The organism is Pedobacter sp. AK017 (assembly GCF_014200825.1).
In the GTDB taxonomy this organism is placed as follows: domain Bacteria; phylum Bacteroidota; class Bacteroidia; order Sphingobacteriales; family Sphingobacteriaceae; genus Pedobacter; species Pedobacter heparinus.
In genome coordinates this window covers 288358-346028 of sequence record NZ_JACHCW010000002.1, presented here as the reverse complement: position 1 = coordinate 346028, position 57671 = coordinate 288358, and the positions used below count along the sequence as shown (strand labels likewise).

Below are 57671 nucleotides of genomic sequence, written 5' to 3'. Positions count from 1 at the left end.
AAACGTAAACAAGTAAAACTAAACCAACGTAATGAATAAATACTTACAGAAAAGGGAATAGCAGTGTGCCTTGGGTGACTAAAAAAACAAAGCCGAATAATGCTTCGAACACTATCCGGCAACAGTTTGAGTCAACCTGTCCCATCCTGATCTTCATCAGGAGGACAAAACAATTTTAGAGAACCGTTTTACTATCAACTCAAACCTTATCAAAGATATGAAAAATTATCCTTTGAAACCCGGTGTGCTGCGCTATTTTGGCCTGCCGCCTAAAATACTTTTAATTATGAAAATGCTCATAATTATACTCACAACCTGTTTAATGCAGGTATCTGCCGCAAGTTTTGCACAGAAACTTACCCTAAGTAAGAAAGGGGCAACGCTTGAGCAAATCTTCGCTGAAATTCGTAAACAGACGGGCTATTTTGTAGTGTATGCTGAAAACAAGGTGGATAAAAACACCAGGATGGATGTTAATTTCAATAATTCTGATTTAAAAGATGTATTAGATGTAGTTAGTAAAAGCCAGGACCTGGTTTATACATTTGATGAAAAGAATATTAGCTTAAAACCTAAAGCCCCTACCTTTCTGGAGCGCCTGGCTGAGCGCTGGGCTGCTATTGACATTACTGGTCGCGTTGTGGATGAAGATGGTAACCCGCTTGCCGGAGCGACAGTAAAGGTGAAAGATGGAAAAGGGGCTACAATGACTGATGCCCAGGGCAGGTTTTTGATAGAGAAGGTAAATGAAGGTGCTACGATTGTATTTTCTTATACCGGATATGTGAGCAAGGAAGTAACAGCCAAACAAAACATGGGTAGCATTACGCTAAAACTCTCGGATAATCCATTAGACCAGGTGCAGATTATTGCTTATGGCACAACTTCTAAAAGATTAAGTACTTCTAATGTAGCTACAGTAACTGCCAAGGAGATAGAGCAACAGCCGGTGAATAACCCGTTGCTGGCTTTGCAAGGTAGGGTGCCGGGATTATTGGTAACACAAAATACTGGGCTAGCCAACGGGGCATTTACCGTAAGGATACAGGGACAAAATAGTATTGGTTATGGAAGTGACCCTTTGATCGTTGTGGATGGTGTGCCATTGGCTTATGAGCTATTTGGGGTAGGCGGGGCAGGTGGATCAAGCTCCGCAGGTGGTCCTTTGGGTGGAGGAATTGGTCTATCTGGTAATAATCCTATAAATTTTATTAATCCGTCTGATATAGAGTCTATTGTTGTTTTGAAAGATGCTGATGCGACCTCCATCTATGGTTCACGTGCAGCCAATGGCGCCATCCTGATCACTACTAAAAAAGGGAGCCCAGGTAAAATCAAGATCAACCTGAGTGCTCGCCAGGGTTGGGGCAAGGTGGGTAAAGAGGTAGATATGTTAAATACCCGGCAATACCTTGATATGCGTTATGAGGCTATTCGGAACGATGGGCTTAGCATCAGTGATGGTCCAAATTATGACCTGCGGCTTTGGGACACCACACGATACACCAACTGGCAAAAAGAACTGATCGGCGGTACCGCCCAATATTCCAATATAAATGCTTCCATTTCAGGTGGTTCAAATGCTGTTCAATTCCTGGTGGGTGGTACATTTGACAGATCCACTACGGTGTTTCCAGGTGATTTTGCCAGTAAAACTGGCAATATTCATTTTAACATTAATACAAATTCACTCAACCAGCGATTTAAACTATCTTTAACTGGTAGTTATGCGGTTAACAGTAATGGGGTTCCTGGGCAAGACTTGACAAGATATGCACTTTTTCTTGCTCCCAATGCTCCGTCTTTGTATAATGATGATGGCTCACTAAACTGGGCCCCCAATGCGGCAGGGAGGTCAACTTTTGTGAACCCATTGGCAGGTGCAGCTTTCTCGGCTTATGAATATTTTTTGAAATCTTTAACCAGTAATGCTATCATAAGCTACTCGATCCTTCCCGGATTAGTTGTTAAAAGTAGTTTTGGTTATAATAATATCAATGGAAACCCTTTTTTTTCTATTTCTGCTAATGCTCGCCCTCCAGAAGAAAGATCTAATACTTCCCGATCTTCAGTCTTCAGTAATGTGGATTCTTTCTCCTTAATTGCTGAGCCGCAGCTGACGTTCAACAAGGTAATCGGAAATATTTCAATAGATGCAATCGTAGGTAGCACTTTTCAGAAAAATAAGGGAGAATATAATATTATTACGGCTTATGGGTTTTCCAATGATCTTCTTATCAAAAACCTGGCTTCAGCCAGTTCTATACAGGGCAGTTATGACAATACCATTTACCGCTATAATGCCCTGTTTGGTAGGATGAATGTAGTATTCGACCAGAAATTTGTATTTAATTTAACCGGCAGGCGCGATGGTAGCAGCAGATTCGGAGAAAATAATTTGTTTCATAATTTCTGGAGTTTAGGAGGTGCGTGGATCTTTAGCGAAGAGGAATCTGTTGAAAAGGCGTTGTCCTTTCTGAGTTTTGGTAAAATTAGGGGAAGTTATGGAACCACCGGAAATGATCAGATAGGTGATTACCAGTATCTTAATGCTTATTTTACACCAACTTCCAGACTCCCTTACCAAAATATCCAAGGACTAAGTACGAATGAATTGAAAAATCCTTATCTGCAATGGGAGGAAACACGAAAACTGATGGCAGGGATTGACCTGGGATTTTTTAAAGATAGATTGCTGCTTGATTTTACATACTCTAGAAACCGAAGTTCGAATCAATTGCTCTTTTATACTTTGCCGAGTATAACTGGTGTAAGCGGGCTGATCCAAAACTTTCCTGCTACGGTTCAAAATACAAGTTGGGAGTTTTCTCTGTCTACCATTCCGATTAAAATTAGACAGTTCAGTTGGAATTGTAATTTGAACCTGACCATTCCACGTAATAAAGTGATCAAATTCCCCGATATTGAAAATACGTCTTATGCCAATCCCGAAAGTGGAGTAATTGTTGGCCAGCCCCTTGGTGCATTGCCTTATTATCAATATTTGGGCATTGATCCAGCAAGGGGTAATTATCTGCTGGCCAATGAAAACCAACAGCCTGTTTTTGGTTTTGGCCCTCAAATAAGTGGACGGAATCAAATCATATCTACCCAGCCTATGTTTTATGGTGGAATCCTGAATACCCTCAGTTATAAAGGATTTTCTCTTGATTTTCTTTTTCAATTTATCCGGCAAAAAGGTTCCAAGTCCTTGTATTTTTGGAATGATTATGCACAAACGGGCGAATTTACCGGCATGTTTAGTAATCAACCTATTTCAGTCCTTAACCGTTGGCAAAAGCCAGGTGATGCTAGTCGAATTCAGAAATATACCACAGCATCTGGAGTTCCAGCAGTAAGTCAAACAAATGCTTATTTTTCCTATGATGCTTCTTTTGTGCGCTTAAAGAACCTGTCTTTATCTTGGCAGATTCCTGAAAGCTGGCTGAGGCCAGCTAGATTACAAAATGCCAGTCTTTATCTCCGTGGGCAAAATTTGGCAACTATATCCCGATACTCAGGGCTAGATCCGGAAACGCAGAGTTCAAGCGCTTTGCCACCCTTACAAATGTGGGCCATTGGCTTTACCGTTGGATTGTAACTATATACATGGACGCTAAATAAAAACAATTAATCATGAAAGCATTAAAACAAAAAATATACACCAGCATCAAGTTTCTGTTTTTCAGTATTTTGCTGCTTTGCTCATGCAAAAAATTTATAGAAGTGCCACCGCCTGTAAAAATCATTTCATCGGAAAATGTGTTCGCTAATGATCAAACTGCCATTTCAGTCCTCAACGGGCTTTATGCTGATTTGGGTCAAGGATATAATAGATCTGGTTATTTTGCAGGTAATTTCGGATTGAGTTTAGTGCTCGGGAGTGCCTCTGATGAATTAACACTGTACAATTCTCTGGCTGATTATGCTGCCTATTATACCAATACATTATCAGCTCAGGGCTTCGGTAAGGAATACTGGCCCGTGCTCTACAATTTTATATTCAGGTGCAATGCTGTCCTCGAAGGTCTGAATGATCCCTCTGCTGAAGCCCTTACGCCCTCCATTAGAGAACAGCTGCAAGGTGAAGCTAAGTTTATGCGTGCTTTTTTCTACTTCTATCTGGTAAACCTTTATGGTGATTTGCCGATTGTTTTAACTACGGATTATAAGGTAAGTACCTTGTTAAGTCAGTCTTCTCGGGAAAAAGTATATGAACAGATTATTATTGACCTTAAAGATGCTAAGGAATTGTTGGCAACGCATTATCCAGATGCAAGTTTATTAAAGTCGGGCTCCGAACGGGTAAGATTGACACAATGGGCTGCACATGCATTATTGGCCAGGGTTTATCTTTATATTGGTTATTTTATGGATGCGGAACTGGAGGCTGGCGCTATTATCGACCACACGGCTTTGTTTAACTTGCAAGCCTTAAATGCAACATTTCTTAAAAACAGTCGGGAGGCAATTTGGCAGGTTCAGCCCACCAATGCTTTCTTTAACACAGATGATGCCCGTGTCTTCGTAATACCTTCTTATGGACCAAGTTCAGATGGTAGCAATCCCGTATCCATAAGTCCACAACTACTTGGTAGCTTTGAAACAGGCGATTTGAGGAAAAAGATTGGAAATTGGATCGGAGAAGTAACCGCAGCTGGAACGACCTATTATTATCCTTATAAATATAAGGATAACTTGCTCAAATCCAATATTACAGCAGCTACTGGTACTGTTAATATGACTGAGTATCAGATGATGCTACGTCTGGGTGAACAATACCTTATCCGTGGAGAGGCACGAGCTAGACAAAGCAAAATGTCCGGAGCCATTGCTGATCTGGATAAAATTCGTGATCGAGCAGGATTACCTTTAATTGCGAATACAAATCCAGGTATATCACAAGCAGATCTTATCAAAAAGATCCTTCACGAACGGCAGGTGGAGTTATTTACAGAAATTGGACAGCGCTGGTTTGATCTCAAACGTACAGGAACTATAGATGAAGTGATGGATGTGGTTACTCCATTAAAATCCAATGGTATTGGAGAATGGCATTCTCACCAACAACTGTTCCCCTTGCCACAGGGCGATCTCAATAAAGCTCCAAACTTAAGACAAAACGCAGGGTACTAAGAAGCCTACAAAATGAAAATTTTAAAGATAAAACCATGAAACATATATTTGTTTTACTCCTGATGCTAAGCATCTGCTGTAGTTCCTGTAAGAAGGATAATTTTACCACCACACCACTGGCATCCCTGAAGATTGTCAATACAGTAACCGGAGGGACACCTGCAAAATTAAGAGGTGTATTTAGTACTACCATAAATAATAACAGTAATAGTAATTTTGGGCGGTTAACTGGCACGCAAGATTTATATGTGTATCCTGTTGCAGATTCACTTCGGCCATATTATAATAACAACCAGACTATTAGTCTTGACGCTCAAGAATCGTACACCTTGTTCCTAGGCGGGACTCCAGTTGCGGTTACATCCCTATTTGTTCACGAAAATTGGGCACAGCGAGACAATAATATCCGCATACGTTTTCTCAATTTTAGTCCGGGCAGTCTGGCTGTAAAGGTAAATCTGGCAACATCTGTAGATGTTCCAGAGTTTTCCGATGTAGCATTCGGACAACTTACCGAATTTAAGGCCTATACAAAGGCTGTTGCCAATTCTTCATACCAATTTCAGGTTAGAAATGCGACAACAAATGTACTTATTGCTTCTTTCACCATGAGCGTCGAGAATGTTGCCGCTTTTAATAACGCGACGCTTGTTTTCAGGGGAGTAATTAGCGGATCACCCGCTCCCGGAATAAGTAATGTAATACACAACTAACTTAATGCATAAACAAAGACACAATGAAACCTAATAAGAATTATTATTTAATCTTATGCTTATTGCTATTGTCAGTAAGCACTCATGCTAGTTTGCAGAAGCGCTTGCCGCATAATCAAAAGTCTGAGGTCAAAAGAGGTATCCAGTGGACCACCGGTTTAAGCTGGGAAGAAATCAAACAAAAAGCAAAGCAGGAAAAGAAATATATTTTTCTGGATGTTTATGCCACCTGGTGTGGGCCATGTAAAGAAATGGATAAATATGTTTATCCAAATGATACTGTAGGTGAATTTTTCAATGACCGATTTATCTCGGTTAAAGTGCAAACCGATCAAAATATAAATGATGAACAAGAAATCAAAAACTGGTATGCCGAAGGACAAATCATCTCAAAGACTTACCGCATCATGAGCCTACCCAGCTTTATCTTTCTGAACCCGAATGGCGAACTGGCACATAAAGCTATCGGCTTCCATGGTGTACAGAAATTTATCAGAGAGGCAGAAATCGCATTAAAGCCTGGGCAGTTGTATTATGATCCCCATGCCGAGTTCGATCGGCTGGAGAGCAACTACAAACAGGGCAAAAAGGATTACAGCAAGATTTTCTACATGATCAAATCGGCCAAAGAATTAGGTAGAGCAGAATTCGAAAAGATCTTAATAGAAGATTATTGCATATATCTGGAAAAAGCAAATCCGAAGGATTTGTATACCAAAGAAAATATGGAATTTTTAAATGAAGTTGAGCTAAAAAGTAATTCCAGACTGTTCTCTATCTTTTATCCGGATGGGAAAAGGGCGGATGAAGTTGCGGGAAAGAACGGATTTTCCGAACGTATGGTTCACCGTTTAGTGTTGCGGGAAATAGTGAATCCTTTTTTAAAATTTAACGATAATGGGGCAAAGCCAATACGCCCCGATGGTAAAGCTCTAGGACCAGTGGATGTCTCTGAAGCAGATTGGAAATTACTATACCGAAAAATTCTCGCTAAATATCCTAGGGAATATGCGGATAAGGGGGTATTGAATGCAAAGTTAATCTGGTATGAGCAGAAAGAAAATTTCCCGGCGTATTATGCAATGTATCTGCAAAAACTGGATAAATATGGTTTCGACACCATTTCAACCTCCAGCAATACTGCCTACCCATATGTAAATTTAAATTGCTGGTTTCTTTTCCTGAGGATAAGTGATAAGGTCATTTTGAAAAAGGGCGCCCATTGGATGGATAAAATCATCCAAAAATTTCCTCAGGACCCGGCATATATAGATACGTACGCAAATCTATTATACAAAGCTGGTGAAAAGGAAAAAGCAATTTCTTGGGAAGAAAAAGCTTTGGCTATAGCGATAGAAAAGAAATGGCAGAAAGATATTGATCAGTATACTGATGTTGTAAACAAAATGCGCAACGGCCAAAGTACCTGGTAATACTAAGGCATTCGGTTATAACTTTAAACAAGATGCTTAATATGAATAACAAGAACTATAATCTGATTTTTTTCTTTTGCCTGTCAATAATCTTTTTGGCAATAGATGCAGTGGCCCAGTCTCCTGAGGTTTTAAATAAATATATTTATCAGGGAACTTTGAGTAGTGGTAAACCTGCTATAAACTTCAATACATTGAATCAGAGAACCGAAGCTCTTGGTGATTTTGCTGCCATTAGTAGAGACGGACGCTTTTGTAGTTATGTAATCATTGGGTCAGTAGACTACACGATGATTCAATCGACTGGAGATACATGGAAACATAAATTGCTGGGAGTTAAGAAAGGTTTTTTTTCTGGTGATAATCGATTTTATATCTACCAGACTGGGGATAGCTTATGTTATTTGCCTTTGAAGGGCGGAATGATAAGGGTATTGAAAGACGTTGTCAATTATCAGTTACCACCTGCTGACCAAAGAAATGAATGGGTAGCTATCCAGTTGAAAGATAAAACCTTGTTGTTAGTTAACCTGCTTACGAATAAAGAGATTAGGGCTAAGAGTGTCAGTGACTATAATTTCACCTTTGGTGGTAAATGGTTTAGCTGCCAGTTGGACAATGCTGTTAAAGAATTGATTATGGTAAATATGTCTACTGGTAAAATTCATCATTTTGAAAATGTCATCTCTCACAGTTTCGATGAAAGTCAAAAGGCACTGATATTGCAGACTGAGCAAGGTGGAAGAAAAGGTTTGGAATGGGTTGATCCCCTGAATGGTAAAACGACCGAAGTATGGACTGCAACTGGAAAGGACAGAAGCAGCATTGGTGGATATATGGTTGACAAAGCTTGCAGACAGCTGGCGTTTACTGTGCAAAATGCAACATCCGTAGTTAGCCACAATTCTGTCTGGTATTATAAGAAAGGGATGGGGAAGGCCATGCAGAAAAAAATTGAAGATACAGATGGGAGGATGATGGGGATGATGTTGAGTGGCACACCGGTTTTCACTGATGATGGCCGTTATATTGTTATTTCTATGCAAAAACCTAAGGTGGTTATTCCTAAGCCAGCTAAAAATGCAATACAGTTAGATGTCTGGAATTATAGGGATACTTTTCTCATGTCTGCACAAGTTGCGGGGATCTATCCTTTAGTTCAATCCTGGTTAAGTGATAAAGTATATAAATTTTCGATGGCTGTTGAAGATACGGGACAAATGATCTATTTATCAGGAGAAAATGAGCAATTGTTTTCAACGGTTGGAGATTATGCTGTATTACAAAAGCGTATAGTAACAGACCGTTTTTGGGAGCACTACACAGAATTGGAGTTTTATGTCGTATCATTAAAAGATGGTAAAAGGAGGCCTTTAAAAAGAGGAGTTATATTGCCACAATTTTCCCCAGACCGGACATGGCTATTGTGCTATGACAGCACGAATGGAAAATATTTACGTTACGATATAGGTTCAAATCAGTACAGAGATTTGGATGGCGGAGCTAATGTATATTTTGGCGGGGAAAATGAGTTTGATGGTAATGGACGTCAGCCAAAATCTCCACGTGGGCAGGTTGGCTGGTTGACAGGAAATAGGGGCTTATTAGTATATGATCATTATGACATCTGGCAGCTAGATGTAAACGGTATAAAACCTCCCGTAAATCTTACAAATGGCCGAAAAGACAATGTTCGTTTTGAGATTACCAAGAGCGAGCAGGAAGAAGGAGGTAGCTCATTTTATAGCCCACATGCTAAGCTAGTACTCACTGCTGTGAATATGGAAAACAAGGACAATGGGTTTTATGCTTTACAGCTAGACAGCCGTTCTCTTCCTGAAAAGTTATGTATGGGGCCTTATATTGTATATTTGGGAGGATTAACCTATGGGCAAGAATACTGGGGAAGCTATTCTAAAGGCCGTAGACCGCTGAAGGCCGCGGATGCAGATGTTTGGTTGTTGGTGAGACAGTCTACCACAGAAGCACCCAATTTTTTTATAGCGCAAGGATTGAAAATATTTAACGCATTGACTAATTTACAGCCTCACAAGGATTACAACTGGCTGGGCGCGGAGCTGGTGAATTTTAAGCAGCAGGATGGCAGTAAATGCAAAGGAATACTGTATAAGCCAGAGAATTTTGATCCGACAAAAAAGTACCCAGTGCTGATACATTACTATGATCAGTTTTCTATGTGCTTAAATCAGTACCCAGTTATAGCTTATACCTCCAGTGCATTTACGAATATTCCCTGGTTTGTGAGTCGTGGCTACCTGGTGTTTTTACCTGATATTTACTTTAATAAAGAGGCACAAGGTATAGGATCTATGAATGAGCCGAAAATTCCTTATGGAGCAGCGGCTCTGAATGCAGTGGAGGGGGCTGCTAATTGGCTTTCTTCAAAATCATATGTAGACAGTGCCAAAATGGGCATTGCCGGTCATAGCATGGGCGGAGGACTTACCAGTTACATCTTAACCCACAGTAATCGATTTGCAGCAGCATTTATGGGTGCGGGCGTGAGTGATTGGATTAGCGGTGCCTTGCAATTGAATTTTAAAGATGGTATGAGTCGTCTAGGCGTTTCTTATTATAGTGGCTCCACAGGGTCTGATATCTGGATCAATAATGCCAAATACCTTGACAATCCAATACTTCATGTTGCAAAAGTAACTAGTCCTTTGTTGATGTTTCATTGCAAGGCAGATAGTGGTGTTCCGTTTGAGCAGGCAGTAGAGTTATTTGTAGCCATGCGGCGTATGAGTAAAAAAGTCTGGCTTCTGCAGTATGATCAGGGAGTTCATTCTACTCTTAATCAAAGAGATGATCGCGATCTTACCATCCGGGTTACGCAGTTTTTTGACCATTATCTGAAAGGAGCGCCCGCACCGATATGGATGACACAGGGTATTCGTGCATCCATGAAAGGAATACAGACCGGGTATGAGTGGGATACGAGTGGGAGGCAACCGTAGGAATAAATTTTTAAAAAAATCACATGAAAAAAATATTAATGATAGCCTTGGTTTTAGCTGGCTTTAGTGTAGAAGGCCAAACCAACTTTACAGGCATCTATAAGCTTAAGGAGAAAACACACGTATCAGGCCCAGAGTATAGCAATGCCTTACCTAGTCAGATGAAAATAGAACAACGTAAAGACTCGCTGCTGATAGTTAGCACTACTATTGGAGCTGATGGACAGGAGACACAAGTGAAAACCGCATTCGCAATGGATGGGAAGAAAGTGGTTACTGCTAACCCTAAAACCGGAAGGAAGTACGCAAGGAGTATGTCCTGGACTACTGATGGTAAGGTGCTGAAACTGGTGACGGTGTTTTATCTGCAAGACAATGCCAGTGAGGTAGATTTTACGAGGGAAGAAAGCTGGAGTTTGGATGCTGGATTGCTGATGGTGCAGAAAAAGTCTATCGAGAACAATAGTGAGAACTGGGAAGCTAAAGGAACTTATACAAAAGAATAACCATGATTAACGCACTCCATTTAAACAGTAGTTTTGGTTTTAGTACGGCAGCCGAGTTTTCGGCTGCCCTTGCTGATGAATTTAGCACCTGCCTGTACAGCCGGGGCCGCAACCCTACAGTTGATGCCCTGCGGGCTGAACTGGCTTTGCTGGACGGTGCCGAAGATTGCCTGTTGTTTAACAGCGGGGTATCGGCCATCAGCACTGCGGTGCTGTCGATGGTAAAATCTGGCGATCATATTATCGCTGTGCGTGGCTGTTACGTTTGGACAGAAAGGTTGTTTAACTGGCTTAGCGCTTCGTTTGGCATTGATGTGAGCTTTGTAGAGGGTAAGGATACCTGGGCTTTTGAAAAGGCCATTAGGCCAAATACCAGATTAATCTATCTGGAATCGCCTACGGGCTGGAGCTGCGAGCTGCAGGACCTGCATGAGGTAGCTTTGCTGGCCAGGGCTGCGGGCATCATCACCCTGTGTGACAACAGCTACAGCACGCCTTTGCACCAGCAGCCCATTAAACTGGGTATTGATATGGCAGTACAATCGGCCAGTAAGTACCTGGGAGGGCATAGTGATTTGATTGGGGGCGTACTTTGCGGAAGTGCTGCTATGATAAAGCAGATTTTTGAACGTGAGTTTTTGATGCTGGGCACCGGGATGATGCCTTTTGTGGCCTGGCAGCTGGGCAGGAGTTTACCTACGCTGCAAATGCGGTTGAAGCAGAGCACTGGTACGGTATTGAATGTACTGCCTTATTTGCGCAAACATCCTAAGATTGAAAAGGTATTGTACCCTTTTAACATCAACGCTAAACAATATAGTCTGGCGCTGAAGCAAATGCAGGGTGGTGGTGGCTTGCTTACTTTGGTGATGAAGCCAGGGTTTAGCCGGGAGGCGATACTTGGCTTTTGTGAAAGGCTGGAAATGTTTAGGATGGCGGTAAGCTGGGGTGGTACACATAGTTTGGTTTTTCCGAAATGTGCCGGGATTGCGGAAGATTTGTTTGATGCTGCTGTTGAGGAACATAGATATGTGCGGCTGTACTTTGGGCTGGAAGATGGGGAAGAGTTGCTGAAGGATTTGGACAGGGCATTGGAAGGAATGGAGGGATAGGGTATGTTACAAGAAAATTTGATAAAACCCCGTGGATATGATCTGTTTGACGCAGATCATATGCCATTGGACATTAGGCAGGTAATGCAGGTGCAGGAGCTGATTGCTGTTCATTTTAGGGAAGAACATTATCCTGAATTTTATGCCGCTATCATGAAAATGCCATTGCGTAGGTTAAACACGCTGTTGGGTGATTACCTGGACAAAACAGTTTTTGAATTGCTACAGGAAGCTTTGCACCGCGAGGCGGTGAAGTTGTTGTTATATACCCGGATGACGGTAAAAGAGATTACCTATGAGCTGAATATAGCAAACCCCAGCTATTTTGCCCGCAGGTTTAGGAAAGTAGAGGGCTGTAGCCCAAAAGCTTTCAGGTGTAGACGGAAGTTGAAGTTGGTAAAGGAGGCATAAGGCTTAATGTTAAGCCAATTCAAGGTGCCTGGCCTCCTGCAAATCATAAGCAGATTGTAGCCCATACCAGTACTCGGCACTGATACCTAAATATTTTTCTAGTTTTAAAGCTAGCTGTGCTGAAATATTTCTTTTACCTGCAAAGAGTTGGCTCAGGTTATTTGGAAGCATGTCCAAAGCCTTAGCTACATCTTTTTTCAATAACTCACGTTCCTCTATCTCTTCCAGCAAGTAAATGCCAGGGTGAAAAGCTTCTACAATTATTTCAGCACCTTTGTTGTTAAAGACCTGATTGTTCATATCTATAGTTCAAAACTGTTGCTTTACAGTTGTTAAGTTTTATTAGCCATAATGGTTATTAATCTCTTCGATGATAACTATTTCAAGGGTTTGTTCATCTTTACCTATTGCAAATATTAAGCGATAGGCTTTGTTTAACCTGATGGAGTACTTATCCTTGTACCTGGCCTCTTTTAATTTTTCAAAATGTAAGGATTTAATAGCCCTTAAATCCTGTGTGTTACTTGCCTGTGAAATCTGGTTGATCCGCATCTTGAATTTTATAATTACTTCTGCTGGATACTTCTGTTTTCCCGTAAGTGCTGTCTGCTCCGCGAGTATGCCTAGATACTCGTCATGAATGATAACCTTCATTAGATTGGTTTTTTGTTTGTGATTTCTTTCATATCGTTGGTACTTTTTCTATTATTTCAAGTCAAAAGTAATGATAACAATTTACATTATCAAATATTGATCATTATCTTTTTTTGATAAGTTTGTTTTCGTTTTCCCTCTTGTAAACTTATACCGTTTTTAGATTACAATGGTCAAAAATGCCGGAATAAATTTTCGCTTGTTTTATGACATAAATAAACGACAGGATTATTGTCTGTTATTAGGTTTAAAAGTGTTCGTTTTGCTATTGTAATGTGGCTGTTTTTGAAAGCTTAAGCATATATTTTTGAATTTTAATCATAAAAGGACTAACCATTATTAAACATGAAACGACTACTGCTGATTTTATCATTAGCCTTTCCTTTATTTATTAAAGCCCAGAATTATATTGTAAACCTTGCTGAAGTTAAAGCCAAAATACAACCTACGATGTGGGGCCTGTTTTTTGAGGACATTAATCGCGGTGCCGATGGCGGTATGTACGCCGAATTGGTCAAAAACCGGAGCTTTGATTTTCCTGATGCCTTTATGGGCTGGAAAACTGCGCCCTCAAGGCAAAGTTATGGCAGGAACGAGGTGTTCCAGATCATTAACAATGCTGCTGTGAACCCGAATGATCCGAAGTATTTGCAGGTTACGGTGACAAAGCCGGAGAATGTGCTGTTGCAGAATGAGGGATTTGGCGGGGTAACGGTGAAGAAGGGGCTGGCGTATCAGTTTACGTTAAGGTGCAGAGAGCAGGTTGCTGGGTTGAAGTTGAAGGTTGAAATTGTGAATAGTAAGGGGAGTGTTGTGGGGAGCACGGTTCAAGAGATCTCTCGCGATGCTCGAAATGACGGGGCATTTAAACTATTGCAAAGTACCATCACTCCTTCAGATACGACGGTTAATGGTCGCTTGGTACTTCGCTTTGAGGGTACAGGTAAACTGGATATTGACCGGATCAGTTTGATACCTACGGATACCTGGAAGGGTAAGGCCCAAAACATGCGGGCCGATCTGGTGCAGAAACTGGCAGACATTAAGCCTGGCTTTATGCGCTTTCCTGGTGGTTGTATTGTAGAGGGTGATGATCTGACAACCCGATACCAATGGAAAAAGACCATCGGGCCTTTGGAAGAAAGAAAACTGATTTCCAACCAATGGAAAGATGGTGGTGCATCGGGCAGGGCCATGCCGGATTATTTTCAGAGTTATGGCCTGGGCTTTATGGAATACTTTCAGCTTTGTGAAGATATGAAATGTGAACCTATGCCGATATTGAACTGCGGCTTGAGCTGCCAGTTTGGTGCGGGCGAGGTAGTGGCTGCTGATCAGATGGATGAATATGTGCAGGATGCACTGGACCTGATTGAGTTTGCCAATGGAGACGCGATATCTACTGTGTGGGGAAGGAAACGCGCGGAGCTGGGGCATCCAGCTCCATTCCATATGAAATTGCTGGGCATTGGTAACGAGAACTGGGGCCCGCAGTATGTGGAACGCCTGGAATTGTTTACCAAAGCGATAAAATCGCGTTATCCGGAGATACAGCTGATTACCAGCACGGGTTATACGCCAAACCCCCAGTTCAAATACATGGATTCGGTATTGCGGGCTAAGCATGTAGACATCATTGATGAGCATTATTACCAAACCCCCAACTGGTTTTTGATGAATGCCGGTAAGTACGACAATTATGACCGCAAAGGGCCAAAGATCTTTATTGGCGAGTATGCCTGTCATAGTGTGCGTATAGGGAATTCGGGCAACAAGAACACGATGTTATGTGCCCTGGCCGAGGCGGCCTGGATGACGGGTTTGGAGCGGAATGCGGATGTGGTAACCATGGCTGCTTATGCGCCGCTGTTTGCCCATGTGAAGGACTGGCAGTGGACACCGAACCTGATCTGGTTTGATAATGTGTCATCCTACGCTACACCGAGTTATTATGTGCAGCAAATGTATTCGCTGAACAAAGGGACCGATGTGGTGCCCATCACTTTGAATGGAGAGAGCATTGCCGGGCAGGACAGTGTTTGGGCCAGTGCGGTGGTAGACCGTAAGGCTGGTGTGCTGATTGTAAAACTGGTGAACCCATCTTCTGTAGCTAAGGTTAAAAGCATAGCCGGCTTAAAGGGCGGTAAGGCAAGCCTTACGGTATTGAAAGGCAGACCGGAAGAGGTGAACAGTTTGGAGATGCCGGAACTGGTAAAGCCGGTTACGGCATTGATGACAGTTAAGGGCAAGGAATTAAAGTTGGACCTGGCACCGCATTCGTTTACGGTACTGAGGTTGAATTTATAAAGACGTTAACGCACTCTGGTGGTTTTTATGAATAATAGTTTAGTTAAAAATGAGGGGAAAGGTGGTGGAGGCTCCTTTCCCTTATTATTAAAACAATGCGATTATGTTCGACATCAACGTTAGCCAAAAGCTGAGGGCTTTGCGGAAAAATCGGGGCTGGACACAGAGCGATATGGCAGCGCAGCTGGACATTTCTGTTCCGGCCTATTCGAAAATAGAATGTGCGCAAACGGAATTGACACTAGGCAGGTTAAAGCAACTGGCTGCTATACTGGGCGTAAAGGTTTGCTGGTTGCTGGACGAAGATGAAATGGTGTTGCACCAGGAGAACGAGGAGCTGAAAGAGAAATTGAGGATGACCAATATAGAAGTGATGGGCTTGCAGAAAAGATTGCTGGCTTGTTTTGAGCGGCGGTGAAATTGCGTCTCTCCTTTCATAAACGGGTGGGTTTATAATGGAACCGGGGGTGTAGGCAGCTCCCGGTTTTTTAAGGTTGAGGTTCATCAAAATATTGATAATGTAGCCAAATAATTATGATTGATAAAAATATTTTACTGGCCCGTTTCTGGGCAAACGCCAACCAGTTTACAACTGCCGACGGTATTGAGATTGACCTGCATGGTGATAATATCGTAGTGGTATCTACCACATTGAAAAATACAGCCGGAGACTTTCGCGAAATACAGATGATGGCAGAGTTTGGCCTGGATGCATTTATAGCCGAAATGGAGGTTCAGCTGCTGGATGATGTGATGGAAATTGACCTGAACATGTTGTTTGCCTGGCTGATTGGCGGCACAGCAGGATATCATGTGATGAAGGGAAACACTGAATAAATGAACATACTGCCATACATTGCTGCTTTGGAAAAGGTACTTGCAGAATTGCCGGAAAAAGGGCATTTGCTTACCCTGCGTGAATATGCCATGGACGACCGGATCTTGCTGCACAAAATGATATTCCGTTTTTTAGACTTTAGCTACGCGGAAACAGTTTTCCTGCTGAAAGGGCTGATCATTTATCAGCAGCGCTGGGGTGATTTAAATGAAATGGCAAAAGAAGGGATAAGAGAAGTAAGCACAGTGCTGATGCGACGGGCCAGGGAATACCAGCAAAGCGGAGCGCTGGTAAAGGCTATGGAACTGGCCTTTGCGATACTGGTTACCGTTGAACCGGAAAAGGATCCTGAAGACCTGGTTTACTACGCCGTAGTAATGGATGTGGTTGGCTTTATAACCGAACTGGAAAAATTATTTTAAAGGGTAGCCATTGTAAAACAGGAAGAATTTTTTTTCTGCTTTTCCATTTATCGCAAAAAAATGTTGTAGTAAGAACCAAAATAATATAAAAACGACTAATTAACTAAACCAAAAACCATAAGAAAAACTAAAAAAACCAAATATGAAATAACGCTACACTCCCCCACCCTTTAAAACCGATGGCAATTTTACGCTGCCTGTTGCTGCTTAAAAGCAGGACAAAGAACAGCCGTAATTTGAGGGCATTGCTATGCCTGATCTTTCGGTTTTTACCATTCAATAAATTGATAATCAGATGATTATTTTTTTTATAAAGTGCACTAACGCAAGCCAAAAAGCACAAAACACGCTATACCTTGGCAACATCAATTTTAACCAAATATCATTTATGAACAGACCAGATTTTAATAAATCGCATATGGGAACGTTTGCCGTAAACATGCAGGGCTATGGCATGTACGAGCGAGCAGAAATTTTTAGCGATTATATAGCACACCAGCACGAGCGTGGCCTGTGGAACTACCGCAATGTATGCATCAGCGGCTGCAGGCCCGAAGTAGAACTGGATTTGCCGGATACCTTAAGGCACATTAAGCACAAGACCTTTGTAGCCACCGTATTTAACGACTACCTGGGCTTTAGCCAGCACCCCGCCGTAAAAGCAGCCGCCATTGCTGCGATAGATCGTTACGGTGTGGGTGTTACGGCCAGCCCGGCCATTGGCGGACAGATGGATTTCCACAGGGAAATAGAACAGGCCACCGCCGCTTTTTTAGACAGGAAAGTGCCATTTTGTTTACCACGGGCTATACGGCCAACAGCGCTACCATGCGCGCACTGGTAAATACACAGGATAAGGTGATTGTAGACCGCTCGGCCCATGCCAGTATGTTTGAAGGGATACTGGAAAGGACCAGAATGGCCTACTTTGAACACAACAATATGGACAGCCTGGAGCGTAAACTGAAAGAAAGTACGGCCAAAGGTGAACATAGGGACATCATGGTAGTGATAGATGGGGTATACAGCCAGCCTGCAGACCTGGCCAAACTGGATGAGATTGTTTTTTTGTGCAAACATTATGGCGCCCGCCTGGCCATGGATGATGCGCATGGTATTGGGGTAATAGGCCAGACCGGCCGTGGGGTAATAGAGCATTTTAATGCCTGGCAGGATGTGGACATCATTACGGGCACTTTTAGCAAAACCCTGGGCCATTTGGGGGGCTATGTGGTGGCCAGCCCCGAAATGATCAGTTACCTGCAGTTCCAGGCGGGGCAGCACATCTTTTCGGTAGCGCCTACACCGGCATCGCTTTGCGTAATTAAGAGCATGGCCCTGCTGGATGAGGAGCCCTGGTGGCAGGCCAAACTTTGGGAAAACATCAGTTACCTGAAAAAGGGCCTGCATGATTTGGGCCTGGATACGGGCAACAGTGCCAGTGCCATAGTGCCGGTAATGATAGGATCGGCCCATTTAAACGCCCAGGTATGCCGCTGGCTTTTGGAAGCGGGTATTTACGCCTGCCAGATTGGTTACCCGGCAGTAAATGTGAAAGGTGCACGCATCAGGATGAGCCTGATGGCCACGCATACGGTTGAGCACCTGGACAGGATACTGAACGCCTGGGAATGGGTAAAGACGAAAATGAACATCAGGAACTTTGAATAAGATCTATGGGAAGAAAAAAGAAGACCGTAAACAGGTTAAGGGATGCGGTAGCAACCGCCAGGAATGCAAACCAGGCCTTTTGGGACAGGGTGTTTAAACTGGGTTTTAGAGGTTTGACCAATGCAGAACTGGCTGAGCTGGCCTGTGTACACCCCAGCACCATAGGCCGTGAACTGGGTGGCCTGGATGCAATTGCCACCAGAGGCATTGGCGAGCACGATTACTGGAACCCGTTTTTTAAGAAATTCAGGCTGGATGGCAAAGATAAAAAAGTGAGCAGGCAGGTTCGGGGAATGTTTATGGAAATGATGCAGGCCAACTTTGTGGCCTTTATGGAAAACGATTATATGCAGCATGCAATTTTAGCGCAGATAAGTGTGGAAAGTGAAACACTGACCAAAATTTCGGAAGCCAGGGAACGGGAAGCTGCAGAGCTGCTGAATTTAGCAGATTTGAATTTTAGCGGCAGTGGAATATGTTTTAGGGCAGTAATGGCGCTGATACTATACGGGATTTACGGTTTGGGGCTGCATGCCAGGTATAACAAGAGCACAGTTTGTGGCATTGACATCAACAAAGAAAAGGACTACCAGAAGGTAAAAGCCACCATTGCCTACATGATACACCTGATATGGATTGATGCGGGGTTGAAAAAGAAACGGAAGAAGCGACATAGAGAAAAAATTATAGGTTATGAAATTGATTTTGAATAAAAGATTTTGGTACCTGCTGTTGATCGATGTGATCAGGTACTTGTTTATGCTGCTGTTTTTATATGCAGCATTTAGCAAAGTTTGGGACTTTCAGAAGTTTAAGGTGCAGCTGGGGCAATCGCCAATATTATCAGATTTTACTTTGCTGATTGCACTGCTTGTGCCTGGTGTAGAGATTTTGATTGCTGCAGGTTTGGCTTTTAGAAAGACTTTACTGCCGGCCCTTTGGGCCAGCTATGGGTTGATGGTGATATTTAGCTTGTACATCATAGCGATTTTGAAGTTCAGTGACAGGCCGGTTTGCCATTGTGGTGGTGTTTTGGAACAGATGCAATGGTCGGAGCATTTGTGGTTTAATGTGGGGTTTGTGGGGTTGGGGATTGTAGGGTTGTGGTTGGGGTTTTACCGCCGGTTTCGTGATGCTAGCACACGTCATCTCGAACCGCAGGGAGAGATCTCTTGTTTAGGCATAGTTCAAGAGATCTCTCGTCGCTGCGCTTCCCTCGAGATGACGAAGCGGTTTAAAAATATTCAATGCGCGTTGAACAGGTGGAAGCCGAAAAGCCTGATTAAAACAGAGTAGGCATTAATCTTATCATTTAAACAAAATGAAAAAACAATTTTTCACATTCGTTATTGCGGCCGTATGTGTTGCAAGCACTGTATTTGCGACTGCAAAACCAACAACAAGTGTTTTACTGGGATCGCCTTACAATGACCAGGGTGAATGTACTACCCCAGGCAATGTAATTGGCACCTGTGATGTAAACTACACGGGCAATGCCTGCCAGCTGCTGGCCGGAGGCGATGCTTACCTGCAGGATACAGAGACTGGGCTTTGTACCATTCCACTGTACAGACAAAACTAGATCTCCCAATTTAGTTGACATCCTTAAACGGCCCGCTGCATAGCGGGCTGTTTATTCCAAACCTTGCTTTATATCCCATAATCCATTAGCCTATGAAAAAATTTATCTACTTGCTTGTTGCCGTTGCCATTTTATCATCTATACCCGTCCTGTATCTGACCATCCGCTATGCGCTTAAACAGCGTGCAGCTACCTATAACTTTAAAAGGAACCTGCTTGGGGTGGTTAAAGGCCATAAGGCCATCGATATAAAATACAATTCGTATTACATTGCCGGTGAGGCTGGAAGTTCCATTTACCTGGCCAGCGGAACGGCCATTGGCCATTTGCTGAAGGTTGGGCCTTTGTTAAGGGATACAGTAAGCATTAACCTTGAGCTGAACAGGCAGGAGGTAAAGTTAAAGGGCAGTTATAAGGCTTATGTAGATTCCAGCTCCTTTTACCTGTACAATGGCTTGGAACGCAGCATCCTGAAAGGCAGTACTGGTGTTTGGAAGGCATCGGTTTATAATATAAAGGCCCCATACTTTGCACAGCTGCAACCTTTGGGCACACAAACGATGTTTTTCCGTTTTATTGACACGGATACCCGGGCGAATAGTTTGCGCAAGGTAAGTGTGCGGGGAGAAAGCATGAGCAATACCGGTATATTTGAAAAGCAGGTAGATGGTTTGTTTTGTACAGATGGCATGCTGAGGTATAACAAGCAGCTGCACATGCTGACCTATGTGTACCATTACCGCAACGAGATCTTGCTGATAGACACGAACCTGAACCTGGTAAAGAAAATAAAGACCATAGACCCGATTGATTCGGCCCGCTTTAAGGTAGATCAGGTACGTTCTGAAAAGTCTTTCACTTTTGCTTCGCCCAGCCTGATGGTAAATGCAAACTGTTCAAACCAGGGCAAATATTTGTTTATACAATCGAAACTGATGGGTAAGGATGAGGATCTGACCTTGTTCAGGAAAAGTGCGGCAATTGATGTGTATGATCTGGAGAAACAGGTTTACTGCTATTCGTTTTACCTGCCCAAATATAAGGAGGTACCCATAAGCAGTTTTAAGGTATTGGGAAAGAGTTTGTATGCAGTGGCAGGGCAATACCTGACCAGGTATGAACTGGAATTGCCGGAATGAAAACCCTGGGCGAAAAGATACGCTGGCTGCGCTTAAAGCGTAATTGTAAGCAATATACGCTGGCAGAAGCATTGGGCATATCAGCAGCGGCAATGAGCAAAATTGAAACAGACCTTACGGATCTGAGCGTTTCAAAATTAACGCTCATTGCCACTTTTTTTGAGTTAAGCCCTGGTGCCCTACTGGATGATGAAGAACCGGGTACAAATGCCAATGCAGTCCTTATTTGCAGCCTTAAAGATGAGCTGTTGCTGGCCGAGCAAAGGCTGGTAAAGTTGCAGGGCCGGCTGATTGAGCTGTATGAACGGCATGCGCAATGACAAAAGCAATTTTACTCCGCATTGAACGCTTACTGCGCCAGCATTTTAAAGAACAGCAACAACATTTGGAGGAAATGAAAAAGGCTGCTGAAAAAGAGCATTGGCTGGATAGTGCAACGGTTAAACAAATGCTCCGCATATCAGACCGTACCTTATACGAATATGCACGCAAAGGTAAGCTGGTTTGCAAAAAACGCGGCAGTGTAAATTTTTACCTGGAAGCCAGTGTGTTGAAGCTGATGAAGGGGTAAATGCTTCCGGTGCTCCGGCAAATGTTCGGCAATGTCCGGCAGGTAAGCCTTGATGGTTAGGTTTTTATGAAGGATGTAAATACGTTTGCCCTTGTCTACTTGCAAGGATGACCAATTAACAGATTTTATAAATTTAAAAACCTATTAAAATGGGAAAACTATTTGCAGGTCCGTTTTGCGACCTCACCGGGAAAACCGGCAACAACGTTGGGCGTTGGGTTAAAGGAAAAAACATCTTTGCCATTAAACCCCACAAATCATCTGTACCGCCAACCCAGCTGATGCTGGACCAGCGGTTTAAGTTTGGCTTGATAACCAGTTGGGTAAGCCGCATCAGTAAACTGGTAAAACCGGGTTTTGATGACTACGATGCTGGCATGACGCCCGTAAATGCCTGTGTAGGCTACAACCTGAAACATGCGATTACCGGTGTATCGCCAAATTTCAGCATCGATTACAGCAAAGTGCTGTACAGCCGGGGTAAACTGGATTTACCAAACAGCCCTGAAATTGACATTACCGTAGCCGCTAAACTGGATTATTCATGGCTTGCAGTTACCGGCGACACCAATGCAAAACCTACGGATAAGGTTACGTTTATGGTGTATAACCCGGATAAGGACAAGTTTGTTACGCTGCAGGGCGCAGCAGTAAGATCGGCACTGGCCTATAGCCTGCAGCTGCCTGGTAATTTTTCGGGCGACACTGTAGAGGCTTATTTTTCTATGGCCTCGGCTGATGGGAAAATGGTAAGTGACTCGGTTTATGTAGGGTCGTTTATTGTACTTTAGGTTAAGGTTAGACTTAAAAAGTAAAGGGGTTAAGCATAGTGCTTAACCCCTTTGTTTTGAAAGAAAAATTACCTTCTCTGAGCAGACCTAGGAATAATTGCGCTTCTTCAGCGCAACTTGTTCCAGACTGCGAAGAGAATGGTTATTTTTCAGTTTTAAACATATTTTTCAACGCCGCTAATTTCATCTGCAGGTCACCATCGGGCAGCGGCTTTTCCTTTTGCCCCCCTTTATGACTGTGTTGCGGCTTTATTGGCTTTTTATGTTGGGCAGATCCATTAGTCTTCACAAACTTTTTAGCCTTATCAGCCTGCTTATGCTGTTCGCTTTTAGGTTTTGCGCCAACTTCTTTTTTCATAGACAGAGAAATCCTTTTACGGGCCACATCAACTTCAACCACGGTCACCTCTACCTTCTGATGTACCTTAACCACATCTGCGGCATTGGCCACAAACTTGTCCGAGATCTGGCTGGTATGCACCAGGCCGTCCTGGTGTACACCGATGTCTACAAAAGCACCAAAATTTGTAATATTGGTAACAATACCAGGCAATTTCATACCCACTTTCAGGTCGGAAATTTCATTTACCCCTTCCGTAAAACTAAACACCTCGAACTGTTCACGCGGATCTCTCCCTGGCTTAGCCAATTCGCTCATGATGTCGTTCAGGGTTGGTAAGCCAATATCGTCACTTACATATTGCTGTAGCTTAATCTGCTGCTGTAAAGACGGATCTTTTACCAGCTGATTAATGCTGCAGTTCAGGTCCCTGGCCATTTTATGGACCAATGCATAACGTTCCGGGTGTACACCGCTGGAATCCAATACGGCTTCTGCATTCCTGATCCTTAAAAATCCTGCCGCCTGTTCAAAAGCTTTATCACCCAAACGGGGAACTTTCTTCAAACTTTCACGGTTTTTGAATGCACCGTGCTCATTGCGGTAAGCCACAATATTTTGTGCCAGCTGCAGACCCAAGCCTGAAACATAGGCAAGCACCTGTTTAGAGGCCGTATTCAATTCCACACCTACAGCATTCACACAACTCATTACCGTATCATCCAGTGAGGCCTGCAGTTTGTTCTGGTCTACATCATGCTGGTACTGCCCTACACCTATCGATTTAGGGTCTATTTTTACCAGCTCGGCCAGCGGGTCCATTAACCTGCGGCCAATGGAAACAGCACCTCTGACCGTAATGTCCTGTGTAGGGAATTCTTCACGAGCCACTTCCGAAGCGGAATAAATGGAGGCCCCGTTTTCACTCACCATCACTACTACAATGCCCGGAATATTCAGCGCACGTACAAACACTTCTGTTTCGCGGCCCGCGGTACCATTGCCGATAGCAACAGCCTCAATTTCATATTTGGCACAAAGCTCCTTAATCTTGTCGCCCGCTTTTTTAACATTCCCCTGTCCGGTATGTGGATATATGGTTGCATTTTCCAATAATTTACCCTGCTTATCCAAACATACCACTTTACAACCTGTACGGAAACCAGGGTCTATAGCCAGCACATTTTTCTGTCCCATTGGGGCGGCGAGCAACAATTGGCGTGCATTTTCTGCAAATACACGAATGGCTTCTTCATCTGCTTTTTCCTTAGAAAGATTACGGATCTCCGTTTCCATCGAAGGCCCCAGCAAACGCTTATAACTATCCTGTATAGCCAGTTTTACCTGATCTGCACAGGCATTATTCCCTTTAACAAACTGGCTTTCCAAAATCCTGATGGCACCATCTTCCTCGGGCATGGCCTCCAGTTTCAGGATCGCCTCATTTTCGCCTCTGCGTATCGCCAGAACCCGGTGTGATGGCGCATTTTTTAACGGTTCCTGCCAGTCAAAATAATCTTTATACTTAATCCCTTCTTCTTCTTTGCCCTTAATTACGGCAGACTTAAATACAGCTTTTTGCTGGAAATAATTCCGCATTGCAGTTCTGGCCTCTGCATTTTCATTGACCAATTCGGCAATGATATCCCTTGCACCCGCAAGCGCATCTTCTAAAGATCCGACCCCAAGCTCATCATTTAAAAATTTACCTGCTTCAATTTCCGGATCCGTTTTAGCCTGCTCCAGGATAAATAACGCCAAGGGTTCCAATCCCTTTTTCCGGGCCTCAGATGCTCTGGTTTTGCGTTTGGGCTTATAAGGCAGATAAATGTCTTCAATTGCTGCAATATTGGTTGCCGCATTAATTTGTGCTTCCAGCTCAGGTGTAAGTTTATCCAGCGCTGTTAGGGCTTTTAAAATGGCTTCCCGACGTTTATCCAGCTCTCTTAACTGTTGGAACCTATCGCGGATACCTGCTACCTGCACTTCATCCAGACTTCCTGTCACTTCTTTCCGGTAACGTGAAATAAAGGGAACCGTTGCCCCCTCATCCAATAATTCAATAGTAGCGATGACCTGCTTTTCCGTTACTGCCAGTTCAGCAGCAATGATTTTAGAATGATTGCTCATTTAATTTCTGTTTGATATCCTAACGTACAATTGCCGCCAAAATTAATTCTAACAATTGACATCTCAAATAAATATAATGTTAATAAAAAATCCTGCCGGTATTACCGGCAGGATCAATATATCATAATGTGTTTAAAAGAAACAACAGCTTATTTGTTCAGGTACATGACCTCTTTTACTGCTTTTACTACTTTCTCTGCATTAGGTAAACTTGCTGCAATCAGTGTAGGAGCGTAAGGCAAAGGCACATCTGCACAGGTAATACGCAATACAGGTGCATCTAAATAATCAAAAGCATTTTTCTGAACGTTAAATGCGATTTCAGACGAGATAGAAGCCAAAGGCCAGGCTTCTTCAACCACCAGCAGGCGGTTTGTTTTTTTCACCGACTCGATTATCGTTGCATAATCGATAGGACGTACAGTACGCAGATCGATGACCTCAATATTGATGCCTTCCTTGGTCAGCTCCTCTACAGCAGGATTTACCACACGGGTAAGCATTTTTCCAAAAGTAACGATAGTTACGTCCGATCCCTCTTTTACTACATTGGCCTTACCAATTGGCAGGTAATATTCTTCTTCAGGAACCTCTCCTTTATCTCCATACATCACCTCTGATTCCATAAAAATAACCGGATCAGGATCTAATATAGCTTGTTTAAGCAATCCTTTAGCTTCGTAAGGTGTTGAAGGAACAACAACCTTTAAACCCGGACAGTTGGCATACCAGTTCTCAAAATTCTGAGAGTGCTGTGCACCAAGCTGACCAGCATTACCAGTTGGGCCACGGAATACGATTGGCACAGGAAACTGTCCGCCACTCATAGACAACATTTTAGCTGCACCGTTAATGATCTGATCAATAGCAACCAAAGAGAAGTTAAAAGTCATAAACTCTACAACCGGAGTCAATCCGTTCATTGCAGCACCTATGGCAATCCCGGCAAAACCCAGTTCAGCAATCGGTGTATCAATTACACGTTTATCGCCAAATTCATCAAGCATGCCCTGACTAACCTTATAAGCGCCGTTGTATTGCGCAACTTCCTCGCCCATAAGGAAAACGTTTTCATTTTTACGCATTTCTTCGCTAAGGGCCTCACGCAAAGCTTCTCTAAATTGAATCTCTCTCATTGTATATTCAAATATTTACTGGGGCAAACTTAGATAAAATTGCATTCAAATGCAAGTTTATCCATATTGCTGAAAGCTTTAAAAACAAAGCGTTAGGGCCGGAAATATATGTTTTGCAAGGGGATTAAACTGTATAGATTTAATTATTCTTTGCAGGCTACTTACCAAATAATGTTTTATAAATGGAGTATTTATAATTGTCCTCAATAATGGAAGATTTAAAATAGGGAGCCTCAAATAATTCTGTCAGCTTTTCTTTTAGGGCCGATAAGAACTCTGGCTTCACTTCTTCCAGGTAAGAACCAGACAGGCTTTGCCTGCCCGACTTAAACCATACCCCCTCCTGGCTCATGGTTTTAACCACATATAAATTTGGCTCAACTGCGGTTTTACCAGAAAACTGCTCGTAAATATAGGTATAAAGCAAGGTCTGGATCAGCGCCTTATTGATGTGTTTCCCATCCGTATTAAACAATTCAGGAATGTCTTTATAATTCAGCTTGTCGCTCCCGGTTTTATAATCGATGATCCTTGTAATACCGTCCTTTAGATCTACCCTGTCTATAATGCCCCCTATCCTGATGCTGGCTGCCCTTCCTCCAAGCGGGAAACTGATATCTGCCTCCACCCACTGCTCAAGGCTTTCAATCATAAAGGGGGTCTGGCGCTCATCCTGGCTTACTATAATATTTACATAAGCCTCAACAATCGCAAGGATCACTTTCTGCATCCCCTTAAATTCTGCTTGTTTTTCAGGATTGTTAAATATAACTGCAGCAAAAGCTTTCTGTGTCAGTGCCGGAATTTTTTTACGCTTTTCCTTTAGCAAAGGCAATGTGATTTCCTGACGGATACAATCTTTGTAAAAATATTCCATCACCTTGTGCAAAATAGAACCTACTTCATTGGCCTCTACAACCGCACTGATCTCCTTGGGTTCCTTAATACCTGCGATATAATTGAAAAAGAAATCGATTGGATTGAGGATATACTGGGTTAGCGCCGACGGCGAAAGCGTCTTTTGCTTGTTGAGGTATCGCTGCAAACCTTGTTGTATGGCTTCATTGCCCTCTTTTTTAATTGTGATTTCTTTAAGGGGCTCTGTTCTTACATTTAAATCCAGCGTATGGTAATTAAACTCAAATCCACTTTCGTAGGCCAGCTGTTTTAAAATTCTGCTGGGTTCACCGGATGTAGCATCATCAGTAAGACTATTGTAAACAAAACTTACATCAGATGCACGCTGAATAAGCCTGTAAACCATATAAGCAGAAATGGCATCCTGATTTTCCAGCACAGGAAGGCCGTAAACACGCCGGATGCTATCCGGAATAAAACTATTCCCGACTGAGGATTTGGGGACAATCCCTTCATTGAAACCCAGCATCACTACCTTGTCAAAATTCAGGTTTCTTGTTTCCAGTAAACCCATTACCTGTATGCCTTTTAAAGGATCGCCGGAAAGCGGCACTGCCAGCCCCATAACTGCTTTCTGCACCAATGAGATAATGAATGGGATTTCTTCATGGTCAACATGCTTACCAAAAGTATCGTATAACCTGTTAAGCTCCTGAATGGCCTTTGCAAATAATTCAGCATCTATTTTTTTTAAATTGCCCGCATGGGACAGCCTTGCGAGTACAAAATTCATCACTTCGAGCAACTGTTCCATTACTTCGCCGGCATGCAACAGCTTTTTAAAGAAAACCTCAAAAAGTCCTTTCTGATTAACCAATCTTGTATAAGGCACTTCTATTTCCTTTTCTGCCAGCAACGCGGTATTGATCTTATCCCGCATCGCTTGTCTCAGCCCCGTTAAAGGGTGGGTCAGGAAAGCCTCAACATTCTTATAGGACAACCGCCCCGTCTGCTGAATTTCCAGCTGACAGCCCGACCAGAGATCTATAAGCCCATATACACCTGAAGCCGCCAATGCAAAACCCATAGTGACATTCAGTTCCAGCTCCCGGCCATTATGGTTTGTTGGTATGGTTTGCAAAGTAGGGATCAGCAGGCTCTCATCGGCCAAAACCACAACAACAGACTGGCTTTCTGCCTCATCTGCATAGTCCTCTTTTAAAATATTGTTCAGAATCTTCGCTTGTGCAGTCTGCCCCTGTACACTATACACGTCAACGCAGTGTTTTTCGGTACGGATTAAACTGGGGTTATTTTCAAAAACGTTTTTAATTCCCAGCTGATAAATATTTTTTCGTAAAAACAGCCCGGCTTCCTGTAACGGATCATCCAGGTAATAGCTATCTGCATCAAAATAGAACAACGCTTTGCCGGCTTTCTGTAAGTTCACAAAAACCTTAGCCTCTGCGTTACTAAGTGCATTAAAGCCAGCAAAAATGATTTTACCCTTATCAAATCCCTTTATAAAATTTTGTTCTCCGGCATTACCTTCGGCCAGCCCCCTGTAAACTGCGCCATTGGTTACAAAACCCTGTTCCTTTAATGCAGTATGAAACTGATGATAAAGTTTAGGCATTCTGCGCCACATTTTTATAAAAAGTTCCTGCTGTCTTTTGTGTTTCCCCTGAGAATAGGAAGTCCAGAACTGCGACAGATATTGATATTGTTCAGGGCTTAAATAATCGAAATCTTTATTGATGACAGATATGTCTTCCAGGTCCCGGTAAATTTTATCCGCATCAACCAGATCTATATCTATCTGTGCAAAATCAGCCAATATAATTTTTGCCAGCGGAAAAAATTTATTCCCCGAAATGCTTTCCATCCCCTCTTCTTTGAGCAGCTGGTTATAAATTTTATGCAACGTAAAAAACTGTATGTAAAAATCGGCTATCCTGTAATTGGTCCATTTAGCAAAAAACTCCTGAACCGTAAAAAAAGAGGGACTAAAAAAAGGCTTTTTTATCAGGTCGGCCAGGTGTTTCTGTAAATAGGCTGCCGGTCTTTTGTTGTTAAAAACAATTGCACAATGTTGTAAGCCATCGCCAAACCTTGCGACCAGATCTGCTGCTACCTCCTGTAAAAATGGCTTCATACTAAATAGATTTAAGTTGTTTGGTTACGGCATAAAACAAATAACCACTTACCTTGCTGTATCCCATTCTGGTAAACAGGGTTTTATAATTCAGTACCTGCGTGATGTGTTCTTGCGACTCCTGCAGGGTAAACTTATAGTCCAGAATAATCACTTCATCAGCACTGATCAACACACGATCAGGACGGTGCATTTTCCCTTCTGCATCTATGATGCTCTTTTCTGTAATGCTTTGGGTTGCTTTATTCAATATGGCCTGCAGGTCGGCATGATTCAAAACCTCCAGCACCGAATTGCGGAGTTCAGCTTTTTCTTTTTCCAGGATCAGGCCTTCCAGCGCCAGGCCTTCAAGGTAGTTATCTACTTCTTCTGTATTCGCCACATTTGCCAGCACATCGTGCAGCAATGAGCCTCTCCTGCCTGATTTCTGAATATTCAGCATATGTTTTGCATGCTGTTCCTGCTCCGCAACATACAGTTCTGCCAGCCGGCTGGTGGTTGGATAATGGTCAAGTTCTATTTCTTTTACCTTTTTCTTCGGTGCTTCTTTTGCCGGCACTTCGTCAATAATTTCATAAGTGTTGTTTTCATCAAAATCATTTTCAAAAGTCCTGTTCAGTACATCACCTATCGTGCCGAGCCTGGCCGGGTCCTTTTTAGCCATAGTGGCGATATACAAATAATCACGTGCCCGCGTAGTAGCTACATAAAGCATGTTTAAAGCATCCATATGGTTATACAACAGCTCTTCATAATAGGCTTTTGCCACCGCTGAGTTACCAAGTGATTCATTGTATTTTAAAGGTATGCCCCGCAAGGCCTTAAATGCCGTTTCTTCTGCTGAAACCCAAAATATGGAATTCGCTTTTCCTTTAATTTCCCAGTTACAAAAAGGAATAAAAACGGCTCTGAAAGCAAGCCCCTTAGATTTATGTATGGTAATCACTTGTATGGCATCTGCACTTTCCGGAGAGGGCAGGGATTTTTTTATCCCTTCTTCATCCCACCAGTTTAAAAAGGCGACAATTCCCTTTTCTCCAAGCCTTGTGGCATTACCCGCGAGGTCACGGAAAGCCAGCAGATAGGGAAGATGTGCTTCCATACGGCTCAGTCCATAGCTCTCCATCAGAATTTCAACAAGTTCTGGCAATGGCAGCTGCATCCAGCTTTGCCAGCTTGCACATAAAGACGCCGGCAATACTGCGCTTAAGCTACTAAATGAGGTATGGTTAAGGTTAAGATAATGATTGGCATCGGCACTTACATTCCTTAATGAATTGTACAAGGCGATACAATTGGCCTTATACAAGGCTGTTTCTGCATCCAGGCCAATTAATGCTTTCATTGTATCAACAATGAGCTGAACTGCCAGGTTGTTGGCAATCAGTAAGGCTTCTCCCGAAATAACATCAATACCCTGATCCATCAGTTTTTTAACCGTAGTAATGGCTTCAGTATTTGACCGGACAAGTATGGCGATATCTCTTGCCACATACCCCTGTTCCGACTTTAACCGGCCAATTTCTACAATGATTTCGTTAAGCGAGATATCCCTGAATATGGTTTCGGTAAAACGCAGTTCTTCAGGAGCATCCTCTTTTCCGATTTTTCTGAGTTTTATTGTTCCGCCGATAGCGGTATTAGGGGCAAACTGCTGCGTAGAGGTACTGTATATATCAGTAATGACCCGATCAAAATGCTGCTCCTGCCACCAGTTCTTCAGTTCTTCCGGCTTTCCATCCAAACCCTGGTTCAACTCCTCCTGAAGCAAATCCGGGATCTTTTTATAAATGTAATTGTTGAAAGTAATGATATGCTCGGCACTCCGGTAATTCTCTTCCAGGCTTTCTTCCAGCACGCGACCGGCACCAATGTCAAACTTCGCCTGCCGGTGCAAAATGTTCCAGTCGCCATTACGCCATCTGTAAATTGACTGCTTGGTATCCCCAACAATTAAATGGTCAATAAATTCTTCAGTTGGCGTAGCAATAGCATTGGTGAGTAATGAGCGGAAACTGTTCCACTGACTTGTTGAAGTATCCTGAAATTCATCGAATAAAAAATTCCGGTACCGGGTACCTACCTTTTCCCAGATAAAAGAGGGGTTATCTCCTGCATCATCTGTAATTCCTGTAATCAGCTTTTGTGCATCACTGATCAGCAAATTGTCATTCTCCTGCCGGTAAACTTTTAAAAGGGACGCTACTTCCTGCATCAGCCTCAGATAATATAGATTTTTACTAAAAGCAATGGCCAGGGTATAATTGGGCAAATGGGTTAAATAATAATCCTTTATGTTTTTTAATATAGGGTTCAGCAACTGGTAAACTTCGTCCAGACTGGTGTTTTTTTGAAACCAGATCTCCGGTTCATCTATATAGTTGAACAGGGATTCTATTTTGGAAAAATCACCGTTAATGACCAAAGGGATCTTAGCCAGCGGACTGACCGATTTCTTATTGAGATGCTCTTTTTCTACGCCAAACTGGTTAAATACCTCCTGCGCCTGTATGGCCAGATTGGTAAGCTCTTCTTCAAAACTTTTGGTGGCGGCTTTGGTGATGCTGATATACTGCTTAAACAGCTCGTCAATGCCATCGTCGCCAAATGCTTCAATAGCCTCTTCAAAAACCTGGAAACGTTCCTTGAATATTTCCCCGATCAGGTTGTAGAGCTCTGTTTTATAGTTCCAGCTTTTGTTGTCATTAATCCGCTCAATAGCAAGGTCAATGATCCACTGTAACAGTTGCCTGTTATGATCCAGGGCTTCGTCCAGCTTAGCTACCAGGTCATCTTTCACTTTATCATAGTTCATTTCCAGACTGTAACCGGCATCCAGTCCCAGCTCAAACGCAAAACCACGGATCACTTTCTGCACAAAACCATCAATCGTACTTACTGAAAAGCGACTGTAATCGTGCAGGATTTTACGGTAAATCTTATCTGCTTTTTCTTTTAACCGATCTGCGTTTAATGTCGGATTTGCATTCAGGACAATATTGCGGTAACTGTTAAATTTTTCATCCCCGGTAGCAAAGCCCTGCAATACATCCAGTATCCGGCTTTTCATCTCTTCGGTAGCCTTATTGGTAAAAGTTACCGCCAGAATTTCCCGGTATTTGTTTTCACCTGATAAAAGCAGGGTTAAATAATGGGCTGTTAAACTGAACGTTTTACCCGATCCCGCAGATGCTTGTAATATTTTTAATGGCTGTTGAGGCATTAAGTAAAGCTATTAATATTTTACAACATCCTCAGATAAAATCTACCTGATCAAACCTTCTTCTTCTTTTTTGAAGCAATTCTTGGTGGCCGTTCTGCCATGGTTATGGGCTGTTTCAACAAATCCCTGATCGCAACTGATGCACAAACCCCACCAAAAGCAGCGGGCAGGTAAGATATGGTACCATACGCAGAACGCTTGAAATTGCTGCCATCTGTCATCACCAGCGAACTTTTGGCAACGGCCTCGGTAGAAAAGACAGCTTTCACCTTATCATAATTGACCAGTTTTTTCAGCCTTTTCCGTACATACTGGGCAAAAACACATTGATAGGTATCTGGCAGCCAGGTTACCCTTAGCTGGGTAGGGTCTAGTTTTCCACCCGCACCCATCGAACTTACAATGGGCATATCTTTTTCCAGTGCTTTGGACAGCAGGGTAACTTTTGGGGTAATGCTATCTATACAATCCATCAGGTAATCAAAGTGCTGATCCATCAGCACCCGGCATTTTTCAGGGGTTAAAAAATCTCTTACGACATGCAGTTTCAGATCCGGATTGATGGCCAGTAAACGTTCTTTCATGATATCGGCCTTGCTTAGCCCATGGTTCGTAGACAGGGCAGGCAATTGCCTGTTTCTGTTGCTCGGATCAACCACATCTCCATCAACAATCGTAAGCTCACCTATACCCGACCGGCACATAAACTCTGCAGCAAAAGAGCCTACCCCACCAAGGCCCACTACCAGCACGTGCTTTTGCTGCAAAATATCAATTCCTTCATTTCCGACCAGCAAAGCTGAGCGCGACAACCAGTTTAAATCAGACATGCTAAATAAGCTTTATTTTTTTCCAGCTGGCAAAAATAAGGGCTTTTAGCGCTTCTACAGTAGTGTTTTTTAAATTTGCTGCTGTCCTGTAAATTTCTTCAATTCCATAACCTGCATCATCCGTTTCCAAAAAGAAAACATCAGTTTGTTTAAGCAGGGCCGCGGCACCCGAATGGGGCTTCAAAATGGCTTTACCGACAGAAAGGTAAAACCCTTTGTCCATCAGTTGCCTGCCCAGCTCCTCACTTTTATTAAACCCATGAACAATAAGTGGAACGGTCGGTTTCAACTCTTTTTTCAGCGCCATCAATTCGTCAAAACACCTTACACAATGCAAAATTACCGGTTTGCCAAGCTCTTCTGCCAGCTTCATCTGTTTTTTTAAAATGATCAGTTGGTTTTCCAGCTTTTCCCCTTTTAACCGGTCCAGGCCACATTCACCGATCAGTTTAACCTCGGGATTTTTTGCCAGTGTGGCAAGCCTGTTATAATCAGCATCCAGGTGCTCCAGTGTAGCAAACCAGGGATGCAATCCTATTGAAACGAAGCGGCCATTAAGCGGTATTTGCGGGATATCCCCGGTCACAGAAAGACTCAGGATACTTTCAACTCCGGCATCCCTGCTTTCATCATGCGTATGGATATCTAAAAACTGCAAAACCCAATATTACAATCCGTCGCCGTATTTAAAAAAGGAGTTTACTGTAACCGGCAGTTTTCCGGTAGCATCCAGCTGATTTTTAATTACTGAAGCTGCAGCCTTTTGCATAAAGTCTTCTTTCTGATAGGCAACTATAAGGCCCTTGCTTTGCTCTAAACCAGGTAAGGCGGCCAAATTATAGGGATTGGCAAATAAAGCAAATACAGTGTTGCTCAAGGCCATATCCTTAATAAACATTTTCAGGTCGGCGCTCAACACCATGCCATTACCCGGACGTAAACGCGTATCATGGATACCTATTATCAGCTGGTCAAACGCTTTCAGCTCGCGCAGCACCTTTGCAATCTGGCTGGCTGATGCATTTTTATCCAGCGTATAAAAAACCGAATTTTTATAATAAGTACCCAGTTCGCGCTGAAAGGTGGTAACCTCTGGTGTACCGACGCTAATGATAACTGTCCTTTTCTCTGCACTTAGCTGTTTGATGTTGTCTTTACCTGTTAAAACTGTCATAGAGGCATCGGCCAGCTGTTGCAGCAATGCCAGGCTTTCTGGTCTGTTCACCCCGGCTACGACATTATTTTCATCAACTTTCTGTTTAACATTTAAACCTGCCCAATATTTAGCTGTAAGGATTTTTTTTACACTTGCGTCGATCTGTTCCATACTGATCCTGTCTGCTCTTACGGCTTTACGCACGAGCTTTATGGCTCTTGCACTGTTTTCAGACAATTCTAAAATATCGTTGCCGGCAATAATGCCCATTACATCAGCTTCACCATCTTTAAAATTTTTTACCACCCCTTTCATGCCCATCGCATCCGAGATCACAATTCCTTTAAACCCAAGTTCTTCTTTAAGCAATCCGGTTACAATTGGTTTAGATAAAGTAGAAGGCATATTCGGGGTATTGTCCAATGCCGGAATGTTCATGTGTGCAATCATTACACCTGCAGCACCTTCCCGGATCAGTTCTCTGAAGGGATAGATCTCCAGGCTATCCAGACGTGCCCGGGTAAAATTTAGCTGGGGCAGGTCGTAGTGCGAATCTACATCCGTATCTCCATGTCCTGGAAAATGTTTAATACTCACCAATAGGCCGCCATCCTGCATGCCCTTCATATACGCAGCCGCTTTTGTAGCTACATTGTATTTGTTTTCGCCAAAAGAACGGAAATTGATCACTGGATTTTTAGGGTTATTATTTACGTCTACATCAGGTGCCAAGTTCATGTGCATACCAATTCTTTTATAATCTTTGGCAACTTCAAGGCCCATTTTATACAGCAGGTCTTTATTCTGTACTGCTCCTAACGCCATCTGGTAAGGATAAGAAATGGTACTGTCTAAACGCATGCCCAATCCCCACTCCCCATCAGAAGTAATCAATAAAGGTACCCTGGCCAGTGATTGATAGGTATTGGTTAAAATGGCTTGCCTGCCCGGACCACCCTGGAAAAATACCAGACCACCAACGCGTTCTTTTTTAATTACTTTACCTATAGAATCTTCAAAAGCTTTCCCAAAATTGGTATGCGCCCTGACAAAAAAAAGCTGGGCAATTTTTTGTCGTTTGCTCAGTTTTTTAAATACAGAATCTACCCAGTGGTTGGGTTCCTGCAGTGTTTGTAAGTATGTTTTTGTTTGGCTTTGTGCAGTAAATACTGTTGTTATTAAAAGTAAAGTCGCTATAAAAAAATGCTTAACATTCATTTGTGTGAGGATTGGTTAAACTTCAAAGTTAAGCAAAAGTTCCATTTTTACACTTCGGGCAGGCATTTCTGTTCCTTTCAAATATCCTTTTCGGCAAAATTTGATAGTGATAATTGTTTTAGATGGGTTAAAAGAATTTTTACAAGTTCCTGGCAGCAATTGTATCAAATTTGATACAATTCTGACAACAGCTCCCGTTAAATGAAATATAAGTTAATGCATGTTAAAACATCTAACCACTTGTGTACAAACTTGGTTCTTGTCCTTTTAACAAATTATAACAGTAGAAATATAAGGCTTTGGCACATTTCTTTCACATACCCCTAGCGGTGGGATGAGCCACCAAAGCTGGCAAAGCGATCTGATATCTGCTGATAAAACCAGCTTATTACATTAACTTAAAATATATACAGATGAAAAAAGTAATTATTTTGGCCATTGGCCTATTTGCAGCAACTGCTGCCAGCGCACAGATCAAATTGGGTGTTAAAGCAGGATTAAATGTTCCAAACATCATTAAAGGTGATGGCAATAACGATTTCAAAACAAAAGTAAATCCAGGGTTTAATGCAGGTGTAACTTTAGATATCCCTTTAATCACTGGTCTTGCCTTTACTCCTGAACTGCTTTATTCTACCAAGGGATATAAAGCGGAAACGGTGTTTGGCGACTTTACACAAACCACCAGTTTTATCGACATACCGATTCTGGCCAGCATTAACCTGGGTGGCAGCGGATTAAACCTTGTAGCAGGGCCGCAGGTATCGTTTTTAATGTCGACAAAGAACAAATTTGAAAGCGGTTTCGGGTCTACTGAGCAACAGATTATCGAAGATAAATCAGACCGTTTCAAAAAAAGCCTGGTTGGTGGTTTAATCGGTTTCAGGTATGACATCAACGAGAAATTCGACATCCATGGCCGTTATGCACTGGACTTCCAGAAAAACAATGAAGATGGAAGCAGAGAAACCCCTGAATATAAAAACCAGGTGTTCTCTGTAGGGCTTGGAATAAAATTTTAAACCCTTACAAACTCCATTTAAAGCCGCCCCCTAAGGCGGCTTTTTTAATGGAGCTGTCCCAGATTTAATACACCCGAAAAAAATCTGGCAGGGCCGGTAAACATTGGCAGAAACAACAAGTTAAAATCATTGAATATCAGCAGTTTAACCACTAAAACAACCCCTTAAAAACACTAAATACAGCCATTTCTGGCATGGTTATTACCATACATATCTCGAATTTTAATCCATTTTAAAACAGAAATTATGAAACGATTATTCATTATAGCACTGGGTATAACCGCAGGAAGTTTAGCTTTCAGGGCAGATGCCCAAACCTCACAAAGGGCAGCAAATGACAAGATGAGATTTGGTATTAAGGCAGGTGCCAACCTGATGAAAATGGGTAAGGTACAATTTGGAGACCAACTGTATTCAACAGATTACCGGGTAGGGTTCCAGGCAGGTATCTACGCTGATTTGCCGATGGGCGGAAATTTTGCTTTTATGCCAGAAGCAACCTTTACACAAAAAGGTGGAAAACTAAAAGAAACAGTCTCAGGTAATACCGGAGAATTTGACAGTAAGGTATCTTATATTGATATTCCCGTACTGATCGGTTATAAGGCCAGCCCCGAATTAACTGTTTTTGCAGGACCCCAGGTTTCTTTTTTACTGGACCAGAAATCAACCATCAAATCCAATGGCAATGAAATTGTGTCCAGCAGCAGCAAGGAAAACTTTGAAAAATCTATTGCCGGAGCTGCCATAGGGCTTGGTTATGCCATTACACCTAACATCAACGTAAATGGCAGGTACACGATGGACTTCCAAAGAGCATTTAAAGAGAATGTAAATCAGGATAAAGTTAAAAACAGTGGTTTTGCCTTATCGCTTGGTTATACATTTTAAAGATCCTATATCCCTTCCATAATCCCTATGGAAACGCCCCGGTTACTGTAATCAGTGCCGGGGTTATTTTTTTAAAACATATTTCTATATAGCCTGTTATAAAAAAGAAAGATCTGTTTATCAAATAATCTGTAACTATGAAAAATCAACCCAATCAAAAACATACTGGTAATGAACAGGGCAGACCAACATCAGACCGGGTGTTCCACAATGCTAAACAAGACAAAAAACAGCAAGGCATTTCAAACGGAGGCGGACAACGTTCCGATCAGACCTCTAACAGAGACAACCAGCGCAAGCGTGAAAACAATTGATCCTTATTGTGTGTGAGGATAATATATTCCTATCTATTTCCAAAAAGCATCCGGTACCGGATGCTTTTTTTTGTCTGTATCTTTTACTTTCGATAATGATTCCGTATACTTACGTTTTGTTACACATTATTGCAATTATAAATTATGAGCAAGTTTATTTTATCCTTTGATCAGGGAACCACAAGTTCAAGGGCAATTGTATTTAATAAGGAAGGAAGTATTGTATCAATCGCCCAAAAGGAGTTTGAACAGATCTATCCTCAACCTGGATGGGTAGAGCATAATGCCAGCGAAATCTGGTCTACCCAGATTGCAGTAGCTACCGAAGCGATTGTAAAAGCCAGCCTTACCCCACCAGACATTGCTGCTATCGGCATCACCAACCAGCGTGAAACAACGGTACTTTGGGATAAAAAAACCGGAGAGCCTTTATACAACGCCATAGTATGGCAAGACAGGCGTACATCTGCCTATTGTGATGAACTGAAGTCCAAAGGACTGGCGAAAAAAATACAGGAAAAAACAGGGCTGATACTGGATGCCTACTTTTCGGCCACCAAGATCAAATGGATACTTGATAACGTAGAAGGAGCCAGGGCCAAAGCTGAAGCTGGTGATATTGCTTTTGGTACCATAGATTCATGGCTGATCTGGAAACTTACAGATGGCAGGGTACATGTTACAGATGTAAGCAATGCTTCCAGGACCATGATCTATAACATCCATACCCTGGATTGGGACCAGGAACTGCTTGATCTTTTTGACATCCCTAAAAATATACTCCCTGAAGTCAAATCATCAAGTGAAGTTTACGGGGAGACCACAGGAAATGTACTTGCCGCAAAAATTCCTATTGCCGGCATTGCCGGTGATCAGCAGGCCGCCCTGTTCGGACAAATGTGTACTGAAGTAGGAATGGTTAAAAATACTTATGGAACAGGTTGCTTTATGCTCATGAACATCGGCGATAAACCCATTGTTTCGCAAAACAACCTGGTAACCACCATAGCCTGGAAAATAAATGGCAAAGTACAGTATGCTTTAGAGGGAAGTATTTTTATTGGCGGGGCAGTTGTACAATGGCTAAGGGATGGGCTGGGCATCATCAGCTCTTCGGCCGAAGTAGAAACCCTGGCATTAAAGGTAGCGGATACAGGTGGTGTTTACCTGGTACCTGCATTTGCCGGTCTGGGTGCACCACACTGGAACCAGGATGCCCGCGGAACCATAACCGGTATCACCCGTGGAACTACTGCTGCACACCTTGCCAGAGCAGCAATCGAAAGTATTGCTTTCCAGACCATGGAAGTGCTTAAAGCTATGGAAGCTGATTCAGGACATGCCATTAAAGAATTACGTGTGGATGGCGGGGCAACCAGCAACGACATATTGATGCAGTTCCAGGCCGATTTGCTGGATACCACAGTAATCCGTCCGAAAGTAACGGAAGTAACCGCTTTGGGGGCTGCTTATTTGGCCGGACTGGCTGTAGGCTACTGGAACAGCATGGATGACATTAGCGGACAATGGAAAATTGACAAGAATTTTAATGCAGGCAATACCGATAACATTGCTGAACGTATAAAAGGCTGGAACAGGGCAGTAAAAGCCGCAAAAGCCAATGCCGAGAATTAATTAATTTATAAACCAAATTTAAACCGAATCAACATGTCACCTTTTTCAGCCGAAGTGCTCGGCACGATGTTTATGATCTTATTGGGCAACGGGGTGGTTGCCAACGTGGTTTTGAAAGGAACCAAAGGCAACAATGGTGGATGGATTGTGATTACCACCGCCTGGGCCCTGGCTGTATTTGTAGGCGTGGTTATCGCCGGACCCTATAGTGGCGCCCATCTTAATCCAGCCGTAACCATTGGACTGGCCATTGCCGGAAAATTTCCCTGGGCCAATGCACCAATGTATATTGCGGCTCAATTTATAGGCGCTATGTCGGGGGCTTTCCTCGTTTGGCTATTGTTTAAAGATTTTTATGCCGGCACTGAAGATAAAGGGGCAAAACAGGCTACCTTTTGTACCGGCCCCGCCATTCCAAATACGGTATCTAACCTGATCAGCGAGATCATTGGCACTTTTGTACTCATCTTTGTCATCTTTCATTTTACAAATGCCGAAATGGGTACAGATAAAAGCCCCATTGGACTGGGCTCTATTGGCGCATTGCCGGTAACCTTACTGGTTTGGGTAATCGGCCTTTCGCTGGGCGGTACCACCGGCTACGCCATTAATCCGGCAAGAGATCTGGGACCAAGAATTATGCATGCCCTATTGCCAGTAGCGGGTAAAGGTGGCAATAACTGGAGTTATGCCTGGATCCCGGTAATTGGCCCCGTAATAGGTTGTGCGCTGGCTGCTATGCTTTATTTATGGATTAAAATTTAACACACCAGAATACCTGAAAGGCGGCCAATTTACTGGCCGCCTTTTTTTATGGGTAATCATTTACAGGATTTGCATCCGTTTGTATAAAGTTGCCCGATAAGCATCCGATACAGGAACCATATTGCGGTGCACGATCAGTGTTCCGCCCTCAATGGTATCTATTTTTCCGACATTGATGATAAATGAGCGGTGTACCCTCAGAAACATATTTTTAGATAATTTTTCTTCTACCGATTTTAAAGAAGAGTGGATGGAATAGGTATGATCGGTCAAGTTGATCCTGACATAATCACCCCGGGCCTCCATATATAAAATATCGCTCACCTTAACTCTGCGCACCACATTGGAATCACGTATAAACACAAACTCATCTTCTTTATCCGCAACAGACAAACCTTTGGTAAGCAACACCCGCTTTGCCTTTTCTACCGCCTGCAGAAACCGCGCAGGGCTAACGGGCTTGATCAGAAAATCAACCACATTTAGGTCAAAGGCCTCAGCGGCATACCCTATTGTAGAAGTAGTAAAGATAACCATTGGCCGTTTATCGCCTAAACTTTTCACCAGTTCTATGCCGCTCATATCCGGCATTTCTATATCTAGAAATAAGATATCTACTTCCTTTGTCTGAATTTGTTTGTAAGCTTCAACAGCATCAAAACATTCCCCCACCACTGTCAGTGTCGGTTCCATACTGATCAGCTTTTTGAGCACAGCGAGCGCTATAATATTGTCATCTACAATTAAGCAATTCATTTTGATCGGGAATGATTGCTCTAAAATAGAGATAATACACAGAATATTATAATCTTGAACGAATTGAACAAAAAAGCGGGTAGGGCAAAAGACAATTGGCTTAAATGTAAGAGCCCAACAATGTTGGGCCCTTATTTATTCAGCGGAGAGTCAGGGATTCGAACCCTGGATACCCTTTTGGGGTATACACACTTTCCAGGCGTGCTCCTTCGACCACTCGGACAACTCTCCGTTTTTGCGGAATGCAAAAGTAGAAAAAAAATTGATTGTTAAAGTATATTAATCAATAACCGTAACTTTTAGCATATTCGTTTTGCCCTTACGCTCCATCGGGATAGCCGCTGTGTTGATAATCACATCACCGCTTTTGATCAGTTTATTCGCTTTGAGCAAATCATTCACATCCTGTATGGTTTCATCAGTGCTCTCAAACCTGTCATAAAAGAAGCCCTGAACCCCCCAAAGTAAACTCAGACTGTTTAACAGGCTTCTGTTACTTGTAAAAATGTAAACGTGGGCTTTTGGCCTGTGACTCGAGATCTCAAAAGCGGTATAGCCACTCAGTGTCATCGAAACAATACCAACTGCATTGGTTTGTTTTGACAGGAAGCAGGCAGTATCGCAAACTGCATCACTTAAAAAGCTCTCTGCTTTAGGCTTAAGGAATTTCTCAGGATGAAAAGGATAATTGTTTTGCTCGATGTTCTGAATGATCTTTTGCATGGTTTCAATAACGATCAACGGAAACTCACCTACAGAGGTTTCCCCGCTCAGCATTACTGCATCTGCCCCATCCAATACTGAATTGGCTACGTCATTTACCTCGGCACGTGTTGGTCTTGGTGTCGTGATCATACTTTCCAGCATCTGTGTGGCCACAATTACAGGTTTTGAAGCAGCACGACATTTCTGAACAATCATTTTTTGCAGCAAAGGCACTTCTTCCATTGGCATTTCAACGCCCAGATCACCACGTGCAACCATAATCCCGTCAGAAACAGCAATAATTTCATCAATATTTGCAATCGCTTCCGGTTTCTCAATTTTTGCAATCACACGGGCTGATTTTCCGCGTTCTTTAATGATATCCTTTAATTCTATGATGTCTTCAGCATTTCGTACAAAAGAAAGCCCGATCCATTCTACATCGTTTTCGAGAACAAATTCAAGATTTTTACGGTCTTCTATTGTAAGCGATGGAATAGAAACTTTGGTATTTGGCAGGTTCACACCTTTCCTGGAAGTTAGTATCCCACCATGAACAATCTCGCAAACAACTTCATCTTGATGATTTGTTTCCAATACCCGCATCTGTAGTTTACCGTCATCCAATAAGATGATCTCGCCAGCTTTAACATCTTTCGGAAAAGACTCATAAGTGATGTAAATGCGTTCTTCGTTGCCAATGCACTCCTTAGTGGTAATAATGGTTTTCGCTCCATTAACCAGCTGAATACCACCGTCCTTCACCATACCAATCCTTATTTTCGGCCCTTGAAGATCAGCAAGGATCCCAACATTATAATTGTGTTTTTCATTAAGGCCACGAATGGTATCCAATACCTCCTGGTGATCTGCCTGTGAACCATGAGAAAAGTTTAAACGGCAAACATCCAGTCCGGCATTAAACATACTATATAAAACGTCTGGTTTAGCTGAGGCGGGGCCTAAAGTGGCTACGATTTTTGTTCTAGAATGAAATGGTTTCATTGAGTTATTTAAATTTTATTACAGACCAACAAAACGAGCGTTTTTTGATACAGAAAACTGATGCTAGTCTGATTTATTAAAGTTATCTGTTTGGTTATGTAAATCCAAATATAGTGTATTTTGTACACCTTCAATATAAAATTTACATTATCAAATTTTCTTTCGATCTTAATTTGGACGGCTCTATTTGCGCAGCTACCTGAATATCAGCAAGTTTATTCAAACCTCCAATGATAAAATTCAGGTCTTCCTTGTCAATATATTGATGGATAATCATAAAAAAATCAACCTTATTCATCTCTGGAATTAAAAAACCTTCAGCATTTCTGTTATTGATCAGATAGTATTCAATTTCGCCCTGCTCCACAAAAAAATAATATTTGGAAAAGGCAAGCGGCTCTTCATCAATATTGAAATAAACTTCATGGTCATCTATCTTTTCAAACCCAAAATTCAGACTGGTATTGATTTTATGGCACAGTACATAATCCTTTAAAGAGGCAGTGATGGCAATTAATACAAAGTCGAGGTCTAGTGAAAGTTTTAAGTAAGTTTTGTTCAAAACAGAATATTTTACGGAAATACGAAATTATAAAACTAATTTTACATTGATGTTCAAAATAAAAACATTAAAATTGGTACAGAAATAAAAACATTTGAAATGTGTAAGAATTTATTTTTCTTTGCACTGAATTATTTAACCATTAAATTATAACATTATGTCTGATATTGCTTCAAGAGTTAAGGCTATTATCGTTGAAAAATTAGGTGTGGATGAAAACGAAGTTACACCAGAAGCTTCTTTCACTAACGACTTGGGTGCGGATTCTTTGGATACAGTAGAACTTATTATGGAGTTTGAGAAAGAATTCAATGTAGCAATCCCTGATGATCAGGCTGAGACTATCGGCACAGTTGGTCAGGCAATTGCTTACTTAGAGAAAAACGTTAAGTAAAAATACGGTTTCCGTATAATCCGTATAAATGGAATTAAAAAGAGTAGTAGTTACAGGGCTAGGTGCGCTCACTCCAATCGGCAATACCATCCCAGAGTTCTGGGATGGTTTGGTGAATGGGCTGAGTGGTGCCGGCCCTATTACCGGTTTTGATACCTCAAAGTTCAAGACAAAATTTGCATGCGAGCTTAAAAATTTCAATCCGGAAGATTTTCTGGATAAAAAAGAAGCCCGCAAATTAGACCCATTTGTTCAATACGCTTTAGTAGCGACCGAAGAGGCTGTAAAAGATGGTAATTTCGACTTTTCACAGTTAGACACCAATCGTATTGGTGTAATCTGGGGTTCTGGTATTGGCGGATTTAAAACATTTCAGGATGAAATGAAAGCCTTTTTCTTAGGCGATGGTACACCACGTATCAATCCTTTTTTCATTCCAAAAGTAATTATTGACATTGTTCCGGGCCATATCTCTATAAAATATGGACTAAGGGGACCAAATTTCGCTACGGTTTCAGCCTGTGCTTCCTCTACAAATGCCATGATCGACGCTTACAATTATATTCGCCTGAATATGTGTGATGTGATCATCAGCGGTGGTTCGGAAGCCATTATCAATGAAGCTGGTATTGGCGGGTTTAATGCCATGCACGCCCTTTCTACGAGAAACGATGATCCTAAAACAGCCTCCAGGCCATTTGACAAAGACCGTGATGGTTTTGTTGCCGGCGAAGGTGCAGGAACCATCATTCTGGAAGAACTGGAGCATGCTAAAAAACGCGGGGCCAAGATCTATGCCGAGTTGGTTGGCGGAGGGATGAGTGCAGATGCCAATCACATTACAGCACCTCACCCGCAAGGATTGGGTGCCAGAATGGTCATGCAAAATGCCTTAACCGATGCCCGGCTCACTACGGCTGATATTGACTATATCAATGTTCACGGTACGTCTACCCCATTGGGCGACATATCTGAAAGCAGGGCCATCGTAGATCTTTTTGGAGAAGACGCCTACAAACTGAACATCAGTTCAACCAAATCGATGACAGGACACTTATTGGGTGCTGCCGGCGCAATAGAAGCCATTGCTGCAATACTTGCAGTGAAAAATGATGTTGTGCCTCCAACAATCAATCACTTTACCGATGATTCTGAATGTGATCCAAAATTAAATTTCACTTTTAATAAGGCGCAAAAACGTACCATTCGTGCTGCTCAGAGCAATACATTTGGTTTTGGTGGTCATAATGCGTCTGTAATTTTCAAAAAATACGAAGAGTAAACATAATTAATGCCATTATTTGACCTGTATAAGCTTTATCTTTCAGCCGATAAAGTCTTTATAAGAAAGTTAAAAAACATTTTAGGCTTTGTGCCGGGAAATGCCACCTTATATAAAATGGCATTCAGGCACAGGTCTGTGGCAAAAATTTTAAAAAACGGAAGCAGGAGCAGCAATGAGCGGCTCGAGTTTTTAGGAGATGCTGTTCTGGGCTCTGTAATTGCAGAATTATTATTTAAAAGCTATCCCTATAAAGAAGAAGGTTTTTTGACAGAAATGCGCTCTAAAATTGTAAACAGGGCCAATTTAAATCAGCTTGCCCGAAAAATGGGTTTCGATCAGCTGATTGTATTTGATCAAAAAGCGGTGAATGTACAAACCAAGCATCATTCTATGCTTGGCGATGCTTTTGAGGCCCTTATTGGTGCTGTTTATTTGGATAAAGGATACAATTTTACCCGTGAGTTCCTGCTGAAGAGAATTGTGAAACCTTACATTGACATTCATACCCTTGAACTGACCGAGACCAATTTTAAAAGTAAACTGATCGAGTGGTGCCAGCGCCATGGCAAGGACATTACCTTTGACATGATGGAAAATGAGGAAGGTGAAAGCGCCAAGTTGTTTACCATCCAGGCTGTTGTTGAAGGAGAAAGCTATGGCATTGGCCGTGATTACAACAAGAAAAATGCCGAAAAGCTGGCTGCAGAAAAAGCCTGCGAAGCACTTTCTATCTAATTCTTTTTAAGTGTATCGGTGTATTTCTTATAGGAATCCCTGATGTATTTAATGGCGTCATACTGGGCCCAGTTCTTCGCCTTTTCGTATTCAGGCCGGTAATCCAGCATAAATTTTTCCAGGTCTTTCCCCTTCAGGTCTGTATTGCTCTGAATCAAAAACTCATTAAAAAACCCATCTATCTGCGTTTGCTGCAGCTCGGTTTCGTAATAGCGGCCAAACCTCCTCGCATTTTTTGGGGTACGGCCAAACAACTCATAAACAGCAGTTAGGGGTTTAAAAAGAAAAGAAAGAAAAGGTGGCTTACCCTGGTAAAAAGATCCTTTATCCTTATAATCCCTTTTCAGTTCATCCAGCTCCTGTTTCTTGGTCTGTCCGGTGATGTTCACTTCTTTAAGCATCCGTCCGCCAGTAAGATAAACCAGGATGTCCTTATTTGATGATACAACTGTTTCGGCATCCGAAAAATTCGCTTTAATTACAAGTAGGGTATCCCCTACACCGGCCCTGATCTGAAACAGCCCAAAGTCACTACTGCTTACTTTATATCCCGTTCTTTTATTGATCACCTCAGCACCCGCGATGCGGTTGGAAGTCCCTTTTTCGAAAACAACACCCCCAAGTAAAAAGTCCTGTGCAAAAGCTGCCGGCAAAAAGAAAAGAAAAAATGCCCAAAACAGAAGAATATGTAGACGGTTAAATTTTAACATAGGTCATATATAAACGTAAAATTAACCATTGTTTGTCAAATACCTTAGTTAAAAAAAGTTAAATAGGCAGGAAAAGCCAATAAATTATATCTTTGCACATGATAAAATCAATGACAGGATATGGCCTGGCCTCTGCAGATCATGAAAATGTAAAATTTGCTGTAGAGATAAAATCCTTAAACAGTAAGTTTTTAGAACTCAATCTAAAACTACCAAAAGCCTTTTCGGATAAGGAACTGCTGCTCCGTAACATTTGCAGCAAAGAAATTGAGCGCGGAAAAGTTAGCGTTTCCATCAATCTTGAACGTGGGGAAGAAGCCCTGAAAGGAGCCAGCATCAATGCCGCTTTACTAAGCAGGTATTACAGGCAGCTTGAAGCCATCAATACCAGTCTGGGTGCAAATTCAACTAATCTTTTACAGGCTGTACTCAATTTTCCTGAAGTGATCAGTTACACCGAAGATGAAGTAAGTGAGAACGACTGGGTCATCCTTTTTGACACCTTTAACAAGGCTTTGGCCAGTTTTAACCAGTTCAGGGAAACAGAAGGTAACGTCCTGAAAACAGACCTGGAGCTGCGGATCAAAAATATCCTGGAGTTCTTTGGCCAGATTGAAGTGCTGGAACCACTCAGGATCCCGCAGATCAGGAGCCGCCTGAACCAGTTTTTAGAGGAAAATGTAGGTAAGCTGAACATAGATCAGAACCGTTTAGAGCAGGAGCTGATCTATTATATCGACAAATTAGACATCACTGAAGAAAAGATCAGGTTAAAAAGTCATTGCGATTATTTTATCGAAACCCTGAAAAGCAAAGATGCCAATGGTAAAAAGCTGGGTTTTATCTCTCAGGAGATCGGCCGTGAAATCAATACCATGGGCGCTAAAGCCAACGATGCACAGATCCAACAGCTGGTTGTTGGCATGAAAGAAGAACTGGAAAAAATTAAAGAACAATTATTAAACGTTTTGTAAGCCCTGATGAAACAAGGTAAACTGATTATATTTTCTGCTCCCTCTGGTGCAGGCAAAACCACCATCGTTAAACATTTGCTTACGAAATTCCCTTCATTGAGCTTTTCTATATCAGCAACGACCCGGGAGTTGCGCGGGGACGAGAAAAATGAAAAAGACTATTATTTTATTACCAAAGAAGATTTTCTGCACAAAGTTGCGCGCCAGGAATTTGTAGAGTTTGAAGAAGTTTACAGCGGAACTTTTTACGGCACCCTGAGGTCTGAAATCCAGCGCATCTGGGATGAAGACAAACATGTCATTTTTGATATTGATGTAGAAGGTGGCTTGCGCTTAAAACGTAAATATGAAAATGATGCGCTAGCTATATTTGTACAACCCCCATCCTTAGCTGTACTTAAAGAACGTTTAAGGGGCAGGGGTACCGATAGCCCCGAAAAGCTGCAGGAGCGCTTTGTTAAAGCAGAGAAAGAACTGGCTTATGCCGATAAATTTGACGTTATCCTTAACAACTTTGACCTGCATACAGCCTGTCTGGAAGCAGAAAAACTGGTAGGGGATTTTATAAAAAAATAATACTTGCTGATGAAAACCGGTCTTTTTTTTGGCTCCTTTAACCCCATTCATACCGGCCACCTGGTTATCGCCGGGTATATGGCCGGCTTTACGGAACTTAAAGAAATTTGGCTGGTCGTTTCTCCGCACAATCCATTAAAAAATAAAAATGGCCTGTCTAACATGTACGACAGGCTTGAAATGGCAAAACTGGCTACTGAAAATGCAGACCATATAAAAGTAAGCGATATAGAGTTCAACTTGCCACAACCTTCTTATACCATTGATACCCTTACGCATTTGCAGGAAAAGTATCCTGGAAAAGAATTTGCCTTAATTATGGGTGCAGACAACCTTTCCTCTTTCAAAAAATGGAAGAATTATGAGGTCATTTTGCAGCATTATGAAATCTATGTGTACCCGCGGCCGGGTGCTGACATCAGTGAGTGGGCAGAACATCCGGCTATTAAAATTACCGATACCCCGCAAATGGATATCTCCTCTACCTTTATCCGCAAGGGAATTGCTGCGGGTAAAAACCTCCAGTACTTTGTTCCGGATAAGGTACTGTCCTTTATAGACAGCAAAAATATGTACCGTTAGCTGGCTTTATACAACAGAAATATAGTTGGTTTTTTATGCAGGTCTATACGTTCTTTACGCCACAGCCCTACCGGCAAAGTCTTCACAAACTCATCTTCAGCGGTTAAGTTACAGGCTACACACAATTGTGTTTGTCCGGAAGCATTCTTCAGGATATCTTCAAACAAGTGATTGTTACGAAAGGGTGTTTCAATAAAAAGTTGCGTTTGCCTGTTCTTTTGCGACAATTGCTCCAGTTCTTTGATCTTTTTTGCCCTTTCAGCCTTATCAATTGGCAAATAGCCATGAAAGGTAAAGCTTTGCCCGTTAAAACCTGAAGCCATCAGGGCCAATAGAATTGAACTTGGCCCAACCAGGGGCACTACCTTAATTCCCCTTTTGTGTGCTTCGGCTACTACATCTGCACCCGGGTCGGCAATCCCCGGACATCCGGCCTCGCTCATCAGACCGACATCCATACCGGTCATCAGCTCTTTAAAATAAGGTACCATAGAATTTCCACGCTTGTGTTTGCCATAATCGTGAATAACCAGCTCACTCTGTTGTATTTTTAATCCCGCCTCTTTTAAAAATTTACGCGCCGTTTTCTCATTCTCAACAATATAAGTCGAAATGGCATTTATGGTATCTCCAAGATATGGGGTAAAAGTTTTCTGTGCAGCATTTTCCGCCAGGGGAACTGGGATAAGAAATAAGGTTCCTTTTGTCATTCGTTATTCTGATTTTACCTGCAAAAGAAGAAAAATATTACCGTAAAGCCCAGCTTTCCCGTCACAATACTGTAGTCTGCAGGTAATCTTAGGTTATAAATCAGCGTTATCAGGAAGAAAAAACGTAAATTGTTTTATGCCTAACTATAAATTAAAATCTGCCACATCTGGTATCAGACCAATATAATTAGGCATAAAACAAACATGACAATGTAATATTTTAATAGATAGATTAAACTTATGGGAATCTTTGGAACTCAAATTGATATAATAAAAAACGTTAGGTAAATTAAACACACACACAAATTAAACACACACAAATGAAAAACATGATCAAATTACCGGCAATTGTACTTGGGCTGCTGCTCATGTTCACCGGTGCAGCACAAAAGGTTATGGCGCAGGGAGATGATGTTTCGCTCCAATCGTTTTATGATGAACTGTCGCCTTATGGTACCTGGATACAGGATCCGCAATACGGGTACGTTTGGAGACCTGATGTAGAACAAGGCGATTTCAGGCCTTATTATACCAATGGCCGCTGGGCAATGACCGAGTACGGTAACACCTGGGTTTCCAATTACGACTGGGGCTGGGCGCCTTTTCACTATGGAAGATGGGTTTACAACCGTTACGGTCAATGGATATGGATTCCTGATACCACATGGGGACCTGCATGGGTAAGCTGGAGAAGTGGTGGTGGCTATTATGGCTGGGCGCCGATGGGCCCTGGAATGAACATCAATATCAACCTTAACATCCCCGATCTGTGGTGGGTATTTATCCCCCAAAGGAATATCTATTACGATAGCTTTCCACGATATTATTCCCGCAGAAATGTGACCATCATCCATAACACGACCATCATTAACAATACTTACGTAAATAACCGCCGTACTTATTACACTGGCCCAAGGGCCGATGACATCAGACGTGCAACCGGAAGAGATGTAAGAGTATATAATGTAAATACCACAGGCAGGCCAAGCCGCAGTAACATAAATGGCAACAGTGTTGACATCTATACGCCAAGGCCAAGCAGGGGTAGTTCCAATGTAAATGCCAAACCACGGGAAGCCATCAGAGGAGAAGGGTATACCACACCAAGAGGAGACCGCGGAACGGCAAGCAACGGATCATCGTCCGGGCGCCCTTCCAGAATTGACAACCAGGGTAACCGTGTAGACAACCAGGGTAACAGACCCGATAACCGTGAAAACGGCGTAACTACACCTCAAAACAGGGGCGAAAGACCTATTTATGAAAATAATGGCAGGCCATCAAGAACAGGAAGCCCGGAAAACAACGGCTCAACAAGACCACAGCGAATAGAAAGACAAAATCCTTCAGGAGAAACTCCTGCACAAAGGCCACAGGAAGTTCAGCCGGCCCCACAACAACGTCAGGAGCGTCAGGAGCGTCCTCAACCACAGGCACGACCTCAGCGTCAGGAAAACAGGCCGGAAGCCCCGCGTCAGCAGGAAAGACAGCAACAACCACAACGTCAGGAAAGCAGACCGCAGCAGCCACAGGCCCAGCCTCAGTACCAAAGACCGGAACGGACTCAACAAAGTGCAGCTCCGGCCAGAAGTTCTGAAAGCCGCGGCGAACAAGGTGGCAGAGGAGCTGAACGACCAAGCCGCGGAGGCAGGAGTTAACCGAACCAATTCATTACTGAAAAACCGGCTATTACAATAGCCGGTTTTTCTTTTATATTATAGTTATCTTTGCCGCCGCTATGATTCACCCTGAAATAGAAAAAAGAAAAACATTCGCCATCATCAGTCACCCCGATGCCGGTAAAACAACCTTAACAGAGAAATTCCTGCTTTTTGGCGGGGCCATTAATACCGCCGGTGCTGTAAAACGCAACAAGGCCAACCAAAGCAATACTTCCGATTTTATGGAAATTGAGAAACAGCGTGGCATTTCTGTAGCTACTTCTGTAATGGGGTTTGAATACGCGAATAAGCGCATCAATATTTTAGATACACCCGGGCACAAGGATTTTGCGGAAGATACTTACCGCACCCTTTCTGCCGTAGATAGTGTAATCCTGGTGGTCGACTGTGTGAAGGGTGTAGAGGAACAAACAGAAAAACTGATGTCGGTATGCCGGATGCGCAATACACCAGTCATCATTTTTATCAATAAAATGGACCGTGAAGGTAAAGATGCTTTTGACCTGCTGGACGAAATAGAGCACAAATTAAACATCAGCCTTTGCCCTTTATCTTGGCCAATTGGTCAGGGCCACACCTTTAAGGGGGTATACAGCATTTACAACAAACATTTAAACCTCTTTGAACCCGATAAAACAAAGATCAGTGAACCCGTAATAGAGGTAAACGACCTGAACGATGATAACCTGACCAAATTTTTAAAGCCAAAAGAACTCGAAGGCCTTAAAGGAGACCTGGAACTGGTACACGGGGTTTATGGCGACCTGGATAAGAGCATGTACATTGAGGGTTTGCTGGCCCCGGTATTTTTTGGCAGTGCCATTAACAATTTCGGGATAAAAGAGCTGCTGGATACCTTCATCAACATCGCCCCAAGTCCAAAAGGCCGTGAGGCCGAGCAACGTGAAGTAGCCGCAGAAGAAAAGAACTTCTCTGGTTTCGTATTTAAGATCCATGCCAACCTGGATCCAAAACACCGCGACCGCATTGCTTTTTTAAGGATCTGCTCCGGGAAATTTGAACGCAATAAATTCTATTACCATACCCGTCAGGACAAAAAGCTGAAGTTTTCTAACCCTATGGATTTCATGGCCAATGAAAAAAGTATTGTAGAAGAAGCCTGGCCAGGTGATGTGGTGGGTTTATACGATAGTGGAAACTTCAAAATCGGGGACACGCTTACAGAAGGGGAAAAACTTCAATTTAAAGGCATTCCCAGCTTCTCTCCCGAGATATTTAAGGAACTGGAGAACAGAGACCCCCTAAAAACAAAACAGCTGGAAAAAGGCATACAACAGCTCACGGAAGAAGGTGTTGCCCAATTGTTTACCATGCAGCCCGGAAACCGTAAAGTAGTGGGTGCGGTAGGAGAACTTCAGTTTGAGGTTATCGCTTTCCGCCTGGAACATGAATATGGCGCCAAAGCCGCTTTCAGGATGTTGAGCTATACCCGCTCCAACTGGGTAACCTCAAAAGACAAAACCAAGCTGGCCGAGTTTCTGAAAAGAAAACAGCAGCATATTGGCGAAGATAAAGATGGCAACCCGGTTTACCTGGCCGACAATGAGTTCATGATCAACATGACCATGCGGGATTACCCGGATATTGAGTTCCATAAGACATCTGAGTTCAAATAAAATCAAGCCAGCAATTTCTCTATCGCCTGATGTGTTTGTTCAAACTTAAACTGCGACAATACCTCATCCATCATCGCGGTGATCTCTGCGTTGCATAAATTGCCAATGCTGCCTTCATGGGTATGGTTAATATGTGTTTCAGGCTTAAACGAGCCATTTTCAATGCTCTCACCAACAATTTTATATGCCTCCCTAAAAGGCACACCTTTTAAAGCCAGTTCATTCACCACCTCAACGCTAAACAGGTAAGCATACTTTTTATCATCCAGTATCCCATCTTTAACCCTAATGTTTTGCAACATATAAGTAGTCATCTGCAGGCATTCGTTTAAAGAAACCATAGCCGGGAAAAGATTTTCCTTTAGCAATTGCAGATCGCGGTGATAGCCGGAAGGCAGGTTAGTGATCATCATTGCAATTTCATTGGGCAAGGCCTGGATCTTGTTACAACGTGAGCGGATCAGCTCAAACACATCCGGGTTCTTTTTATGCGGCATAATACTCGATCCGGTAGTCAGTTCATCAGGGAAACTGATAAAGCCAAAATTCTGATTGATGAACAGACAAACATCCATGGCCATTTTTGCCAGCGATGCGGCAAGGGCCGACATGGCCTGGGCCAGGATTCTTTCCGTTTTGCCCCTGCCCATCTGTGCGTACACCACATTGTAATTTAAGCGTTCAAAACCCAGCAGTTCAGTAGTCATCGTCCTGTTTAAAGGAAAAGAAGAACCGTAACCCGCAGCCGAACCCAATGGATTTTTATTGCATACCTTCCAGGCTGCCAGCATCAGCTCCATATCGTCAACCAAACTTTCTGCATAGGCACCAAACCACAGACCAAAGGACGAAGGCATTGCAATCTGCAAATGGGTATACCCCGGCAACAATTTAGCTGCATGGGTATTGCTCAGCTCAATCAGCTGTGCAAATAACACAGCAGTATTGCCCACCATCTCTTCAATACAGCTTCTGAAATACAATTTCAGGTCAACCAGCACCTGGTCGTTACGCGAACGTCCGCTATGGATTTTTTTACCGGCATCACCTATACGCTGGGTCAACAGCCACTCTACCTGCGAATGCACATCCTCTACTGTATCTTCAATAACAAATTTACCCGCCTCTATTTCTGCATATATATTTTTAAGCGCTTTCTGTATTTCAGCAAGTTCTGCTGCAGTAAGTAAGCCAATACTTTCCAGCATTTCTACATGCGCCAGTGAGCCCAGAACATCATAAGCCGCCATCTGTAAATCCAGTTCCCTGTCTTTGCCTACTGTAAAAGCTTCAATATCCTTGTTTACATCAATGTTTTTTTGCCAGATCTTCATGTATCTCTTTTTAATTCAATTTTATTTCCCGTTAACAACCGGCTTCAGCATTTCTATATAAAGTCCGATCCCCTTTTCAATTTCGCTCAGGTGAACATACTCATCCGCCATGTGCGACCGTGCAGAATCACCAGGACCAACCTTTAAGGAAGGAATGCTCAATAAGGCCTGGTCCGATGTGGTAGGTGAACCATAAGTTGTCCTTCCAAGGGCAATACCCGACTGTACGATGGGATGTTCCTTATCAATTGACGAAGGTTTTAGCCGGATAGAGCGGGGTACAACCTCGCAGTCCACATTGGTCCGGATAATCTTTAACACTTCCTCATTGGTATAGGCATCAGTTACCCTCACATCAACTGTAAAAATACAGGTAGCGGGCACTACATTGTGCTGCGAGCCTGCATTAATAATGGTAACCGACATTTTTAAAGGGCCAAACATTTCGGACACCTTCGAAAAACGATAATTGCGGAACCATTCTATATCCTTTAGCGCCTTATAAATGGCATTGTCACCTTCTTCACGTGCAGCATGCCCGGCCTTTCCACAGCTGGTACAGTCCAGCACCAGCAAACCCCGTTCTGCAATGGCCAGGTTCATCAGGGTAGGCTCTCCTACAATGGCAAATTCCAGCTCCCCGAGGTCGGGCAGTATGCATTCCAGGCCATTGTTGCCTGAAATCTCTTCTTCAGCTGTAGCAGCCAGACAGATGTTATAATTTAAACCTTCCTGATCATAATAGTAAAGAAAGGTTGCTATAAGCGATACCAGGCAGCCTCCGGCATCATTACTACCCAGCCCATACAATTTGTCATCTTCCACTGTAGCCGCGTAAGGATCGCGCGTATAGCCCGAGTTTGGCTTCACGGTATCATGATGTGAATTTAAGAGCAAGGTTGGCTTAGCCGCATCAAAATATTTGTTGTATGCCCAGATGTTGTTCAGCTTACGGTGTGTTTTTATATTCCGCTGCTGCAGGAAAGCCTCAATTGCATCTGCGGTCTTATCTTCTTCTTTACTGAAAGATGGGATGCTGATCAATTGTTTCAATAATTCTACCGCATCCCTCTTAATACTTTCCTTAAATAAATCGCTTTCCATATCCGTAAATCCCCGCTTATTCTTTTGTATATAAAGCACCGGCTTTAATTGCCGAGAGCTTAATCCCCTTAATTAAGGAAGAACTAAATCCATTGTGTTCCATTTCGTTCAATCCAGCAATGGTACAGCCCTTAGGTGAAGTTACCTTATCTATTTCCTGCTCGGGGTGTGATTGCATCAGCAAAAGCAGATCTGCCGCACCTTTCGCTGTTTGCACAGCCATTTTCAGCGCCTCATCTGCATGAAAACCAATTTCTACTCCTCCTTGTGAGGCCGCCCTGATGGCCCGTAAAAAGAAGGCAATACCACAGGCACACAATGCCGTAGCAGAAGTCATCAGGTCTTCATTAATTTTAACTACAGACCCTACTGTTTCAAACATACGGGTTACCTCTTCCACATTTTGCTGACTTGCATTATCCGTTGCCACACAGGTCATAGATTGTCCAATGGCAATGGCCGTATTTGGCATGGCCCTTACCACCTGTACATCCTCGCCTATTTTACTCCTGATATCTGCACAGCTTACCCCCGAGGCAACTGAAATAAACACGTGTTTCTGCACATCAACCACCGCTCCTATCTGTGCCAGCAAATTGTTCAATTGTTGTGGCAGTACAGCTAAAACAACAATATCTGCATTGGCAACTACCGCAGCATTGTCTGTACTTACTGCAAAGCCCTGTTCTGCCAGATCGGTTAAACCAGCAGCACTTCTTCTTGTTAAACTGATCTGTCCGGCTTCGGCATAACCCGATTTAACCAGGCCTTTTGCTAAAGAAACACCAATATTTCCACTTCCCAAAATGGCAACCCTGCCTTTAAACTTGTTCATAATTATTGAATTAATCTGGTCCCGAAATTGCCTCCGTTAATTTGTGGTAATTCATCAGCCTTACCAATATACACAGCAGCAACCCCGCTTTTTATTGCTTCAAAAGCATTGTGCAATTTAGGGATCATTCCTCCAGAAACCACACCTTCATTTTTTAAAGTATCAAACTCATGCATCCTGATCTCTGCAACCAAAGAATCTTCATCCTCAACATCGCGCATGACCCCTCTTTTTTCAAAGCAATAGATCAGCGCAGTTTCATATAGTGAAGACATGGCCACGGCCACAGCCGAAGCAATGGTATCCGCATTGGTATTCAGCAGCTGGGCATCCCCGTCATGGGTAATCGCACACAGTACCGGCACCAATCCTGCATTTAACAAACTGCCCAATGTTTCCGTTGAAACCGAGGCTGCATCCAGGTCACCTACAAAACCCCAGTCAATATCTTTAACAGGCCGTTTTACCGCTTTGATCACATTTCCGTCGGCACCACTTAAACCGATTGCATTGCAGCCCCTTGCCTGCAGTTGGGCCACCATATTTTTATTGATCAGACCGGCATACACCATCGTCACCACCCTAAGTGTCTCTATATCAGTAATGCGCCTGCCCTCAACCATTTTAGCTTCTACACCCAAAGACAAGCCCAGTTCGGTAGCCACCTTCCCACCGCCATGAATTAAAATCTTATCGCCCGGAAGCGCAGTAAAATCCAGCAAAAACTGATGCAGCTTTTCTGAACTGTCAATTACATTTCCACCTATCTTAATTACATTGAGTGTTTTCTTCATCGCTTTACAGTTTCTCCAACATTTGCTTCAATACAGCCTGCGCTGCCCATAAACGGTTTCCTGCCTCGTGTATCACCAATGAGTTAGGCCCATCCAGTATCTCTGATGAGAGTTCCAAATCCCTTCTTACGGGCAAACAGTGCATCACTTTAGCATCATTGGTCTCTTTTAATTTGTCATTGTTCAGCATCCAGCCTTCAGGATAGGTAAGCACTTTACCATACTCTTTATAACTCGACCAGTTTTTGACATAAATATAATCGGCCCCGGCCAAGGCCTCGTCCAGATTATAGGTAATGTTCGCCCCCGGTGTAAAATCTTCACTCAGTTCATAGCCTTTAGGCTGTGCTATGGTAAAATCGAGCATTCCTTCCTCCTGTGCCTTGCACATCCATTCGGCAAATGAATTGGGTACCGCTTGCGGTAAGGCCTTAATGTGCGGTGCCCAGGCCATTACAACCTTAGGTTTGCCCCCGGCTTTCCAGGTTTCCTTAATTGTTACCAGGTCTGCCAGGCTTTGCAAAGGATGCCGTGTAGCGCTTTCTAAACTTACCACCGGCACCTTACAATATTTTATGAACTTATTGAAGAAATCTTCATTATAATCCTCATCTCTGTTTAGCAGCTTAGGAAAAGACCGTAAGCCTAAAACATCACAATACTGCCCCATTACCGCAGCAGCCTCACGGATATGTTCTACCGTAGTGCCGTTCATCACCACGCCATCCTGCGTTTCCAATGCCCAGCCTTCTTTGTCCATGTTCATCACCATCACGTTCATACCCAAATTAAGGGCCGCCTTTTGGGTACTTAAACGGGTACGTAAGCTCGGGTTCAGAAAAACAAGGCCAAGCGTCTTGTTTTTACCCAAATGCTGGTGCGCATAAGGGTTTTCCTTTAGTGCCAGTGCGTCCTTAACCAACTGGCCTATGTCCTGCACATCATTTACTGAAGTAAATTGATTCATCCTTTTAAAGCGATTTTAAAGTCATTTAAAAATTGATCTGCCTGATCCTTAGTTAAATTTAAAGCTGGCAATAGCCTGATTACATTAGGCTTTGCCTCTCCGGTAAAGATTTTATGCTTAAACAAGAGGTCCTTCTTTACATTTGCTGAGCTTTCAGGAAGGTCTATCCCAATCATCAGGCCACGTCCACGCACTTCATTTATGCCCTCTATTTTTTTCAGTTCTTCAATCAGGTAACTTCCTACCTCTGCTGCATTTTTCAGCAAATTGTCCTGTTCAATAATTTCCAGCACCGCCAAACCCGCTGCACAGGCCAGGTGATTACCTCCAAAGGTGGTGCCCAGCATACCATGCCACGGTTTAAACTTAGGGGCAATAGCAATCCCT

54 protein-coding genes and 1 tRNA gene (1 of these 55 running past the window's edge) are annotated in these 57671 nt (G+C 42.7%); 34 read left to right on the top strand and 21 right to left on the bottom strand.

The genetic code is table 11. From position 1 onward, the window contains the following. Window positions 1–217 precede the first annotated feature (217 nt). The 8 genes from HDC92_RS04645 to HDC92_RS04610 are packed head-to-tail and all read left to right on the top strand — an operon-like array spanning window position 218 to window position 12289. A complete protein-coding gene (locus HDC92_RS04645) occupies window positions 218–3601 on the top strand; it encodes a SusC/RagA family TonB-linked outer membrane protein (RefSeq protein ID WP_183872642.1) in 3384 nt (1127 codons plus the stop codon). A 35-nt stretch (window positions 3602–3636) separates the two neighbouring features. Then, window positions 3637–5136 (top strand): RagB/SusD family nutrient uptake outer membrane protein, encoded by a 1500-nt coding sequence (locus HDC92_RS04640; RefSeq protein WP_183872640.1) that lies wholly within the window; start codon window positions 3637–3639, stop codon window positions 5134–5136. 35 nt (window positions 5137–5171) lie between these two features. Further along, window positions 5172–5849, top strand: a complete 678-nt coding sequence (locus tag HDC92_RS04635; protein ID WP_183872638.1) for a DUF4397 domain-containing protein — start codon at window positions 5172–5174, stop codon at window positions 5847–5849. A 23-nt stretch (window positions 5850–5872) separates the two neighbouring features. Then, window positions 5873–7282: a thioredoxin family protein gene (locus tag HDC92_RS04630; protein ID WP_183872636.1), complete on the top strand. Its 1410-nt coding sequence runs from the start codon at window positions 5873–5875 to the stop codon at window positions 7280–7282. 41 nt (window positions 7283–7323) lie between these two features. Then, window positions 7324–10260, top strand: a complete 2937-nt coding sequence (locus tag HDC92_RS04625; protein ID WP_183872634.1) for an alpha/beta hydrolase family protein — start codon at window positions 7324–7326, stop codon at window positions 10258–10260. A 23-nt stretch (window positions 10261–10283) separates the two neighbouring features. After that, the gene (locus HDC92_RS04620) at window positions 10284–10766 is read left to right on the top strand and encodes a hypothetical protein (protein WP_183872632.1); all 483 of its coding nucleotides are present in this window, start codon (window positions 10284–10286) and stop codon (window positions 10764–10766) included. Window positions 10767–10768: 2 nt separating this feature from the next. Continuing rightward, the gene (locus tag HDC92_RS04615; protein WP_183872630.1) at window positions 10769–11878 is read left to right on the top strand and encodes a trans-sulfuration enzyme family protein; all 1110 of its coding nucleotides are present in this window, start codon (window positions 10769–10771) and stop codon (window positions 11876–11878) included. Window positions 11879–11881: 3 nt separating this feature from the next. Continuing rightward, window positions 11882–12289, top strand: coding sequence for a helix-turn-helix domain-containing protein (locus HDC92_RS04610; protein ID WP_183872628.1), 408 nt, complete (start codon window positions 11882–11884; stop codon window positions 12287–12289). Between the two features lie 9 nt (window positions 12290–12298). Here the strand turns inward: HDC92_RS04610 and HDC92_RS04605 are convergent, their stop codons facing one another. Then, complete coding sequence (locus HDC92_RS04605; RefSeq protein WP_183872626.1) at window positions 12299–12589, bottom strand: HigA family addiction module antitoxin; 291 nt, start codon at window positions 12587–12589, stop codon at window positions 12299–12301. 42 nt (window positions 12590–12631) lie between these two features. Then, window positions 12632–12943: a type II toxin-antitoxin system RelE/ParE family toxin gene (locus tag HDC92_RS04600; protein ID WP_183872624.1), complete on the bottom strand. Its 312-nt coding sequence runs from the start codon at window positions 12941–12943 to the stop codon at window positions 12632–12634. Window positions 12944–13288: 345 nt separating this feature from the next. Between HDC92_RS04600 and HDC92_RS04595 the strand changes: the two genes are divergently transcribed. The 13 genes from HDC92_RS04595 (at window position 13289) to HDC92_RS04535 (ending at window position 22264) form a co-directional block, all read left to right on the top strand. Next, the gene (locus HDC92_RS04595; RefSeq protein WP_183872622.1) at window positions 13289–15250 is read left to right on the top strand and encodes an alpha-L-arabinofuranosidase C-terminal domain-containing protein; all 1962 of its coding nucleotides are present in this window, start codon (window positions 13289–13291) and stop codon (window positions 15248–15250) included. 103 nt (window positions 15251–15353) lie between these two features. Then, complete coding sequence (locus tag HDC92_RS04590) at window positions 15354–15668, top strand: helix-turn-helix domain-containing protein (protein WP_183872620.1); 315 nt, start codon at window positions 15354–15356, stop codon at window positions 15666–15668. Window positions 15669–15784: 116 nt separating this feature from the next. Further along, a complete protein-coding gene (locus HDC92_RS04585) occupies window positions 15785–16087 on the top strand; it encodes a hypothetical protein (protein ID WP_183872618.1) in 303 nt (100 codons plus the stop codon). Then, window positions 16088–16510, top strand: a complete 423-nt coding sequence (locus HDC92_RS04580; protein WP_183872617.1) for a hypothetical protein — start codon at window positions 16088–16090, stop codon at window positions 16508–16510. A 388-nt stretch (window positions 16511–16898) separates the two neighbouring features. After that, window positions 16899–17354, top strand: coding sequence for a hypothetical protein (locus HDC92_RS04575; RefSeq protein WP_183872615.1), 456 nt, complete (start codon window positions 16899–16901; stop codon window positions 17352–17354). Further along, window positions 17339–18181 (top strand): aminotransferase class I/II-fold pyridoxal phosphate-dependent enzyme, encoded by an 843-nt coding sequence (locus HDC92_RS04570; protein WP_317618082.1) that lies wholly within the window; start codon window positions 17339–17341, stop codon window positions 18179–18181. Before HDC92_RS04575 ends, HDC92_RS04570 begins: the two co-directional genes overlap by 16 nt. Before the next feature lie 5 nt (window positions 18182–18186). After that, window positions 18187–18894 carry a hypothetical protein gene (locus tag HDC92_RS04565; RefSeq protein ID WP_183872611.1) on the top strand — a complete coding sequence of 236 codons (708 nt, stop codon included), beginning with the start codon at window positions 18187–18189 and terminating at the stop codon, window positions 18892–18894. Then, on the top strand, window positions 18875–19477 hold the full coding sequence (locus tag HDC92_RS04560) for a MauE/DoxX family redox-associated membrane protein (protein WP_255484451.1): 603 nt from the start codon (window positions 18875–18877) through the stop codon (window positions 19475–19477). The genes HDC92_RS04565 and HDC92_RS04560 overlap by 20 nt, the downstream gene beginning before the upstream one ends. Before the next feature lie 25 nt (window positions 19478–19502). Further along, on the top strand, window positions 19503–19763 hold the full coding sequence (locus tag HDC92_RS04555) for a hypothetical protein (RefSeq protein WP_012781251.1): 261 nt from the start codon (window positions 19503–19505) through the stop codon (window positions 19761–19763). A 92-nt stretch (window positions 19764–19855) separates the two neighbouring features. Continuing rightward, window positions 19856–20902 carry a hypothetical protein gene (locus HDC92_RS04550; protein ID WP_183872609.1) on the top strand — a complete coding sequence of 349 codons (1047 nt, stop codon included), beginning with the start codon at window positions 19856–19858 and terminating at the stop codon, window positions 20900–20902. Further along, on the top strand, window positions 20899–21222 hold the full coding sequence (locus HDC92_RS04545) for a helix-turn-helix domain-containing protein (RefSeq protein WP_183872607.1): 324 nt from the start codon (window positions 20899–20901) through the stop codon (window positions 21220–21222). Before HDC92_RS04550 ends, HDC92_RS04545 begins: the two co-directional genes overlap by 4 nt. Continuing rightward, a complete protein-coding gene (locus HDC92_RS04540) occupies window positions 21219–21473 on the top strand; it encodes a helix-turn-helix domain-containing protein (protein ID WP_183872605.1) in 255 nt (84 codons plus the stop codon). Before HDC92_RS04545 ends, HDC92_RS04540 begins: the two co-directional genes overlap by 4 nt. 149 nt (window positions 21474–21622) lie before the next feature. Then, on the top strand, window positions 21623–22264 hold the full coding sequence (locus HDC92_RS04535; RefSeq protein ID WP_183872603.1) for a DUF6266 family protein: 642 nt from the start codon (window positions 21623–21625) through the stop codon (window positions 22262–22264). 142 nt (window positions 22265–22406) lie between these two features. Here the strand turns inward: HDC92_RS04535 and HDC92_RS04530 are convergent, their stop codons facing one another. The 7 genes from HDC92_RS04530 to HDC92_RS04500 form a co-directional block, all read right to left on the bottom strand. Continuing rightward, window positions 22407–24734 carry a Tex family protein gene (locus HDC92_RS04530; RefSeq protein WP_183872600.1) on the bottom strand — a complete coding sequence of 776 codons (2328 nt, stop codon included), beginning with the start codon at window positions 24732–24734 and terminating at the stop codon, window positions 22407–22409. Between the two features lie 149 nt (window positions 24735–24883). Further along, entirely contained in the window at window positions 24884–25870 is a 987-nt protein-coding gene (locus tag HDC92_RS04525; protein WP_183872598.1) for a pyruvate dehydrogenase complex E1 component subunit beta, read from the bottom strand. 157 nt (window positions 25871–26027) lie between these two features. After that, on the bottom strand, window positions 26028–28883 hold the full coding sequence (locus tag HDC92_RS04520) for a PD-(D/E)XK nuclease family protein (protein ID WP_183872596.1): 2856 nt from the start codon (window positions 28881–28883) through the stop codon (window positions 26028–26030). A 1-nt stretch (window position 28884) separates the two neighbouring features. Then, the gene (locus tag HDC92_RS04515; RefSeq protein ID WP_183872594.1) at window positions 28885–32106 is read right to left on the bottom strand and encodes a UvrD-helicase domain-containing protein; all 3222 of its coding nucleotides are present in this window, start codon (window positions 32104–32106) and stop codon (window positions 28885–28887) included. A 50-nt stretch (window positions 32107–32156) separates the two neighbouring features. Beyond that, window positions 32157–32936, bottom strand: a complete 780-nt coding sequence (locus HDC92_RS04510; protein ID WP_015809980.1) for a ThiF family adenylyltransferase — start codon at window positions 32934–32936, stop codon at window positions 32157–32159. Between the two features lies 1 nt (window position 32937). Then, window positions 32938–33594, bottom strand: coding sequence for a TatD family hydrolase (locus HDC92_RS04505; RefSeq protein WP_183872592.1), 657 nt, complete (start codon window positions 33592–33594; stop codon window positions 32938–32940). Between the two features lie 9 nt (window positions 33595–33603). Further along, complete coding sequence (locus HDC92_RS04500) at window positions 33604–35310, bottom strand: glycoside hydrolase family 3 protein (protein WP_183872590.1); 1707 nt, start codon at window positions 35308–35310, stop codon at window positions 33604–33606. Between the two features lie 413 nt (window positions 35311–35723). On the opposite strand from HDC92_RS04500, the gene HDC92_RS04495 reads away from it, so the two are divergent. The 5 genes from HDC92_RS04495 (at window position 35724) to HDC92_RS04475 (ending at window position 39937) form a co-directional block, all read left to right on the top strand. After that, entirely contained in the window at window positions 35724–36332 is a 609-nt protein-coding gene (locus tag HDC92_RS04495; RefSeq protein ID WP_015809983.1) for a porin family protein, read from the top strand. Window positions 36333–36578: 246 nt separating this feature from the next. Further along, window positions 36579–37223 (top strand): porin family protein, encoded by a 645-nt coding sequence (locus HDC92_RS04490; RefSeq protein WP_015809984.1) that lies wholly within the window; start codon window positions 36579–36581, stop codon window positions 37221–37223. A gap of 137 nt (window positions 37224–37360) precedes the next feature. Continuing rightward, complete coding sequence (locus HDC92_RS04485) at window positions 37361–37537, top strand: hypothetical protein (protein ID WP_015809985.1); 177 nt, start codon at window positions 37361–37363, stop codon at window positions 37535–37537. A gap of 144 nt (window positions 37538–37681) precedes the next feature. Beyond that, window positions 37682–39172 carry a glycerol kinase GlpK gene (gene glpK / locus HDC92_RS04480; protein ID WP_015809986.1) on the top strand — a complete coding sequence of 497 codons (1491 nt, stop codon included), beginning with the start codon at window positions 37682–37684 and terminating at the stop codon, window positions 39170–39172. A gap of 33 nt (window positions 39173–39205) precedes the next feature. Next, window positions 39206–39937: an MIP/aquaporin family protein gene (locus tag HDC92_RS04475; RefSeq protein WP_183872588.1), complete on the top strand. Its 732-nt coding sequence runs from the start codon at window positions 39206–39208 to the stop codon at window positions 39935–39937. Window positions 39938–39997: 60 nt separating this feature from the next. Here the strand turns inward: HDC92_RS04475 and HDC92_RS04470 are convergent, their stop codons facing one another. The 4 genes from HDC92_RS04470 to HDC92_RS04455 form a co-directional block, all read right to left on the bottom strand. Further along, window positions 39998–40693, bottom strand: a complete 696-nt coding sequence (locus tag HDC92_RS04470; protein ID WP_015809988.1) for a LytR/AlgR family response regulator transcription factor — start codon at window positions 40691–40693, stop codon at window positions 39998–40000. A gap of 143 nt (window positions 40694–40836) precedes the next feature. After that, window positions 40837–40924: transfer RNA gene (locus HDC92_RS04465), tRNA-Ser, on the bottom strand. 48 nt (window positions 40925–40972) lie between these two features. Then, window positions 40973–42403 (bottom strand): pyruvate kinase, encoded by a 1431-nt coding sequence (gene pyk / locus HDC92_RS04460; RefSeq protein ID WP_015809989.1) that lies wholly within the window; start codon window positions 42401–42403, stop codon window positions 40973–40975. Between the two features lie 142 nt (window positions 42404–42545). Continuing rightward, complete coding sequence (locus HDC92_RS04455; protein WP_015809990.1) at window positions 42546–42965, bottom strand: IPExxxVDY family protein; 420 nt, start codon at window positions 42963–42965, stop codon at window positions 42546–42548. 157 nt (window positions 42966–43122) lie between these two features. On the opposite strand from HDC92_RS04455, the gene HDC92_RS04450 reads away from it, so the two are divergent. The 3 genes from HDC92_RS04450 to rnc are packed head-to-tail and all read left to right on the top strand — an operon-like array spanning window position 43123 to window position 45379. Further along, entirely contained in the window at window positions 43123–43359 is a 237-nt protein-coding gene (locus HDC92_RS04450) for an acyl carrier protein (protein WP_008241990.1), read from the top strand. Window positions 43360–43387: 28 nt separating this feature from the next. Further along, complete coding sequence (gene fabF / locus HDC92_RS04445) at window positions 43388–44641, top strand: beta-ketoacyl-ACP synthase II (RefSeq protein ID WP_183872586.1); 1254 nt, start codon at window positions 43388–43390, stop codon at window positions 44639–44641. 9 nt (window positions 44642–44650) lie between these two features. Then, window positions 44651–45379, top strand: a complete 729-nt coding sequence (rnc, locus tag HDC92_RS04440; RefSeq protein WP_015809992.1) for a ribonuclease III — start codon at window positions 44651–44653, stop codon at window positions 45377–45379. On the opposite strand, the gene HDC92_RS04435 is transcribed toward rnc, so the two are convergent. Continuing rightward, the gene (locus HDC92_RS04435) at window positions 45376–46089 is read right to left on the bottom strand and encodes a hypothetical protein (protein ID WP_015809993.1); all 714 of its coding nucleotides are present in this window, start codon (window positions 46087–46089) and stop codon (window positions 45376–45378) included. The genes rnc and HDC92_RS04435 overlap by 4 nt on opposite strands. Window positions 46090–46199: 110 nt before the next feature. Between HDC92_RS04435 and HDC92_RS04430 the strand changes: the two genes are divergently transcribed. From HDC92_RS04430 to nadD, 3 genes are read left to right on the top strand one after another with little or no spacing between them, the layout of a single operon-like run. Then, the gene (locus HDC92_RS04430; protein WP_183872728.1) at window positions 46200–47063 is read left to right on the top strand and encodes a YicC/YloC family endoribonuclease; all 864 of its coding nucleotides are present in this window, start codon (window positions 46200–46202) and stop codon (window positions 47061–47063) included. Between the two features lie 6 nt (window positions 47064–47069). Then, the gene (gene gmk / locus HDC92_RS04425) at window positions 47070–47639 is read left to right on the top strand and encodes a guanylate kinase (protein ID WP_015809995.1); all 570 of its coding nucleotides are present in this window, start codon (window positions 47070–47072) and stop codon (window positions 47637–47639) included. A 9-nt stretch (window positions 47640–47648) separates the two neighbouring features. After that, a complete protein-coding gene (gene nadD / locus HDC92_RS04420; RefSeq protein WP_015809996.1) occupies window positions 47649–48221 on the top strand; it encodes a nicotinate (nicotinamide) nucleotide adenylyltransferase in 573 nt (190 codons plus the stop codon). On the opposite strand, the gene HDC92_RS04415 is transcribed toward nadD, so the two are convergent. Next, window positions 48218–48931 (bottom strand): SAM-dependent methyltransferase, encoded by a 714-nt coding sequence (locus HDC92_RS04415; RefSeq protein ID WP_015809997.1) that lies wholly within the window; start codon window positions 48929–48931, stop codon window positions 48218–48220. The genes nadD and HDC92_RS04415 overlap by 4 nt on opposite strands. Before the next feature lie 320 nt (window positions 48932–49251). On the opposite strand from HDC92_RS04415, the gene HDC92_RS04410 reads away from it, so the two are divergent. Both HDC92_RS04410 and HDC92_RS04405 read left to right on the top strand, forming a co-directional pair. After that, window positions 49252–50589, top strand: a complete 1338-nt coding sequence (locus HDC92_RS04410) for a DUF6600 domain-containing protein (protein WP_183872584.1) — start codon at window positions 49252–49254, stop codon at window positions 50587–50589. Between the two features lie 80 nt (window positions 50590–50669). Further along, window positions 50670–52250 (top strand): peptide chain release factor 3, encoded by a 1581-nt coding sequence (locus tag HDC92_RS04405; protein WP_015809999.1) that lies wholly within the window; start codon window positions 50670–50672, stop codon window positions 52248–52250. Window positions 52251–52252: 2 nt separating this feature from the next. On the opposite strand, the gene argH is transcribed toward HDC92_RS04405, so the two are convergent. The 6 genes in view from argH to HDC92_RS04375 are tightly spaced (at most 21 nt apart) and all read right to left on the bottom strand, a layout consistent with a single transcriptional unit that may run on beyond the window. Beyond that, entirely contained in the window at window positions 52253–53584 is a 1332-nt protein-coding gene (gene argH / locus HDC92_RS04400; protein WP_183872582.1) for an argininosuccinate lyase, read from the bottom strand. A 21-nt stretch (window positions 53585–53605) separates the two neighbouring features. Next, window positions 53606–54688: a M20 family metallo-hydrolase gene (locus tag HDC92_RS04395; RefSeq protein WP_183872580.1), complete on the bottom strand. Its 1083-nt coding sequence runs from the start codon at window positions 54686–54688 to the stop codon at window positions 53606–53608. A gap of 16 nt (window positions 54689–54704) precedes the next feature. Then, a complete protein-coding gene (gene proC / locus HDC92_RS04390; RefSeq protein WP_015810002.1) occupies window positions 54705–55523 on the bottom strand; it encodes a pyrroline-5-carboxylate reductase in 819 nt (272 codons plus the stop codon). A gap of 2 nt (window positions 55524–55525) precedes the next feature. Then, a complete protein-coding gene (argB, locus tag HDC92_RS04385) occupies window positions 55526–56317 on the bottom strand; it encodes an acetylglutamate kinase (RefSeq protein WP_183872578.1) in 792 nt (263 codons plus the stop codon). 4 nt (window positions 56318–56321) lie between these two features. Beyond that, window positions 56322–57284 (bottom strand): acetylornithine carbamoyltransferase, encoded by a 963-nt coding sequence (locus HDC92_RS04380; protein WP_183872576.1) that lies wholly within the window; start codon window positions 57282–57284, stop codon window positions 56322–56324. Continuing rightward, window positions 57281–57671, bottom strand: partial view of an aspartate aminotransferase family protein gene (locus tag HDC92_RS04375; RefSeq protein WP_183872574.1) — the final stretch only. It continues 743 nt past the right edge of the window; only the last 391 of its 1134 coding nucleotides appear in the window; its start codon lies beyond the right edge, outside the window — the gene reads right to left on this strand; it ends in the stop codon at window positions 57281–57283. Before HDC92_RS04375 ends, HDC92_RS04380 begins: the two co-directional genes overlap by 4 nt.

Coding starts and splice junctions, on each gene's coding strand:
- HDC92_RS04645 (WP_183872642.1), top strand. CDS start 218: ATGAAAAATTATCCTTTGAAACCCGGTGTGCTGCGCTATTTTGGCCTG.
- HDC92_RS04640 (WP_183872640.1), top strand. CDS start 3,637: ATGAAAGCATTAAAACAAAAAATATACACCAGCATCAAGTTTCTGTTT.
- HDC92_RS04635 (WP_183872638.1), top strand. CDS start 5,172: ATGAAACATATATTTGTTTTACTCCTGATGCTAAGCATCTGCTGTAGT.
- HDC92_RS04630 (WP_183872636.1), top strand. CDS start 5,873: ATGAAACCTAATAAGAATTATTATTTAATCTTATGCTTATTGCTATTG.
- HDC92_RS04625 (WP_183872634.1), top strand. CDS start 7,324: ATGAATAACAAGAACTATAATCTGATTTTTTTCTTTTGCCTGTCAATA.
- HDC92_RS04620 (WP_183872632.1), top strand. CDS start 10,284: ATGAAAAAAATATTAATGATAGCCTTGGTTTTAGCTGGCTTTAGTGTA.
- HDC92_RS04615 (WP_183872630.1), top strand. CDS start 10,769: ATGATTAACGCACTCCATTTAAACAGTAGTTTTGGTTTTAGTACGGCA.
- HDC92_RS04610 (WP_183872628.1), top strand. CDS start 11,882: ATGTTACAAGAAAATTTGATAAAACCCCGTGGATATGATCTGTTTGAC.
- HDC92_RS04605 (WP_183872626.1), bottom strand. CDS start 12,589: ATGAACAATCAGGTCTTTAACAACAAAGGTGCTGAAATAATTGTAGAA.
- HDC92_RS04600 (WP_183872624.1), bottom strand. CDS start 12,943: ATGAAGGTTATCATTCATGACGAGTATCTAGGCATACTCGCGGAGCAG.
- HDC92_RS04595 (WP_183872622.1), top strand. CDS start 13,289: ATGAAACGACTACTGCTGATTTTATCATTAGCCTTTCCTTTATTTATT.
- HDC92_RS04590 (WP_183872620.1), top strand. CDS start 15,354: ATGTTCGACATCAACGTTAGCCAAAAGCTGAGGGCTTTGCGGAAAAAT.
- HDC92_RS04585 (WP_183872618.1), top strand. CDS start 15,785: ATGATTGATAAAAATATTTTACTGGCCCGTTTCTGGGCAAACGCCAAC.
- HDC92_RS04580 (WP_183872617.1), top strand. CDS start 16,088: ATGAACATACTGCCATACATTGCTGCTTTGGAAAAGGTACTTGCAGAA.
- HDC92_RS04575 (WP_183872615.1), top strand. CDS start 16,899: ATGAACAGACCAGATTTTAATAAATCGCATATGGGAACGTTTGCCGTA.
- HDC92_RS04570 (WP_317618082.1), top strand. CDS start 17,339: ATGCGCGCACTGGTAAATACACAGGATAAGGTGATTGTAGACCGCTCG.
- HDC92_RS04565 (WP_183872611.1), top strand. CDS start 18,187: ATGGGAAGAAAAAAGAAGACCGTAAACAGGTTAAGGGATGCGGTAGCA.
- HDC92_RS04560 (WP_255484451.1), top strand. CDS start 18,875: ATGAAATTGATTTTGAATAAAAGATTTTGGTACCTGCTGTTGATCGAT.
- HDC92_RS04555 (WP_012781251.1), top strand. CDS start 19,503: ATGAAAAAACAATTTTTCACATTCGTTATTGCGGCCGTATGTGTTGCA.
- HDC92_RS04550 (WP_183872609.1), top strand. CDS start 19,856: ATGAAAAAATTTATCTACTTGCTTGTTGCCGTTGCCATTTTATCATCT.
- HDC92_RS04545 (WP_183872607.1), top strand. CDS start 20,899: ATGAAAACCCTGGGCGAAAAGATACGCTGGCTGCGCTTAAAGCGTAAT.
- HDC92_RS04540 (WP_183872605.1), top strand. CDS start 21,219: ATGACAAAAGCAATTTTACTCCGCATTGAACGCTTACTGCGCCAGCAT.
- HDC92_RS04535 (WP_183872603.1), top strand. CDS start 21,623: ATGGGAAAACTATTTGCAGGTCCGTTTTGCGACCTCACCGGGAAAACC.
- HDC92_RS04530 (WP_183872600.1), bottom strand. CDS start 24,734: ATGAGCAATCATTCTAAAATCATTGCTGCTGAACTGGCAGTAACGGAA.
- HDC92_RS04525 (WP_183872598.1), bottom strand. CDS start 25,870: ATGAGAGAGATTCAATTTAGAGAAGCTTTGCGTGAGGCCCTTAGCGAA.
- HDC92_RS04520 (WP_183872596.1), bottom strand. CDS start 28,883: ATGAAGCCATTTTTACAGGAGGTAGCAGCAGATCTGGTCGCAAGGTTT.
- HDC92_RS04515 (WP_183872594.1), bottom strand. CDS start 32,106: ATGCCTCAACAGCCATTAAAAATATTACAAGCATCTGCGGGATCGGGT.
- HDC92_RS04510 (WP_015809980.1), bottom strand. CDS start 32,936: ATGTCTGATTTAAACTGGTTGTCGCGCTCAGCTTTGCTGGTCGGAAAT.
- HDC92_RS04500 (WP_183872590.1), bottom strand. CDS start 35,310: ATGAATGTTAAGCATTTTTTTATAGCGACTTTACTTTTAATAACAACA.
- HDC92_RS04495 (WP_015809983.1), top strand. CDS start 35,724: ATGAAAAAAGTAATTATTTTGGCCATTGGCCTATTTGCAGCAACTGCT.
- HDC92_RS04490 (WP_015809984.1), top strand. CDS start 36,579: ATGAAACGATTATTCATTATAGCACTGGGTATAACCGCAGGAAGTTTA.
- HDC92_RS04485 (WP_015809985.1), top strand. CDS start 37,361: ATGAAAAATCAACCCAATCAAAAACATACTGGTAATGAACAGGGCAGA.
- glpK (WP_015809986.1), top strand. CDS start 37,682: ATGAGCAAGTTTATTTTATCCTTTGATCAGGGAACCACAAGTTCAAGG.
- HDC92_RS04475 (WP_183872588.1), top strand. CDS start 39,206: ATGTCACCTTTTTCAGCCGAAGTGCTCGGCACGATGTTTATGATCTTA.
- HDC92_RS04470 (WP_015809988.1), bottom strand. CDS start 40,693: ATGAATTGCTTAATTGTAGATGACAATATTATAGCGCTCGCTGTGCTC.
- pyk (WP_015809989.1), bottom strand. CDS start 42,403: ATGAAACCATTTCATTCTAGAACAAAAATCGTAGCCACTTTAGGCCCC.
- HDC92_RS04450 (WP_008241990.1), top strand. CDS start 43,123: ATGTCTGATATTGCTTCAAGAGTTAAGGCTATTATCGTTGAAAAATTA.
- fabF (WP_183872586.1), top strand. CDS start 43,388: ATGGAATTAAAAAGAGTAGTAGTTACAGGGCTAGGTGCGCTCACTCCA.
- rnc (WP_015809992.1), top strand. CDS start 44,651: ATGCCATTATTTGACCTGTATAAGCTTTATCTTTCAGCCGATAAAGTC.
- HDC92_RS04435 (WP_015809993.1), bottom strand. CDS start 46,089: ATGTTAAAATTTAACCGTCTACATATTCTTCTGTTTTGGGCATTTTTT.
- HDC92_RS04430 (WP_183872728.1), top strand. CDS start 46,200: ATGACAGGATATGGCCTGGCCTCTGCAGATCATGAAAATGTAAAATTT.
- gmk (WP_015809995.1), top strand. CDS start 47,070: ATGAAACAAGGTAAACTGATTATATTTTCTGCTCCCTCTGGTGCAGGC.
- nadD (WP_015809996.1), top strand. CDS start 47,649: ATGAAAACCGGTCTTTTTTTTGGCTCCTTTAACCCCATTCATACCGGC.
- HDC92_RS04415 (WP_015809997.1), bottom strand. CDS start 48,931: ATGACAAAAGGAACCTTATTTCTTATCCCAGTTCCCCTGGCGGAAAAT.
- HDC92_RS04410 (WP_183872584.1), top strand. CDS start 49,252: ATGAAAAACATGATCAAATTACCGGCAATTGTACTTGGGCTGCTGCTC.
- HDC92_RS04405 (WP_015809999.1), top strand. CDS start 50,670: ATGATTCACCCTGAAATAGAAAAAAGAAAAACATTCGCCATCATCAGT.
- argH (WP_183872582.1), bottom strand. CDS start 53,584: ATGAAGATCTGGCAAAAAAACATTGATGTAAACAAGGATATTGAAGCT.
- HDC92_RS04395 (WP_183872580.1), bottom strand. CDS start 54,688: ATGGAAAGCGATTTATTTAAGGAAAGTATTAAGAGGGATGCGGTAGAA.
- proC (WP_015810002.1), bottom strand. CDS start 55,523: ATGAACAAGTTTAAAGGCAGGGTTGCCATTTTGGGAAGTGGAAATATT.
- argB (WP_183872578.1), bottom strand. CDS start 56,317: ATGAAGAAAACACTCAATGTAATTAAGATAGGTGGAAATGTAATTGAC.
- HDC92_RS04380 (WP_183872576.1), bottom strand. CDS start 57,284: ATGAATCAATTTACTTCAGTAAATGATGTGCAGGACATAGGCCAGTTG.